45 protein-coding genes (2 of these 45 cut by a window edge) are annotated in these 57,671 nt (G+C 73.8%); 16 read left to right on the top strand and 29 right to left on the bottom strand.

What is annotated here, in order from left to right:
* Positions 1-796: the 5' portion of a glyoxylate carboligase gene (gene gcl, locus F1615_RS02250; RefSeq protein WP_149547122.1), read on the bottom strand. It extends 989 nt beyond the left edge of the window; only the first 796 of its 1,785 coding nucleotides appear in the window; its start codon is at positions 794-796; the stop codon falls past the left edge of the window.
* A 273-nt stretch (positions 797-1,069) separates the two neighbouring features.
* Here gcl and F1615_RS02245 point away from each other — a divergent pair, with 273 nt between their 5' ends.
* Complete coding sequence (locus F1615_RS02245) at positions 1,070-1,309, top strand: hypothetical protein (RefSeq protein ID WP_425385613.1); 240 nt, start codon at positions 1,070-1,072, stop codon at positions 1,307-1,309.
* Here F1615_RS02245 and F1615_RS02240 read toward each other — a convergent pair whose 3' ends face one another.
* Positions 1,310-3,523, bottom strand: coding sequence for a S1 family peptidase (locus F1615_RS02240; protein WP_149547121.1), 2,214 nt, complete (start codon positions 3,521-3,523; stop codon positions 1,310-1,312).
* Positions 3,524-3,571: 48 nt separating this feature from the next.
* Complete coding sequence (locus F1615_RS02235; RefSeq protein ID WP_244328610.1) at positions 3,572-4,108, bottom strand: hypothetical protein; 537 nt, start codon at positions 4,106-4,108, stop codon at positions 3,572-3,574.
* 434 nt (positions 4,109-4,542) lie between these two features.
* Between F1615_RS02235 and F1615_RS02230 the strand changes: the two genes are divergently transcribed.
* The gene (locus tag F1615_RS02230; protein WP_149547120.1) at positions 4,543-7,899 is read left to right on the top strand and encodes an ALF repeat-containing protein; all 3,357 of its coding nucleotides are present in this window, start codon (positions 4,543-4,545) and stop codon (positions 7,897-7,899) included.
* Between the two features lie 119 nt (positions 7,900-8,018).
* On the opposite strand, the gene F1615_RS02225 is transcribed toward F1615_RS02230, so the two are convergent.
* Positions 8,019-9,629: an AMP-binding protein gene (locus F1615_RS02225; protein ID WP_149547119.1), complete on the bottom strand. Its 1,611-nt coding sequence runs from the start codon at positions 9,627-9,629 to the stop codon at positions 8,019-8,021.
* Positions 9,626-11,299, bottom strand: coding sequence for an AMP-binding protein (locus tag F1615_RS02220; RefSeq protein WP_149547118.1), 1,674 nt, complete (start codon positions 11,297-11,299; stop codon positions 9,626-9,628). The genes F1615_RS02225 and F1615_RS02220 overlap by 4 nt, the downstream gene beginning before the upstream one ends.
* Before the next feature lie 140 nt (positions 11,300-11,439).
* On the opposite strand from F1615_RS02220, the gene F1615_RS02215 reads away from it, so the two are divergent.
* The 3 genes from F1615_RS02215 (at position 11,440) to F1615_RS02205 (ending at position 16,220) form a co-directional block, all read left to right on the top strand.
* Positions 11,440-12,270, top strand: coding sequence for a helix-turn-helix transcriptional regulator (locus F1615_RS02215; RefSeq protein ID WP_149547236.1), 831 nt, complete (start codon positions 11,440-11,442; stop codon positions 12,268-12,270).
* Positions 12,271-12,424: 154 nt separating this feature from the next.
* A complete protein-coding gene (locus F1615_RS02210) occupies positions 12,425-15,235 on the top strand; it encodes an ATP-binding protein (RefSeq protein WP_149547117.1) in 2,811 nt (936 codons plus the stop codon).
* A 193-nt stretch (positions 15,236-15,428) separates the two neighbouring features.
* On the top strand, positions 15,429-16,220 hold the full coding sequence (locus F1615_RS02205) for a S1 family peptidase (RefSeq protein WP_149547116.1): 792 nt from the start codon (positions 15,429-15,431) through the stop codon (positions 16,218-16,220).
* A 98-nt stretch (positions 16,221-16,318) separates the two neighbouring features.
* Here the strand turns inward: F1615_RS02205 and F1615_RS02200 are convergent, their stop codons facing one another.
* The gene (locus tag F1615_RS02200; RefSeq protein WP_149547115.1) at positions 16,319-17,440 is read right to left on the bottom strand and encodes a winged helix DNA-binding domain-containing protein; all 1,122 of its coding nucleotides are present in this window, start codon (positions 17,438-17,440) and stop codon (positions 16,319-16,321) included.
* Positions 17,441-17,563: 123 nt separating this feature from the next.
* On the opposite strand from F1615_RS02200, the gene F1615_RS02195 reads away from it, so the two are divergent.
* On the top strand, positions 17,564-18,493 hold the full coding sequence (locus F1615_RS02195; RefSeq protein ID WP_149547114.1) for a polysaccharide pyruvyl transferase family protein: 930 nt from the start codon (positions 17,564-17,566) through the stop codon (positions 18,491-18,493).
* Positions 18,494-18,564: 71 nt separating this feature from the next.
* Positions 18,565-18,885, top strand: a complete 321-nt coding sequence (locus F1615_RS02190) for a DUF3040 domain-containing protein (protein WP_149547113.1) — start codon at positions 18,565-18,567, stop codon at positions 18,883-18,885.
* A gap of 183 nt (positions 18,886-19,068) precedes the next feature.
* Here F1615_RS02190 and F1615_RS02185 read toward each other — a convergent pair whose 3' ends face one another.
* From F1615_RS02185 to F1615_RS02160, 6 genes are read right to left on the bottom strand one after another with little or no spacing between them, the layout of a single operon-like run.
* Positions 19,069-19,965: a glycosyltransferase family 2 protein gene (locus F1615_RS02185; RefSeq protein WP_149547112.1), complete on the bottom strand. Its 897-nt coding sequence runs from the start codon at positions 19,963-19,965 to the stop codon at positions 19,069-19,071.
* A complete protein-coding gene (locus F1615_RS02180; protein WP_149547111.1) occupies positions 19,962-20,843 on the bottom strand; it encodes a glycosyltransferase family 2 protein in 882 nt (293 codons plus the stop codon). The genes F1615_RS02185 and F1615_RS02180 overlap by 4 nt, the downstream gene beginning before the upstream one ends.
* Positions 20,840-21,850 (bottom strand): glycosyltransferase family 9 protein, encoded by a 1,011-nt coding sequence (locus tag F1615_RS02175; RefSeq protein WP_149547110.1) that lies wholly within the window; start codon positions 21,848-21,850, stop codon positions 20,840-20,842. The genes F1615_RS02180 and F1615_RS02175 overlap by 4 nt, the downstream gene beginning before the upstream one ends.
* A complete protein-coding gene (locus tag F1615_RS02170; RefSeq protein WP_149547109.1) occupies positions 21,847-22,839 on the bottom strand; it encodes a glycosyltransferase family 9 protein in 993 nt (330 codons plus the stop codon). Before F1615_RS02170 ends, F1615_RS02175 begins: the two co-directional genes overlap by 4 nt.
* Complete coding sequence (locus F1615_RS02165) at positions 22,836-23,507, bottom strand: D-glycero-alpha-D-manno-heptose-1,7-bisphosphate 7-phosphatase (protein WP_149547108.1); 672 nt, start codon at positions 23,505-23,507, stop codon at positions 22,836-22,838. The genes F1615_RS02170 and F1615_RS02165 overlap by 4 nt, the downstream gene beginning before the upstream one ends.
* A complete protein-coding gene (locus F1615_RS02160; RefSeq protein WP_149547107.1) occupies positions 23,504-24,508 on the bottom strand; it encodes a glycosyltransferase in 1,005 nt (334 codons plus the stop codon). Before F1615_RS02160 ends, F1615_RS02165 begins: the two co-directional genes overlap by 4 nt.
* 283 nt (positions 24,509-24,791) lie before the next feature.
* Here F1615_RS02160 and F1615_RS02155 point away from each other — a divergent pair, with 283 nt between their 5' ends.
* Positions 24,792-25,568: a polysaccharide deacetylase family protein gene (locus F1615_RS02155; protein ID WP_244328609.1), complete on the top strand. Its 777-nt coding sequence runs from the start codon at positions 24,792-24,794 to the stop codon at positions 25,566-25,568.
* A gap of 85 nt (positions 25,569-25,653) precedes the next feature.
* Positions 25,654-26,094 carry an SRPBCC family protein gene (locus F1615_RS02150; protein WP_149547106.1) on the top strand — a complete coding sequence of 147 codons (441 nt, stop codon included), beginning with the start codon at positions 25,654-25,656 and terminating at the stop codon, positions 26,092-26,094.
* Position 26,095: 1 nt separating this feature from the next.
* Here the strand turns inward: F1615_RS02150 and F1615_RS02145 are convergent, their stop codons facing one another.
* From F1615_RS02145 to F1615_RS02135, 3 genes are all read right to left on the bottom strand, one after another.
* Entirely contained in the window at positions 26,096-28,756 is a 2,661-nt protein-coding gene (locus tag F1615_RS02145; RefSeq protein WP_149547105.1) for a S1 RNA-binding domain-containing protein, read from the bottom strand.
* Positions 28,749-29,660: a hypothetical protein gene (locus F1615_RS02140; RefSeq protein ID WP_149547104.1), complete on the bottom strand. Its 912-nt coding sequence runs from the start codon at positions 29,658-29,660 to the stop codon at positions 28,749-28,751. The genes F1615_RS02145 and F1615_RS02140 overlap by 8 nt, the downstream gene beginning before the upstream one ends.
* 109 nt (positions 29,661-29,769) lie before the next feature.
* Positions 29,770-31,230, bottom strand: coding sequence for a hypothetical protein (locus tag F1615_RS02135; protein ID WP_149547103.1), 1,461 nt, complete (start codon positions 31,228-31,230; stop codon positions 29,770-29,772).
* Between the two features lie 96 nt (positions 31,231-31,326).
* Here F1615_RS02135 and F1615_RS02130 point away from each other — a divergent pair, with 96 nt between their 5' ends.
* Complete coding sequence (locus tag F1615_RS02130) at positions 31,327-33,156, top strand: hypothetical protein (RefSeq protein ID WP_149547102.1); 1,830 nt, start codon at positions 31,327-31,329, stop codon at positions 33,154-33,156.
* 6 nt (positions 33,157-33,162) lie between these two features.
* Here F1615_RS02130 and F1615_RS02125 read toward each other — a convergent pair whose 3' ends face one another.
* The 5 genes from F1615_RS02125 to F1615_RS02105 form a co-directional block, all read right to left on the bottom strand.
* Positions 33,163-34,314: an XdhC family protein gene (locus F1615_RS02125; RefSeq protein WP_149547101.1), complete on the bottom strand. Its 1,152-nt coding sequence runs from the start codon at positions 34,312-34,314 to the stop codon at positions 33,163-33,165.
* A gap of 47 nt (positions 34,315-34,361) precedes the next feature.
* Positions 34,362-35,819, bottom strand: coding sequence for an NCS2 family permease (locus F1615_RS02120; protein ID WP_149547100.1), 1,458 nt, complete (start codon positions 35,817-35,819; stop codon positions 34,362-34,364).
* Between the two features lie 158 nt (positions 35,820-35,977).
* A complete protein-coding gene (locus F1615_RS02115; protein ID WP_149547099.1) occupies positions 35,978-38,362 on the bottom strand; it encodes a xanthine dehydrogenase family protein molybdopterin-binding subunit in 2,385 nt (794 codons plus the stop codon).
* A gap of 2 nt (positions 38,363-38,364) precedes the next feature.
* Entirely contained in the window at positions 38,365-38,937 is a 573-nt protein-coding gene (locus tag F1615_RS02110; RefSeq protein ID WP_149547098.1) for a (2Fe-2S)-binding protein, read from the bottom strand.
* Positions 38,937-39,827 carry an FAD binding domain-containing protein gene (locus F1615_RS02105; protein WP_149547097.1) on the bottom strand — a complete coding sequence of 297 codons (891 nt, stop codon included), beginning with the start codon at positions 39,825-39,827 and terminating at the stop codon, positions 38,937-38,939. Before F1615_RS02105 ends, F1615_RS02110 begins: the two co-directional genes overlap by 1 nt.
* 344 nt (positions 39,828-40,171) lie before the next feature.
* On the opposite strand from F1615_RS02105, the gene F1615_RS02100 reads away from it, so the two are divergent.
* Both F1615_RS02100 and F1615_RS02095 read left to right on the top strand, forming a co-directional pair.
* Positions 40,172-41,863, top strand: a complete 1,692-nt coding sequence (locus F1615_RS02100) for a PucR family transcriptional regulator (protein ID WP_149547096.1) — start codon at positions 40,172-40,174, stop codon at positions 41,861-41,863.
* A 141-nt stretch (positions 41,864-42,004) separates the two neighbouring features.
* Positions 42,005-42,781: a hypothetical protein gene (locus F1615_RS02095; RefSeq protein WP_149547095.1), complete on the top strand. Its 777-nt coding sequence runs from the start codon at positions 42,005-42,007 to the stop codon at positions 42,779-42,781.
* A 136-nt stretch (positions 42,782-42,917) separates the two neighbouring features.
* Here F1615_RS02095 and F1615_RS02090 read toward each other — a convergent pair whose 3' ends face one another.
* Entirely contained in the window at positions 42,918-43,709 is a 792-nt protein-coding gene (locus F1615_RS02090; protein WP_149547234.1) for a GntR family transcriptional regulator, read from the bottom strand.
* A gap of 289 nt (positions 43,710-43,998) precedes the next feature.
* On the opposite strand from F1615_RS02090, the gene F1615_RS02085 reads away from it, so the two are divergent.
* The gene (locus F1615_RS02085) at positions 43,999-44,859 is read left to right on the top strand and encodes a (2Fe-2S)-binding protein (RefSeq protein ID WP_149547094.1); all 861 of its coding nucleotides are present in this window, start codon (positions 43,999-44,001) and stop codon (positions 44,857-44,859) included.
* Positions 44,860-45,162: 303 nt separating this feature from the next.
* Positions 45,163-46,209, top strand: a complete 1,047-nt coding sequence (locus tag F1615_RS02080; RefSeq protein WP_149547093.1) for a DUF2637 domain-containing protein — start codon at positions 45,163-45,165, stop codon at positions 46,207-46,209.
* Positions 46,210-46,299: 90 nt separating this feature from the next.
* Here F1615_RS02080 and F1615_RS02075 read toward each other — a convergent pair whose 3' ends face one another.
* Entirely contained in the window at positions 46,300-46,701 is a 402-nt protein-coding gene (locus F1615_RS02075; RefSeq protein ID WP_149547092.1) for an ATP-binding protein, read from the bottom strand.
* 213 nt (positions 46,702-46,914) lie between these two features.
* On the bottom strand, positions 46,915-47,535 hold the full coding sequence (locus F1615_RS02070; RefSeq protein WP_149547091.1) for a hypothetical protein: 621 nt from the start codon (positions 47,533-47,535) through the stop codon (positions 46,915-46,917).
* Positions 47,536-47,806: 271 nt separating this feature from the next.
* Between F1615_RS02070 and F1615_RS02065 the strand changes: the two genes are divergently transcribed.
* The gene (locus tag F1615_RS02065) at positions 47,807-49,528 is read left to right on the top strand and encodes a helix-turn-helix domain-containing protein (RefSeq protein WP_244328608.1); all 1,722 of its coding nucleotides are present in this window, start codon (positions 47,807-47,809) and stop codon (positions 49,526-49,528) included.
* A 6-nt stretch (positions 49,529-49,534) separates the two neighbouring features.
* Here F1615_RS02065 and F1615_RS02060 read toward each other — a convergent pair whose 3' ends face one another.
* Complete coding sequence (locus F1615_RS02060) at positions 49,535-51,277, bottom strand: pyruvate dehydrogenase (RefSeq protein WP_149547089.1); 1,743 nt, start codon at positions 51,275-51,277, stop codon at positions 49,535-49,537.
* Positions 51,278-51,344: 67 nt separating this feature from the next.
* On the bottom strand, positions 51,345-52,439 hold the full coding sequence (locus F1615_RS37045) for a protein phosphatase 2C domain-containing protein (protein WP_149547233.1): 1,095 nt from the start codon (positions 52,437-52,439) through the stop codon (positions 51,345-51,347).
* Positions 52,440-53,465: 1,026 nt separating this feature from the next.
* On the opposite strand from F1615_RS37045, the gene F1615_RS02045 reads away from it, so the two are divergent.
* Positions 53,466-53,948, top strand: coding sequence for a DUF456 domain-containing protein (locus F1615_RS02045; RefSeq protein WP_149547088.1), 483 nt, complete (start codon positions 53,466-53,468; stop codon positions 53,946-53,948).
* A 13-nt stretch (positions 53,949-53,961) separates the two neighbouring features.
* Here F1615_RS02045 and F1615_RS02040 read toward each other — a convergent pair whose 3' ends face one another.
* The 4 genes from F1615_RS02040 to F1615_RS02025 form a co-directional block, all read right to left on the bottom strand.
* Complete coding sequence (locus F1615_RS02040) at positions 53,962-54,456, bottom strand: methylated-DNA--[protein]-cysteine S-methyltransferase (RefSeq protein ID WP_149547087.1); 495 nt, start codon at positions 54,454-54,456, stop codon at positions 53,962-53,964.
* Positions 54,457-54,458: 2 nt separating this feature from the next.
* Positions 54,459-55,901 (bottom strand): AlkA N-terminal domain-containing protein, encoded by a 1,443-nt coding sequence (locus tag F1615_RS02035; protein ID WP_149547086.1) that lies wholly within the window; start codon positions 55,899-55,901, stop codon positions 54,459-54,461.
* 9 nt (positions 55,902-55,910) lie between these two features.
* Positions 55,911-57,008 carry a ribosome small subunit-dependent GTPase A gene (gene rsgA / locus F1615_RS02030; protein ID WP_149547085.1) on the bottom strand — a complete coding sequence of 366 codons (1,098 nt, stop codon included), beginning with the start codon at positions 57,006-57,008 and terminating at the stop codon, positions 55,911-55,913.
* Positions 57,009-57,322: 314 nt separating this feature from the next.
* Positions 57,323-57,671 carry the 3' portion of a GntR family transcriptional regulator gene (locus tag F1615_RS02025; protein ID WP_149547084.1) on the bottom strand. The gene runs 323 nt beyond the window's last position, so 349 of the gene's 672 nt are visible here — the last part of the coding sequence; the start codon falls outside the window, past its right edge; the stop codon is at positions 57,323-57,325.

Genomic DNA, 57,671 nt, shown 5'->3' with positions numbered 1-57,671 from the left:
CGTTGCCGTAGCGGTGCGAGGTCTGCAACCCGACCATGCCGGCGTTGAGTTCGTGGTCGTCGGGGATGACACCCCAGCCCATCAGGGTCGGCACGACCGGCGTGCCGGTCAACTCCGCGAAACGGACGAGCTGTTCGGCCGCGTCGGCGTTGACGACCCCGCCGCCGGCGACGATCAGCGGGCGTTCGGCGGCGTTGAGCATGCCGAGCGCCTTCTCGATCTGGGCGCGGGAGGCGGCGGGCTTGTAGACCGGGAGCGGCTCGTAGGTGTCCGGGTCGAACTCGATCTCCGTCATCTGCACGTCGATCGGCAGGTCGACCAGGACCGGTCCGGGCCGGCCCGAGCGCATGAGGTGGAAGGCCTGCTGGAAGACACCGGGGACCTGTGCGGCCTCCAGGACGGTCACCGCCATCTTGGTGACCGGCCGTGCGATGGAGGCGATGTCGACCGCCTGGAAGTCCTCCTTGTGGATCACGGCGGTGGGCGCCTGGCCGGTGATGCACAGGATCGGGATCGAGTCGCCGGTCGCGGAGTAGAGGCCGGTGATCATGTCGGTGCCGGCCGGACCGGAGGTGCCGACGCAGACGCCGATGTTGCCGGGGCGGGTGCGGGTGTAGCCCTCGGCCATGTGTGAGGCGCCCTCGACATGACGGGCGAGGGTGTGGGTGATGCCGCCGGACGCCTTGAGGGCCGCGTAGAAGGGGTTGATCGCCGCGCCGGGGACACCGAACGCGTCCGTGACGCCCTCGCGCTTGAGGATCTCAACTGCCGCGCGGGCAGCGGTCATTCGAGCCATCGAGTACTCCTGCTCCGGCTGTCGGATTCGCACTCCCGTCGCGCCCCGCGGTGCGCTCTTCCGTTTTTCCGTATAGTGGAATTAACTTTCTACGATCTGGAAGCAATGTAAGTGGGTGGCCGAGGGCCGTCAAGACGTGCGCTGCGCGGCCCGTGGAGCGGAGGGTCAGCCGTCGTCCCGTACCTGCGGGGACTGGGACACCGGGACGTACGCCGGGGCGACCGGCGCCCCCGGTCCGGTATCGGACTGGCCGCGCCCGGCATCGTCGTCCAGGTGGATCCGACGGCGGGCCCGGCCGTGGGGCGGGACGTGGAGTGCCTGTGGCCGACGGCCATGGCGGAGTCGGCGCGGGGGACGTACTTCTCGCCGACCGGGTATGCCGGGGACGCCCGCGCCCGCGCGGAGCTGCTGGACGTCCCGTTCTCCGTGCTCGACCCGACGGGTGCGGCTCGTCCGGTCAACGCGTCGGCCGTGGCGCTGGACGCCACGGCCGACCGAGGAACCGCGCGGTGACTACCTCGCCGCGTGTCCGAAGGTGGTGCCGGACGCCGGAAGGCCGCCCTGGCCCGGCTGGTACTCGGTGACCGCGGCGTTGGGCTCACCGAGGGTCACGTTGGACATCGGCAGGGCGTAGAGCGCGCCGCGGGCGGTCGGACCGTAGGGCATGCCGACGTACAGGTGCGTACCGGTGAAGTGGATGCTCGAACCGAGGCGCTGGTTCGCGCCCGGAGCACCGGGGATGCCGTCGCCGTCGCCGGACTCGATCCACTTGTCGTTGGCGCCCGGGGCGCCCAGCAGCGAGAAGACGTGGACGGCGCCGGACTTGGTGGCGGTCCCGATCGCCTCGTCCGGAACGCCGACGGCCATCTTCATGGTCGCCACGGTGCTGACCGCACGCGGCGCGGTGTTGATCGCGGTGAGCGTGGAGCCGAAGTGGTCACCGGCCTCGGAGGTGCCGGAGACGTCGTCGTCGCCGGTGCCGGAGGAGTAGCCGTTGAGCTGCGTGTAGGTGCCGGCGGCGGTGACCCGGAAGGTGAGGACGCTGCCCGTCTCCGCCTTGCTGACACCGTTCACGTCGAGGGCCTCGCCCGGCGAACCGACGGCCAGGATGGACTCGTTGGCACTCGCCGCGCCCGAGGGACGGTACGGGGCCAGGGCGAGGGCCGCCCCGAAGCGGTCACCGGCCTCGGCGCCGCCCGAGACGGTGTCCAGGTCCTGGTCGAGGCCGAACCGCGGGGTCGGCCTGTTCTCGCTGTTCAGCGCGTGGGAGAAGACCACGAGATTGCCGGCGGCGGCGTCGCCGTTGATGCTCTCGTTGGGAGCGCCGATGGCGAGGTGGTTGGCGTCGGCGGCGAGCACCGCGCCGAAGCCGTCCTCGGCCTGCACCCCGCCGGGGACGTCCAGCTTGTCCTGGTGCACGGAGACGTTGGTGCCGCCCCGCACGTAGAACGCCTGGCCCGCCCTGGCGGCGCTGCCGAGGGACTCGCCGGGGTTGCCGATGACGAGGAAGGGCTCGCCGGCCGCGGTGGTGCCGGCGACCACCGCCTGCCCCAGCAGGTCACCGGTCTCCGGCGTGGAGGCGCCGAGGGAACCGTTGCCCTGGGCCTGCTGGAAGTGGGTGTTCTTGGCGGCGCCGGTACCGAGACCGCCCCGGGCCCCGTACAGGACGTCGGCCGTGCCGGCGTTCGTGGCGGTGCCCAGGGCCTCGCCCGGGGTGCCGACCACCAGGTCGGTGCAGCCGTCCTCGTTGTGGTCGGCCGTGTCGATCGCCTGGCCGAAGAGGTCGCCCGCCTCGGCGGCGTCCGGGACCCAGTCGAGGTCCTGGTTGATCTCGGCGGTGCCCTTGCCGCCGCCGTACACGACGCGGACCAGGCCCGCCTTGGCGTCGCCGCCGACGGTCGCCTGGGGGTCGGCGACCGCGATGTCCTCGACGCCGTCGCAGTTGAAGTCGGTGATGCGGTTGGCGCCCACCTTGGACTGCACCCAGGAGCCGAGGTCGTCGACGCGGGTGACGACGCCGCCGGTACGGGTCTCGGCCGCGTCGATCCCGAAGCAACCGCCCTGGTAGGAGCGGCTGCTGAGGGCGGCCAGCTGCTTGGTGCCGTCGACCGTGCGGACCATCGGGCCGCCGGTGTCGCCCATGCACGCCGCCACGCCGTCCTTGCCGGTGACCGTCGCGGAGGTGGCGGCGGCGGCGTCCACCGAGAAGACCCCGGTGTGCAGGTTCAGCGGCGCCCACTCGGTCCTGCTGCGGCCGTAGCCGGCCAGCGTCAGCTCCTCGCCCGCGGTGGGCGCGGTGGTGGCCAGGGCGATCGGGGTGACGTTCGTGACCGGGCGGTTCAACCGGGCCAGGACCACGTCACGGTCGGCGCGGGGCACCAGCTCCACGACCGTGCGGACCGCGCCCGCGGTACCGGTGAGGTCGGCACGGCCGATGGTCGCGGTGGTGGCCCGGGCCGGCTTGCCCGCGGGCACCGCGAGGCTCACGGCGGGATCGTCGGCGAAGCAACTGGCCGCGGTCAGCAGCCACTCGGTGTCCACCAGGACGCCGGAGCAGCCGCGGTCGTGGTCGCCGACCACGATCTGCGCGGTGTAGGCGTGCGTGGTGTCGGACGACGCGGAGGCGGGCCCCGTCACGGCGGCGGCGGGTACGGCGGTCATGATGAGCGGGCCCGCGGTCAGGGCCGCGGCCAGTGCGGCGAGGCGCACGGGTCTGGTGTGTCGCATCAGTTCAGTTCCTCAGTGGCAGATCTCGGCAAAGGGACTCGGACGGCGCTACTTGGTGGTCCTGATCTCCACGAGCAGGTGCTCGCGGCCCTGCTCGTCCGCACTCTCGCCCACCGCGGTCCAGGCGTTCTTGTCGATGTCGAAGGACTTCTCCTCGTCACCGACGGTCATGTCCACCTGTGTCTCGTAGTCGTTGCCCCTCATGACGTAGACGGCGGGGATCTCCAGGGTCAGCCAGCCCGAGTTGCCGACCGTCTTGAAGCAGATCGTCTCCGCCTTCCGCCGGGCCATGACCTGCAGGAGACCGGGGCCGTCGGCGCAGTCGGCCAGGGTGATGTGCCCGTCTCCGCGCTTGAGGACGATGCCCTGCTCCTCGAGGATCCGGTCGGCCTGCGGATACGCGAAGTCCTCGACCGCGTATCCGGGAGCCTCGTCCGCCACGGCCACCGCCGGGCCGTGGCCATCGGTCTGGACTCCGGACGCCAGTGCGGCCCAGGCCAGCCCTCCGGCGACCAGCGCGACCAGCGCGCGCCCCACGAGCCTCTTCCGCTGCGGCTTCACCGCAATGGTGGTGCGTACCTTCATCGCAGTCCTAATTTCGTTTTCCTTCGGCCGGATGCACGTCATCCAGCCCGGTAAAAGGCATGAAGGCTCCGCAATTCAAAGAGGACCCCCCACCTCTCGCGGAAATACCGGGAAGAAATCCAATGGCAACCCGGACCCCCGCTTGAGCCTGTCCATGCCACCTCCATCTTCGAACACTGTCCACGTCGCGAACTCGCTTAAAAGGGACGCCAGTTGAAGATCCCTTGTGACTCTCGACACGGTCCAGAAAGGTTGTACGAACACGTGTGAAGGAACTGTGAAGACACGAACGGCACGTCAGACAGCGCTATCTGTTGTCAAATCAATTTCCCTTGCAGTTACCCCGGTTCGTCACCGGAACCCATTGGTAAGGTCGCCTGCAGAGCACGCCACGCTGCTATTCCTTCGACACAGACCGCGAGGACAACGCTCTTATGCAGACCATTTTCTGGAGTCGCAGACGGCTCCTCGGCGCGGCCGCCGCCGTGACGGCCGCCGCCGCCGCTCCGCTGTCGTGGACGCCCCGGGCACACGCCGCCGATCAGGACACGCCGGCCGATCCGCTCGCCCTGCCGGACACCGAACGGGCCAGGGTGGTCGAGGCGTGGACCGCGGGAGGCAAAGCCACCAAGGCGGCGGCGGCCTACGCGCTCCACGGCACGGACACCGAGATACGGACGTTCCTCACCGAGACCCTGCCGAAGGTCACCGCGGAGGACAACCGCGTCGCCGTCGCCAGGTATCTCGCGCGCGCCGGCAGGGGGCTGCGCCGCGAGGCGGTCGCCGCACTCGACAACGGTGACGCCGCCATAGCCGCCTTCCTGAAGGAGACGTACAAGCCCGCTCTGCTCGAGGATCTGGGCGTGGCGACCTCCCTCGTCTCGTCCACCGGTGACAAGGCCGTGCGGCGGGAGGCCTCCGCCGCACTGGACGTCGGCACCCGGCAGGCGCTCGAGACGTTCCTCACCGACGGCCAGTACGACGCCCGGCTGGAGGACGCCAGGGTGCAGGTGTCCTCCATGCTGTTCCAGGCCGGTCCCGAGGTACGGAAGTACGCGGACCGCGCCCTGAGCGGTACGGCCACGGACGTGCAGTGGTTCCTCGACACCGGTCAGCACATCGCCCGGGCCCGGGACCAGGAGTCGGCGACCATCGCGGAACTCGTCGCGGTCGTCGAACGGGAGGGCAGGCGCGCCCAGGCCGAGACCGACCTGGCCGTCGAGGCCTCCGCGCGTGCCGTGAGCGCCGCCGAGAAGGCGAAGGAAGCGGCCGAGAAGGCCGCCGCGGAGGCAGCGGCCGCCAAGGAGGACGTTCAGAAGTCCGCCGCGGCGGCCCGCAAGGCCGCGAGTGCCGCCAAGGGCGCGGCCAACGCCGCCCGCAACGCCATCAGCGCCTCCAACGCCGCGGTGACCGCCTCCCGCCGCGCCTCCTGGGCGGCCACCGCCGCCTCCCAGGCCGCCGCGACGGCCGGAAACGCCGCCTCGCGCGCGTACAGCGCCGCCATCGCCGCCTCGAAGGACGCCTCCAAGACCGAGGCGGCCAAGAACGCGGCCGTCGCCGCCCGCAACGGGGCCGCGAAGGCCCGGTCCGCGGCCAAGGCCGCCGACTACGCCGCGGCCGCCTCCGCGCAGGCCGCGAGCGCCGGTTCCTCGGCCGCGTCCGCCGCGCGCAACTCCGCCGCGGCCGCCACCGCCGCCGCGCAGGCCGCGGGGGCCGCCGGGGCCGCCCAGTCCGAGGCGGCCGAGGCCAAACGCCAGGCGGCCATCGCGACGACGGCCGCCAACCGCGCCACCAACGCCGCCTCGACGGCCCAGGCTCTCGCCAACAAGGCGGCCACCGCCGCGCGGACCGCGCGGGACGCGGCCAACTCCGCCGCCGACCACGCGGAGAAGGCGGCCGACGCCGCCGACGAGGCGGTCAAGTACGCCGGCCAGGCCATCGACTACGCGAACAAGTCCACCGCGCACGCGGCCGAAGCGGTGAAGGCGGCGAACACGGCCACCAAGGCGGTCGAGGACGCCCTGGCCGTGGAACAGGCGGCCCGGCAGGCGGAGCTGGCCCGTCTGGAACAGGACAAGCTGCAGGGCATGGACGAGGCCCGCCTGCTCTCGCAGATCGAAGCGGAGGAACGGGCCGCGTACGAGGACAAGCGCCGCCAGGAGGCCCAGACCGCGCAGGCCCTCAAGGACCTGATCGCCGCGGCCGAGAAGGCCCTGTGGGAGACCGGTGACCTGGCGCTCGCCGCCACGCTGGGACGCAGGGCCGCCACCGGACTGCTCGAGGCGAAGGGCGCGTGGACCCGGGAGGCCGCCCAGCACGCACTGGCCGGCAGCGACGACGACGTCCTCTCCTGGATCGACCTCGACCGGTCCCTCGCCCAGAACCAGGACGACCGGGAGACCGTCCTCTACGTCGCCCAGATCTCCAGCCCCGCCATCGCGGAGGCGGCCCACGCCGCGCTGGCGAGCTCCAGCTCGACGGCGGTGGGCGACTTCCTCACCTCGGGGATGATCCGGGCGTCGCAGGACGACAACAAGGTACAGATCGGCCGCATCCTCAACGACAATCCCGGCACGGCCGTCACCAGGGCCGCCAACGACGCGCTGGACGCCAACACACCCGAGGCGTTGCAGGACTTCTTCAACCGCACCTACCCCGCGGCGATCCGGGAGGACGACGCGGTGGAGACCGCGACGTCGGTGGCCACCGGGGGCGAGTACGTCAAGTCGTACGCGGAGGTCGCCCTCGAGGGACCGACGTGGATGCGCAGGAACTTCGTCCAGGCCGTGCGGTACACGGCGGCACAGCTCGACCACGACTCCGCCACCCACGTCGCGGCGGTCCGCGGGTCGATCGCGGCCGCGGCGAAGATCGCCTACAAGGCGCAGGAGAACGCGGCGCTGGCGTCGAAGGCGGCGGCCGACGCCCGCAACGCCGCCGCCGAGGCCCAGGAGTGGGCCGACAGGGCGGTGGACGCGGCGAGCAAGGCGAACGACTACGCCGACCAGGCGAAGCGGAACGCCGACGCCGCCGACCGGTCCGCGGCGAGCGCACAGGCATCGGCGAGCCAGGCCAAGTCGGCGGCGGCGACCGCGCGCGGTGCGTCCCGTTCGGCCAACTACTCCGCGAACAAGGCCGTGGACGCGGCCCGTTCGGCGCTGCAGTCCTCCTACAGCGCCCAGGCGTCCGCCGCCAGTGCCCGCCAGTCCGAGCTGGAGGCCGGCCGTGACAAGGCGGCGGCGGCCGCGGCGGCCAGCCAGGCGCGCAGCATCGCCGTCCAGAAGCGCCGGGCCGAGATCGCCGAGGCCGCCAGGGAGGCCGCCGAGAAGGCGAAGCGGGAACGGGCGGAGGGCCGGGACCCGGCCGACAGCGAGACCCACGACGAGGTTCGTCCGCACGGCACCGGTTCCGAGCAGGAGGACTGGTGGTCGGACGCCGGCTGGTGGGCCGACGCCGCCAACAAGGTCAGCATCGCCTCGGGTTTCATCGCCGCCGGTCTCGGTCTGGCCAGCCTGGCCTTCCCCCCGCTGGCGGCGGGGGCGGCGTTCTTCGGGTACGTGTCCCTGGGCGCCGGCGCGCTGGGCGCCCTCTTCACCGGCCTCGAACACGGCTTCACCAGCGGTGAGTTCGTCGGCTCCCTCGGGGGCGCCGCCCTGAACCTGGCCACCTTCGGCCGGGGCAAGCTGGTGACCACCGGCATCAAGAAGGCGGCCCCCGTGGTCAACAAGGTCGTCGACGAGGGCAAGGAGCTGGTCTCCTCGATCACGGGCGGCCTGTCGAACCTCTGGTGACCGCCACCGCACACCCGACGCACGACGGGTGACACCCCCGCCCCGCCGGTGACCGGCGGGGCGGGCCCACGACAGCTGCGGCGGTTCCCCTCCCCCGACCCGGTGGGGGGCGAGGTCCGTCAGCTGCCGTACCGCTCCCGCAGCTCCACCTTGCGCACCTTCCCGGAGACGGTCATCGGGAAGGACTCCAGGAGCTGGAGGCGGCTGGGCACCTTGTAGTGGGCGAGGCGCCCGTCGCAGAAGGCGCGCAGTTCCTCCAGGGTGAGCGGGTCGGCCGCGTCGCGCGGGACGACGCAGGCGAGCACCTCCTCGCCGTAGCGCTTGTGCGGCACGCCCACGACCTGGACGTCCGCGATCTTCGGATGGGCGTAGAGGAACTCCTCGATCTCGCGCGGGTAGATGTTCTCCCCGCCCCTGATGATCATGTCCTTGATGCGGCCGACGATCTCCACGTACCCGTCGTCCCGCATCACCGCGAGGTCCCCGGTGTGCATCCAGCGGCCCGCGTCGACGGCCTCCGCGGTCTTCCCGGGCTCGTTCCAGTAGCCGAGCATCACGCTGTAGCCCCGGGTGCAGAGCTCACCGGAGGTGCCGCGCGGCTGCGTCACTCCGGTGGCCGGGTCGACGACCTTGACCTCGATGTGCGGCAGCACCCGGCCGACGGTGCCGGTGCGGTGCTCCAGGTCGTCGTCCATGCGGGTCTGCAGGGAGACCGGGGAGGTCTCGGTCATGCCGTAGCAGATGGAGACCTGCTCCATGTGCATCTCGGTGACCACGCGCTTCATCACCTCCACCGGGCACGGCGAGCCCGCCATGATGCCGGTGCGCAGCGAGGTGAGGTCGTAGGACGCGAAGCCGGGCAGGTTCAGCTCGGCGATGAACATGGTGGGCACGCCGTAGAGCGAGGTGCAGCGCTCCCGCTGCACGGCCTCCAGCGTGGCCCCCGGCTCGAAGGAGGGGGCGGGGATGACGATGCAGGCGCCGTGCGAGGTGGCCGCCAGGTTGCCCATGACCATGCCGAAGCAGTGGTAGAAGGGCACCGGCAGGCAGACCCGGTCCTGCTCGGTGTAGCCGATGGTGCGGCCCACCCAGTAGCCGTTGTTGAGGATGTTGTGGTGCGAGAGCGTGGCCCCCTTGGGGAAGCCCGTCGTGCCCGAGGTGTACTGGATGTTGACGGGGTCGTCGCAGCTCAGCCCGGCGGCGACCATGTCGAGGCGCTCGGCCGGCACGGCGGCGGCGCCCGCGGTCAGCGCGTCCCAGGACGGGTCGCCGATGTAGACGGTCTCCCGCAGCCCGGGACAGGATCCGCGCACCTGGTCCACCAGTGCCCGGTAGTCGCTGCCCTTGTGGGCGGGCGAGGAGACCAGCAGGCGGACGCCGGACTGCTTGAGCACGTACTCGAGCTCGTGCGCGCGGTAGGCCGGGTTGATGTTCACCATGACGGCGCCGATGCGGGCGGTGGCGTACTGCACGAGGACCCACTCCGGGCAGTTGACCGCCCAGATGCCGACCCGGTCGCCGGTCCCGACGCCCTTCGCCAGCAGTCCGCGGGCCACCTCGTCGACGGCGGCGCCGAACTCGGCGTAGGTCCAGCGCCGCCCGGAGGGCACGTCGACCAGGGCCTCCCGAGCGGGCCACGCGGCGACCGCGCGCCGCAGGTTGGCACCGATGGTGTCGCCGAGCAGGGGCGTCGTGCCGGTGCCGTGGGCGTACGACAGGGGTGCGGTCACCGGAAGTCCTCCTCGCGGTACTCGTCGGCGGAGCCGGCCGCCGTGGCCTCGCGCAGCTCGATGCGGCGGATCTTCCCGGAGACGGTCTTGGGCAGCTCGCCGAACTCCAGCCGGCGGATCCGCTTGTAGGGGGCGAGCGCCTCGCGGGAGTGCTCGAACAGCACCTTCGCGGTGTCGGGGCCGGGCTCCCAGCCCTGCGCGAGCACGACGTAGGCCTTCGGTACGGCCAGCCGCAGCTCGTCCGGCGCGGGCACCACGGCCGCCTCCGCGACCGCCTCGTGCTCCAGCAGCGCGCTCTCCAGCTCGAAGGGGCTGATCTTGTAGTCGGAGGCCTTGAAGACGTCGTCGGCCCGTCCGACGTAGGTGATGTACCCGTCGTCGTCGCGGGAGCCGATGTCGCCGGTGCGGTAGTAGCCGCCGGCCATCGCCTCGGCGGTGCGGTCCGGGTCGCCGTGGTAGCCGGCCATCAGGCCCACCGGGCGGGCGGAGAGGTCGAGCGCGATCTCGCCCTCGGCGGCGCCGGGGGCACCGGAGACCGGGTCGAGGAGTTCGACGCGGTAGCCGGGGCTGGGGCGTCCCATGGAGCCGGTCTTGAGGACCTGGCCGGGGCTGTTGGAGACCTGCACGGCGGTCTCGGTCTGCCCGAAGCCGTCCCGGATGGTGACGCCCCAGCTGCGCCGGACCTGCTCGATGACCTCGGGGTTGAGCGGTTCCCCGGCGGCGACGACCTCGCGGGGCGGGGTGCGCAGCTGGGTGAGGTCGGCCTGGATGAGCATGCGCCACACGGTCGGCGGGGCGCAGAAGGTGGTGACTCCGGCCTTGTCCATCTCGGTCATCAGGCGGGGTGCGTCGAAGCGCGTGTAGTTGTGCAGGAAGACGGTCGCCTCGGCGTTCCACGGGGCGAAGAGGTTGGACCAGGCGTGCTTGGCCCAGCCGGGCGAGGAGATGTTGAGGTGCACGTCGCCGGGGATCAGCCCGATCCAGTACATCGTCGCCAGGTGGCCGATCGGGTACGAGGTGTGGGTGTGCTCGACCAGCTTGGGCCGGGCGGTGGTGCCCGAGGTGAAGTACAGCATCAGCGGGTCGTCGGAGAGGGTGGGCCCGTCGGGCGCGAAGTGCCCGTCCGCGCCGTACGCGTCGGCGTACGGCACCCAGCTGCCGCCGGCCCCCTCCCCCACGGCGATCCGGGTGTAGTCGCCGGGCACCTCGTCGAACTTCGCGGTGTCTGCGGCACGCGCGATCACGTGGCGGACGCGGCCGCGGTCGACCCGGTCGCGCAGGTCGGCGGGGCCGAGCAGCGGGGTGGCGGGGATGACGACGGCGCGCAGCTTCATCGCGGCGAGGGCCATCTCCCACAGTTCGGCCTGGTTGCCGAGCATGACCAGCACCCGGTCCTCGGCGCGCACGCCCCGCTGCCGCAGCCAGGTGGCGACCTGGTCGGAGCGGCGGGCGAGCGCGGCGAAGGACAGCCGGGTCTCGTCGCCGTTCTCCTCGACGAGGTGCAGGGCGGTGCGGTCGTTCCCGTCCGCGATCACGTCGAACCAGTCGAGCGCCCAGTTGAACCGCTCGGGCCGGGGCCAGGCGAAGTCCCGGTAGGCGGTGGCGTAGTCCTCGCGGTGTTCCAGCAGGAAGTCCCTGGCCCTGCGGAACGCGTCCGTCCCCGTTGTCATGTCTCCTCCTCGTGCCGGACCATTGCCGGGCGGCTCCCCGCCATCGTGTAATCCGTGATGCAGGTCTCACTACCCCCGAACGGGGGTGTGCGTCCGCCGAGGAGCCGCGACGGAGGGGCGAACAGGTGACAGCTGACCCGATGAGGGCGGGCGACGCGGTGGAGATCCGCGGGGCGCTGGCCCGGCTGCGGCGCGCGACCGGGCTGCCGGTCGCCTTCGGCGGCCTGGTGGAGCCCGGACGGAGGCAGGTGCGCATCAGCGAGCTGAGCGGCACGGCCACACCCGCGCTCAGCGCGCTCGCGGTCACCCCGGGCAACGGTCTGGGCGGCAAGGCGGTGGCGCTCGCCCGGCCGTGCGCGGTGACGGACTACTCGGTCTCGCGGCAGATCAGCCACGAGTACGACGTCCCGGTCGCCGCCGAGGGCCTGCGCGCCGTCGTCGCCGTGCCGGTGGTCGTGCGGCGGCGGGTGCGGGCGGTGCTCTACGGCGCCCTGCGCGCCGCCCAGCCGCTCGGCGACCGTACGCTCGGCGAGGCGGTGCAGACGGCGCGGGACGTGGAGCAGGCACTGGTGGTGCGGGAGGAGGCGGCGGAACTGCTCACCGCCGCCCACTCGCGGCCGGAGCCGGAACGGGCGTCCGGCGCGGCCTGGGAACAGGTGCGGGAGGCGCACGCGGCGCTGCGGGCACTCGCCCCGCGGATCGCGGATCCGGCGCTGCGGGCCGAGCTGCTCGAGGCGTGCGCCCTGCTCACCTCCGACACCGTCCCCGCCGCGGCGGTGCGGCTCGCGCCCCGGGAGGTGGACGTGCTCGCCTGTGTGGCGGCCGGGGCGACCAACGCCGTGGCCGCCGAGCGGCTGGGCGTGACGGCCGAGACGGTCAAGGCGTACCTGCGGTCGGCGATGCGGAAACTGGGGGTCCGCACCCGCGGGCAGGCGGTGGTGGCGGCCCGCCGGGCGGGGTGGTTGCCATAGATTTGCGATGTTTGGCCGTGAACGGCATTACCGCCGGTTCAACTTTGCATTTACCGTGGCTCCGCCCGCTGTAATTTGCCTCACTACACCGTCCGCCCGAATTAAGGAGCCTGTTGCCTAATATTGGCCAGGACACGCCACACGGAGGGGAGCGGTGACCGTGCGACGGGACTTCAAGGAGCCTGCCAGGTACCGCCCCGACCTGGTCATCGGCCGGGAGGAGCTGTTCTCCGACGCGCGGGAGCAGCTCGCCGGAGGGGGCAGCGTGCTGCTGCACGGGCCCGCCGGAATAGGAAAGTCGACCGTGCTGCGGGCACTCGCGGCGGAAAACGCCGGTGCGGCGCGGACGGTGCTGCGCTGCTCGGCCACGGAGTCCGAATCCCACCTGCCGTTCCTGGCGCTGGCCGATCTGTTCGGTCTGGTCCTCGACGAGGTCGCACCCCGGCTGCCCGCCGCCCAGCGCACCGCCCTGGAGTCGGCGCTCACCGGACGCGGCGAGTCCACGCTCCAGCGGGACGGGCTCGCGCTGCGGCTCGCGGTGCTGTCCACGCTGCGCGCGCTGGCCGCCGAGGGCCCGGTCCTCGTCGTCGCCGACGATCTGCAGTGGCTGGACCCGGCCAGCGCCGAGCTCCTCGGATTCGCCGCCCGGCGGCTCGGCGACAGCCCGGTGCGGATGCTGTGCGCGGTGCGCACGGACGGCGAGGAGTACGACCGTCATCTGCGCGCCTGCCCGCCGGACACGCTCGAGGTGCGGCTGGGCCCGTTCTCCCGCACCCAGGTGTCCGCGCTGCTGGACCACCGCGGCTACACGGGCCTGTCCCGCTCCACGGTCCGTGACATCCACCGCACCAGCGCGGGCAACCCGCTGTTCGCGCTGGAGCTGGGCCGCGCCCTCGCGGAGAGCCCCGCCCGGCCCCGCCCGGGTGAGCCGCTGCCGGTGCCGACGTCGCTGCGGGCGCTGGTCCTCAGCCGTCTGGAGATGCTCTCGGACGAGGCCCGCCGCACCCTGCTGGTGGCCAGCGCCGGCGCCCGTCCCACCCTGGCCCTGCTGCACGCGGCCGGCCGGGACAACGCCGAGGCCGAGACGGCCCAGGCCGCCGCCCTGGGGCTGCTGGCGACGGATCCGGAGGAGCCGGCCCTGCGCTTCGCGCATCCGCTGATCTCGGCCGCCCTGTACGCGGAGGCGCCGGCGCAGGAGCGGCGGGCCGTGCACACGGCGCTGTCCACGGCGGCCTCCGATCCCATCGAGCGGGCCCGGCACCTGGCACTGGCCGCCACCGGCGCCGACCCGGAGGTGGCGGCCCGGCTCGCCGAGGCCGCCGCGCTGGCCCGGGACCGCGGGGCGCCCTCGGTCGCCGCCTCCCTCGGGCTGCTCGCCGCCCGGCACACCCCGGCCGACGGCGTGCCGGGACCCGACGAGCGGCGGCTCCAGGCCGCCGAGGACGCGATCACCGCGGGCGAGGCCGACCTGGCCCGGGACATAGCGCGCGAGGTGCTCACCCGGGCGACGGTGCCGGCGGAGCGGGTACGGGCCTGGATGGTGGTCATCGAGGCCGCCGGGCAGGCGCTCGGCGAGGTCGACGCGGTCTTCCCGCAGGTGCTGGCCGACGCCGGCGACGACCCCCGGCTGCTGGCGCTGGTCCACTACCAGCTGGCCTGGCGCGAGGTGGTGGTGGACGGCGACTTCGCCAAGTCCCGCAAGGAGGCCGCCCACGCGGCGGAACTGGCCGCCCGTGGCGGGGACCGCCGCACCGAGCTGATGGCGCTGGCCTTCCAGTCGTCCACCGAGACCCTGATGGGCCACCCGGACGCTCCCGCCACGATCCGGCGGGCGCTCCAGGAGCCGCAGGACCCCGATGTCGTCAGCCACCACAACGGCGCCGCGATGGCGAGGTTCCGGTGGCTGCTCATGAGCGACCAGCTGCCGGAGGCCCGTACGGCCATCACCGCGCTGCTGCGGGAGGCGCGGCGGCGCGGCATGGTCGAGAGCGAGGTGCACTTCTCGCGGCTGCTCGCCGACACCGAACTGCGCTTCGGGCACTGCGGCCGGGCCCTGGACCTGGCCGGCGATAGCCTGCGGCTGGCCCGGGACTCCGGGATCGGCGAGAGCGCCTCGGCCATGCTCGCCTCGCTCGCGGAGGCGTCGGGCGGGGACGTGGACCGGGCCCTGGCGCTGGCCCGCGAGTCCGCGGACCACGCCGAGGTCGACGGCGACCAGCTGTACCTCTCCCTGGCCCTGGCCGCCCTCGGCTACGCCCAGCTGGTGGCCGGGGACGCGCAGGCCGCGGTCCGCTCGCTGCGCCGGGTGCGGGAGCTGGAGCACGGCATGGGCGTCCACGACCCGGCCCGGGGCCGCTGGCAGGGCGACCTCGCCGAGGCGCTGGTGCGGATCGGTGAACCCGGCGAGGCGCAGGAACTCATCAACCACACCCGGGTGCACGCGCTGCGGCTGAACCGCGCGAGTGTGCTGGCGGTACTCGACCGCGCGGAGGCGCTGGTACGGGCGGCACGCGGTGAACACCAGTCCGCGGTGGCCCAGTTGACGTCGGCGCAGGAACGGCTCGCCAAGCTGGGGTTCGGCCTCGAGGAGGCGCGGGCGGCCTTCGCGCTGGCCCGGCTGCGCGCCAGGGGGCAGGGTCCGGGCGGGTACGAGGAGGCCGCCCGGCTGTTCCGGCGCTGCCGCGCGCTGCCGTGGCTGCGGCAGGTGGACGAGGCGGTGGCCGCCGGTCCCGCGGTGGCGGAGCCGGTGCCCGCCGCCGCTCCCGCGGTGCTGGACGGACTCGCCTCGATGGAGCGCCAGGTCGCCGCGCTGGTCATGGAGGGCGCGACCAACCGGGAGATCGCCGGCCGGCTGTTCATCAGCGTGAAGACCGTCGAGGCGACGCTCACCCGGGTCTACCGCAAGCTGGGCATCCGCTCACGGGTCGACATCGTCCGGCTGGCGGCGGGGCGCCGCACGACGTAGCGCCGGGGCGGGGCCCGGCGGGTGCGACCGAGGGTTTTCCCTGCCCCAACTCCCTTAGGGGGTTCCCTCATTGGGGTGATCGCGCTCCGGGTCGTAGCGTGAACGCGTGCCGCTCGCCGGTCACACGGAGGCCGAAGCCTCGCGTTCGGCCCCCGCCCCGCGCGACCCCCCACCGGCAACCCCGAGGAGACCCATGTCCGGGCTCACCCGCGCCAGAAAGGCCGCCGCCGTCGTCGCGGCGACCGCCGCCGCAGCCGCGACCGCGCTGATCTCCGCCCCCTCCGCCGTCGCCGCCCCGCAGCCGATCGTCGGCGGGACGACGACCACGACGTCCGCGTACCCGTTCATGATGCAGATCACCGACGCCTCGCAGGACCAGTTCTGCGGCGGCACCCTGGTCTCCCCCACCAAGGTCGTCACGGCCGCGCACTGCATGGTCGGCGAGACCACGAGCAGCGTGCGCGTGGTCGGCGGGCGCACCTACCTCAACGGCACCAACGGCACGGTCGCCAGGGTGAGCAGGATCTGGATCCACCCGGACTACACACGCGTCACCCGCGGCGACGACGTGGCCGTGCTGACGCTGTCGACGTCGATGCCGTACACCCCGGCCCCGTACGTCTCGTCCTCGGACACCTCGGTGTACGCGGCCGGCACCACCACCCGCGTCCTCGGCTGGGGCACCACCTCGTCCGGCGGCAGCTCCTCCAACCAGCTGCGCACCGCGACCGTGCCGACCGTGTCCGACGCCTCCTGCCGCGGCTCCTACGGCAGCCGGTACGTGCAGAGCGACATGGTGTGCGCCGGCTACTCCTCCGGCGGCGTCGACACGTGCCAGGGCGACAGCGGCGGACCGCTGCTGATCGGCGGCCGGCTGGCGGGCATCACCTCCTGGGGCGACGGCTGCGCGGCGGCCGGCTACCCGGGCGTCTACACCCGGCTGACCACGTTCTCCGACGCGGTGACGGCGCAGGTCCGCGGGTGAGGGACGCCGGGATTTCCTGAGTGAACCTCAGGCAGTGAACCAGGGGGCGTTGCGGGCTTCCACGAGCAGCCCGCAACGCCCCCTCTCCATGTCCGGGCTCATCCGCGCACCGTCCCGAAGCGGATGTCGTACGCCGCCCCCGGGTGCATCACCCGGAGCATCCGCTCCCCCTCCGCGGCGACCTCCTCCCGCCGCGCCGCGTCGAGCCGGCCGAACGGCTCGACGACGAGGGCGTCCTCGTCCAGCCGCCACAGCCCGGCGAGGAACCCGTCGACGAGCAGCGTGCGGTGAGCGACGTTCCCCTGCCAGCTGCGGCCCCGGTACTCCGGCGGTACGACGCGGGTGCGGTCGGCGTGGGAGAGGAGCAGGTTGTCGAACTCGGGGAGGAAGCGGGGCGGGGCCGGGGTGCCGGGGTCGGGGCGGGGCGCGTCCGGGAGGTCGAAGAGCTCGACGCCGGACTCGTCCCGGAAGGTGACGAGCCGGGGACGCAGCCGCTCGAAGGCCTCACGCAGCCGGGTCAGTCCGGCCCAGGTCTGCATGTCCTTGACGGAGGCCGGGCCGAAGGCGGCGAGGTAGCGCAGCACCGTCTCGTCGGGCGTCGTGGGGAACGGCTCTGCGGGGCGTCCCAGCCAGTGCTCGGCGGTGGTGAGCCGGACCTGTCCGCTGCGGCCCCACAGTCCGCGCGGGGTGACCTGCACGAGGGGGAGCTTGCAGCGGGCGGCGACGGCGAGGGCCCCGGGGTCGGCGTCGGGCCACTCCCGCAGCAGGGCCTCGCGCAGCTGCTTCATCGTGCGCGGCTCGGCCTCCACGAGGTCGCGGGCGAGGGCGGCGAGCCGGTCCAGGTCGACGCCGGCGAGCCCTTCGCGGAACTGCTTGAGCTCCCGGTCGCGGGCAGGCTGCACCAGGGGCCGCAGGGTGAGGCAGTCGCGGACGGTGTGGGTGTGGATGGTCGAGCGCATGGTGACGATGCGGACGACCTCGCGTTCGGCCATCGGCCGGGACAGCGCCTCGGGCGTGAAGCCGTCGAGGCGGGCGGCGAGCGCGTAGTAGGGCGGCTTGACGTTCTGCGCCTGGAGACCGAGCAGGTGCCCGACCGCGTCCACGGCGGGCATCGGTGAGCGGCGCAGCAGCAGCTGCCGCTCGAGCGTGGCCCGGTTGAGGGCCCGGGGGCCGAGCACGGCGGCCGGCGAGGGTGCGGCGCTCCGCTTCGTCGTCGTCATACCGGCACGCTAGCGGCCCTTGCGGTCAGGATCTGTCCGCGATGCACCGGCCGGCGCGATCGGTGTGAGCGGCACGCTCCGGGCCGATTGGCTTCCGCCGGAGCGGGGCACTCGGAGCGCACTGTGCACGAACGAGAGACCTCGGGACCGCGAAGGGTCCTGCTGACCGGGTGGTTCAGCTTCCGCGACGGGGAGGCGACCGCCGGGGACGTGCTGGCGCTGCGCCGGGTGGAGGAGGTGCTGCGGGCGTCCGGGACGCCGTACGACGTCGTGTGGAGCCCCGGTTTCCTGCCGGACGCCCTGCACCTCGACAGCGTACGGCCCGGTGACTACTCCCATCTGGTGTTCGTGTGCGGGCCGCTGCACGGACCGCAGGTCGAGGAGCTGCACCGGCGGTTCGCGCACTGCGTGCGGATCGCCGTGGGGACGTCGGTGATCGACCCGGCGGACGCCGCCGCGACGGGCTTCCACCGCGTGCTGGCACGGGACGCCCCCGGCAGCGAGCCGACCGAGGACCTGGCGGCCCGCGCGCCGGCGGTGCCCGCGCGGCCCGTGGTCGGGGTGATCCTCACCCACGGCCAGGAGGAGTACGGGGAGCAGCGGCGGCACGGGCAGGTCGCGGGCCGGGTGACCCGCTGGCTGGCCGGCAAGGACTGCGCCCGGCTGGAGCTGGAGACCCGCCTCGACACCCGTGACTGGCATCTGAGCGCGACTCCCGCGCAGGTGCAGTCGGTGCTGGCCCGCCTCGACCTGGTCGTCACCGACCGGCTGCACGGGCTGGTGCTCGCCCTGCGGGTCGGCACCCCCGTGCTGGCCGTGGACCCGGTGGCGGGCGGCGCCAAGGTGACCGCGCAGGCACGCGCGTGCGGCTGGCCCGCGCTGCTGGGCGCCGAGCAGCTGGACGAGCGCCGGCTGGAGCGGTGGTGGGACTGGTGCCTGACCTCGGGCCGGGTGGCCGCACGGCAGGTCCGTGACGCGTTCCGGGACGGCCGGGTGCCGGACGGCGCGGACCGGCTGATGGAGGTGCTCGCGCCCCGCGCCACCGCCGGTTAGCCCGGCGGCCGTCCGGGCACCCGGGAGCCTCGCGGTCGTCCTGGTCTCACGGTGGTCCCTGGAGGAGAGACGTGTCCATCAGCCGGCTTCCCGAGCACGAACAGCGCATCCTCGACGAGATCGAGCGGACACTGCGCCACGACCGCCGGCTCGACCGGCGGCTGCGCACGCTCAGGATCCGCCGGGGGCCCGACCTCACGCGCCTGCTCCGGCGCGTCGCGGGCTACCGCCCGCGCGGGTGGACGGTGGCCGGGCTCCTCGGGGTGTCGGTCACGCTGATGGTGACCGGCATCGTCACGTCGGCCCCCTGGGCGATCTGGGCGTTCGCCGCGGTGTGGCCGCTCACGCTCTTCGCGGCGTTCCGCCTGCTGTGCCGGTGGTCCGGCTGCTGAGCCGTCTGCCTCCCCAGGGCGCCGGACGGCCGCAGCCGAAAGCCCTCGAACAGCCCGTCCGGCGTGTGAGGAGAGGCCCGTCCAGGGCCGAAGGGGGGTCCGGGGGCACGGCCCCCGGGGACGGGAAGGGAAGGGGCGGCCGGGGCGAAACCCTCCGGCACCCTGCGGCACCGACCCGGTGTCTCAGCCGGTGTAGCGGCGCGCCGTGGAGGTGCGCTGGGCGGGTTCCAGCAGACGCAGCCGGGACTCCACCTCGCGGGGCAGGACCCGGCGTTCACGCAGGACCCAGGGCAGGGCGGCCGCCGCCTCGGCGAAGGCGAGCAAGGACGCCGTGTCCCGCGGGACGGTGCGGGCGAGGTTCAGGGTGCGGCGCAGGGCGGGGCCGGCCGGGCGGCGCAGCCAGGTGAACCACAGGGTGTTGCGGATGCCGTGCCTGCGGCGCAGGGTCGCGTCCCGGACCGCCGAGGCCCGGTGGTGGATCGTCAGGTGGTCGGCGTAGGTGAGCCACCAGCCGTCGGCAGCGAGGTCGGCGGCCAGGAGTTCCTCCTCGCCGCCGAGCCAGAGCCGCGGGTGGAAGCCCCCCGCGGTGCGGAAGGCGTCGGTGCGCAGGACGGTCGCGGCGGCCAGGAACGAGCCGAGGGCCGGCCCGGGCAGCCAGGACGGGCCCGGCACGGGGGAGTGACGCAGTTCGCGGACGACCGGGTCCTCGGTGCCGCCGGGCTCGACGACGATCCGCGCCGTGACCGATCCGAGCGCCGGGTGCCGGTCGAGCAGGTCGGCGGCGCCGGACAGGGAGCCGGGCGACCACCAGGAGTCGTCGTCGCAGAACGCCACGTAGGGCGTACGGACCTCGCGCACGGCCAGATTGCGTCCGGCGGCGCCGAGGTTGCGGCCGGGGCGCAGCAGCCGCACGTCGGGGTGGTGGCGGGCGACGGCCTCCGCGGTGCCGTCGGTGGAGCCGTTGTCGGTGACGATCACCCGCGGCCGCTCCGGGAGTCCGGCGAGGCGGCCGAGGGTGCGCAGGAGCTCGGGGCGCCGGTTGTACGTGATGACGACGACGGTGGTGCGGGGATCGGTCACGCGGTCGTCCCCTCCAGCAGCCGGGCGGCCCTCTCCACCCACGGGGGCAGGGGCCGGCGCTCGCGCAGGGCGGCCGGCAGCCGGACGAGGGCCTCGCGCAGGGCGCGCCGCGCGTGGCGGTCGCCGCGCGCCTCGGCGGCGAGGGCCCGGGTGCGGGCCAGGGCGTACGGGACGGGGCGGCGCAGCCACGCGGTCAGGAGCGCGTTGCGGCGCTGGAGCACCGGGCGGCCGGCGCGGGGTGCGGGGGCCGGGTGGTGGTGGGCGACGACGTCGGGGCAGTGGGTGACGCCCCAGCCGCGCGCGGCGAGGTCGTAGGCGAGCAGGGTCTCCTCGCCGCCGAAGAACACCAGCCGGTGGAATCCCCCGGCGTCGAGGTAGGCGCTGCGTCGCACGACGGCGCCGCAGGCGAGGAAGCCGAGCACCTGGGTGCCGGGCAGGTCGGTGGCCGGGCCGAGCGGGGAGCCGGCGAGGACGTCGTTGAGCGGGTCGGGGTCCGCGGCCGGGCCGACGAGGGTGCGGGCGGCGATCAGGCCGAGCCGGGGGTGCGCGTCGAACAGCTCGGCCGCCCGGCCGAGGGCGCCGGGCGCCCACCAGGAGTCGTCGTCGCTGAACGCCACGTACGGGGTGTCGAGGGCGCGGGCGCCGTGGTTGCGGGCGAGGGCGCCGTGGTTGGCGGGGAGCGCCAGCACGCGCACCCCGGGGAAGTCGCGGGCGACCATCGCCCGGGTGCCGTCGGTGGAGGCGTTGTCCGCGACGAGGATCTCGGGCCGCTCGGGCAGCTCCAGCAGACGGCGGAGGGTCACGGCCAGCCGGTCGCACCGGTTCCGGGTGGCGATGACGACACCGACGGGGCGGTGGTCCGCGGACGGGACGGTCATCGTGTGCTCACCTCTTCCGGTGGTGCGTGGGGGCCCGTCGGCGCGGCGGGCAGGCGGTCCAGCGCGCGCAGGACCTCGTCGGGGGTGATGCGCAGGAGCGCCGGGCCGGGGCGCCGCCCGTGGGGGTCGCCCGGCGGGCCGTGCCACAGGGCGATGTGGCGCGGGTGCCGGGGCGGGCCCCACAGGGCGGGCGGGACCGGGCCGAAGAGGGTGACGGTGGGGGTGGCGTGGGCCACCGCCAGGTGGGCGATGCCGGTGTCACCGCTGACGACGGCCCGGGCGCCCGCGACGAGGCCGGCGAGCCGGTCGAAGGGCAGGCCCCCGGCGAGGACGTCGGCGCCGGGCAGTCCGGCCAGGCCGGCGACGCGCGCCACCAGGTCCTCCTCGTCCGCGCCGCCCGTGACCACGACCCGCCGGCCGCGCTCGCGCAGGGCGGTCGCGACGGCCGCGTACCGTTCGGCCGGCCAGCGGCGGGCGCCGGCGCCGGCGCCGGGGTGCAGCACGACGGCGCCGGGGGCGGAGGACGGGGTCCGCGGGCGGGACAGCAGCAGGTCGGCGGGGTCGGCGTCGACGCCGTACCAGCGGAGCAGCCGGCACCAGCGGTCCCGCTCGTGTTCCTCCGCGTACCAGGGCGGGCCCTCGATCTCCGGGGTCCCGGGGTGCGCGAACGCCAGCAGGCGCGGGGGGCGCAGGGACTGCAGCAGGCGGTGGCTGGGGGGTCCGTTGCCGTGCAGGTCCACCGCGACGTCCGGCGGCGGGCCGGTCCAGGCGAGAGCGCGCGGCACCGCGCGGGCGGGCGCGGAGGCGGGCAGCAGCCGGTCGACGGCTCCGGTGGCCGCGGCGACCGGCGCGAGTCCGGCGGGCGCCGCCAGCACGAGCTCGTACCCGGGGAACGCCCGCCGCAGGGCCCGCAGCGCGGGAACCCCGGCGAGCAGGTCCCCGAGGCCGAGGGCACGCAGGACGAGCAGACGTCCCCGCGGGGCGGCCGGGGCGTGCCGCGGGCTCACCGGACGACCTCGACCAGTTTGTCGACGGCGGCGACGACGTCGTACGCGGTGATCTCCTCCAGGCACGGGTGGCCGGGTACGGGACACTGCCGGGCCCTGGTGCCGGCGCACGGTGCCTGCTGGTCGCCGAGCAGCACGTACGGCACGCCGTAGGGGCGCCACCGTTCGGCGGGTACGACCGGCGCGAACAGGGAGACCACCGGGGTGCCCACGGCGGCGGCGAGATGGGCGGGGCCGGTGTTGCCGGTGACCACGCAGTCGGCGCCGGCGAGGACTCCGGAGAGTTCGGAGGCACCGGTGCGGCCGCCGAGGTCGACGGCGTGGCCGCCGGCCACGTACGCGGTCAGGTCCCGCTCCCCCGCGCCGCCGGTGACCACGACCCGGCGCCCGGCGGCGGCGAGTTCGCGGGCCGCCTGGGCGCACCGGCCGGGGCTCCAGGCGCGGGCGGGCACGCTGGCGCCGGGGTGGACGACGACGTAGGCGCCGGGGCCGGTCAGTTCCTCGGTCGCGGGCGGCGGGAGCACCCGCAGCCGCCCGTCGTCGGGCCGGGGGAACCCGGCGGCCTCCGCGAGGTCGAGCGCGGCCTCGGCCTCGTGGGCGTGCGGGGCGCGGTGGTGGCGTACGTCGAGGAGCGAGCCGGGGTAGTCCTCGCTGTCGGCGGCGATGAAGCGGACCCCGGCCAGGCGCAGCAGCAGCGCGGTGGGCAGGGGCGACTGGTGGAAGGAGGTGAGGATCAGCGCGGTGTCGGCGTCGACGGCGCCGACGACGCGGTCGATCTCCTCCCGGCTGACCTCGGGCGGCTGGAACCCGGTCCAGGGCGAGTCCCAGACGAGCACCTCGTCCACCCCGGGCAGCAGTCCCGCCGCGGGCGCGCCGTGCGGCCCGCACAGCAGGGTGACGCGGTCGGCCCGGGCGGCGACGGCGCGCACGGCGGGCCCGGCGAGGAGGACGTCGCCGAAGCTGTCGAGGCGGGTGACGAGGGCCTTCACGCGCGCCTCCTCCGCGGGGACCGGCCGGCGTCGTACGGCCGGTCGGCCCCACCCGTCGCGGAGCCCACCACCGGGCCGCTTCCGGGCGGACCGGGCCTAGGCGGCGGGTCCTGGTGGCGGCTCGGGGAGCCCGTGGGGCCGTCCCAGGGCGGGGTGCCGAGGAGCAGGCGTACCGCTGCCGGGAGGTCCGGGGCCAGATGGGGGGCCGCGGTCGTCTCCTCGGGGCGGGTCTCGGGGGTCGGGACGAGGATGCCGTGGGCGCCGGCACGGCGGGCGGCCTCCATGTCGGCCCCGATGTCCCCGACGACCACGCAGTCGGCGGGGTCGGCGCGGAGGCGGCCGGCGGCCCACAGGATCATGCCCGGCCGGGGTTTGCGGCAGCGGCAGCCGTCGTCGGGGCCGTGCGGGCACAGGGCCCACACGTCGAAAGGGCCGAGCAGTTCCTCCACGCGCCGGTTGACGCGGCGGGCGTCGGCCTCGGTGAGCAGCCCGCGCGCGATGCCGGACTGGTTGGTGACGACGCCCGTGCGGACGCCGCGTGCGCGCAGCTCGTCCAGCGCCTCGCGGGCGCCCTCGACGGGCCGTACGCGGTCGGGGTCGGCGTTGTACGGGACGTCGTGGACCAGCGTGCCGTCGCGGTCGAAGAGCACCGCCCGCACCGGGCTCATCGGGTCACCTCCCGCCGGACGGGAGCGTTGCGGTGGCGCCAGGCCCCGGCCATCCGGTACCAGGTCGCTGCGGGCGGGATGGCCACGCTGGTGGCCAGCACGGTCGTCACCTCGTCGCGGGTGCGCGGACCCGCGACGATCCGGGCGCGGGCGAACTCGGCCGTCCCGGCGGCCCAGCCGAGGGCGCAGACGGCGGCCGCGCGGCGGTGCCCGGTGGCCCCGAGGACGCAGGCGGCGGTCCCGGCGGCGGTGATCGCGGCGTGCCGGCGGATCCGGCCGCGCGGCGCGACCGCCTTGTCCCACCAGTCGGGGCCGTGCAGCCGCCGCATCAGGGCGTCGTCGGCGTTGCCGCGCTGCTGCCCCACCGATGCCCAGCGGGAGGCGGGGCGCACGGGGTGCAGAGTGGTGCGGTGGCCCCGGCGGATCCGCCAGCCCGCGCCGAGAAGGCGCAGCGCGAGGTCGGCGTCCTCGCGGAAGGCGCGGGTGAAGCGTTCGTCGAAACCGCCGACCTGCTTCAGGGCCTCGGTGCGGTAGGCCATGTCCGCGGTGGTCCAGCGGGCCCGGGCGAGCCGGGCCGTGCCGCGTTCCCAGTCGGTGGGGCGGCGCCCCTCGGGCAGCGGCACGGTGATGACGCCCTGGACGCCGGCCGTGTCGGGGGACGCCTCCGTCAGGTCCCGCACGAGTTGCGTGTACCAGTGCGGTCCCACCTGGACGTCCTCGTCCAGGAAGACGACCCAGGGCGCCGTGACGGCGCGGAGGCCGGTGTTGCGCGCGGCGGCGGGCCCGTGACCCCCGCCGGCCAGGACGGTGGCGCGTTCGCGCAGGTGGCCCAGGACGCTCAGCGCGTGGCCCAGCGCCTCGGGGGCGGGCGCCGCCCCGGGGCGGTCGTCGACGAGGACCATCTCGTCGGGACGCGGCCCGTTCGCCGCGGCGAGCGCGGCGAGGCAGTCGGCGAGGGTGTCCCGCACCAGGGTGGGGATCACGACGGCGTACGACGTCATCCGCACGCCCTCTTCCGGGCTCCGGTACCGACGATGCGCATCGGGGCTGTGCTCCGTCCCTGAGTGGCTCGGTGCTGTTACCGGGACGCGGGTGCCGCATTCGCGGTTGTCTCAAACACCTGGAGACAGCTTGTCCCATCTGAACGGTTTGAGCACTTTCCGGCATCGACGCATGCCACGCCCGCCCGACGGGTGACGACCCTCACACCCCGGCATCCGCTCGAACGAAGGCGCGCGAAACGGACTATACATAGCGTGTATAGACGCTATGTACAGTCCGCTCATGCCTTCTCTGACCAGGAAGATGAAAAGACGGCGGACCGCGTTCCGTGTGGCGGCGGCCCTGGCCGCGGCCACGGCGCTGACGTCGGCCGTGAGCGGGTGCACACGGCTGGAGACGACGGCTCCGAGCGCCGTCCGGACCACCGACGTCCAGGCCCGCTTCGGCACCGTCGACTGCCGCGAGGCCAAGTGCATCGCGCTCACGTTCGACGCCGGCCCCGGTGAGAACTCCGCGCGGCTGCTGGACATCCTGAAGGAGGAGCAGGTCCCGGCCACGTTCTTCCTGCTGGGCAAGCGGCACATCGACACGTATCCGGAGCTCGTGAGGCGGATGGCCGACGAGGGCCACGAGGTGGCGAGCCACACCTGGACCCACCGCATCCTGACGGAGCTGGAACCGGAGGAGATACGCGAGGAACTGCGGCGCCCCAACGAGGAGATAGAGCGCCTCACCGGCCGCCGCCCCACCCTGATGCGCCCGCCGCAGGGCCGCACGAACGACACCGTGCACGGCATCAGCCGGGAACTGGGCCTCTCGGAGATCCTCTGGAGCGTGACGGCGAAGGACTACAAGACCACCGACTCCGCCCTCATCACCCGCCGCGTGCTCGCCCAGGCCTCCCGCGACGGCATCATCCTGCTCCACGACATCTACGACGGGACCGTCCCCGCCGTGCCCGGCATCATCGACGCGCTGAAGAAGCGGGGCTATGTGTTCGTGACGGTGCCCCAGCTCCTCGCCCCGGGGAAGGCCGAGCCGGGGAAGGTGTACCGGTGAGCGGCCGGGCGCCGGGGACTGGGCCGACCGGGTGACCCGCACCCGGATGCGCCGCCGGGCGGCCCGGGTTTCCTAGGATTCCCCCGTGGCCACCTTCCAGCTCCAGCGCACGGCTCCCCTCCCCCTCGACGAGGCCTGGCGACGGCTCACCACATGGCCCCGCCACGGCGAGGTGGTCCCGTTGACCCGCATCACGGTGACCACTCCCCCGCCCGCCGGCGAGGGCACCGCGTTCGTCGCCCGCACGGGCCTGGGCCCGCTCTCCTTCGACGACCCGATGGAAGTGACGGTGTGGCAGCCGCCCGCGGGCGACTCCCCCGGCTTCTGCCGGCTGGAGAAGCGGGGCCGGGTCGTCCGCGGCTGGGCGGAGATCGAGGTCCGCCCGGGACCGGGCGGCCGGGCCCGGGTGATCTGGCGGGAGGAGGTACGGGTCCGCGCGGTCCCGGCCGTGTTCGACGCGGCGCTGGCGGGGGTGGGCCGCCAGATGTTCGGCCGCGCGGTGAACCGGCTGCTGAGGCAGCCGTGAGCTAGCGGGCGTGCCACCTCGATGCCCAGGCCTCGTGCCGCAGGTAACGCGACACCGCGTCCCGCCGTTGGCGCTCCCACTTCTCACGCTGGCCCCAGGAGCCCGGCAGCCAGGTGTCGGCCTCCGCGTCGAAGCCGTCCGGGTGGACCAGCTCGCCACGGCCGTCGTAGTGCTCGGCCATGCCGTACCGAGCCAGATCCGGCCAGTCGCCGTCGGGATCGACGTCCAGGGCCTGGTGGGCCTCCCTCAGGGAGAAGGAAAGGCGCCGGCGGTCGTAATCGATGTCGGTGACGGCGACGAAGAGGTGTTCTCCGGCTCGGGCGGTACCTTCCGGACCGGACGCACGACGGTCGGCCAGCTCGGAGCGGTGGACCAGCCCGTCGATCCCCTCGCCCACCCGGACGAGGAGGCCGAAGGACAGCTGCTTCGTGACCGTGACCTCGACGATCTCCCCCAGTCGGTGAGAGGTGGTGAACGCCCGCCACGGATCGTCCCGAGCCGCCTTCAGGGACAGTGCGGGGCCTCTCCCGTCGCTGTCCGGGCCGAGCACCCGGACCGTGACCTCCTGGCCCACGCTCACGATGTCGGAGGGGTCGTCGACGTGCAGCCACGACAGCTCCGACCGGGGGACCCGGCCGACCGTGCCCCCGATGTCCACCAGCGCCCCGGACCGGAGAACCTCGGTCACCGGGCCCGTCCGGATCTGGCCGCTCCGCCAGGCCCCGGCCGCACTCGGAAGGGCTTCGGCCACCTCCAGTTGGGCGCGACGCGAGAGGTGCACGAGGCCGCGATACCGGTCCAGTTCGATGATCTTCGCCTTCACCGGCGTGCCCAGAAGACGGCGCAGACGGGCACCACGCCGCCGGTCGGCGAGGTCGGACGGCATGAAGGCCCGCACTCCGACGTCGACGACGAGTCCCCCCCTCACCACATCGATCACCGTGCCGGTCACGGAGCCGTTCCGCGCCCTGACGGCCTCCAGGTCGCTCCATGCCCTCACGGACAGCGCGCGCCTGACGGACAGCACGGCATTGCCCTCCGCGTCCCGTCGGCCCAGGGCCATGGTCTGAACGCGGTCCCCGGCCCCGGCGATCAGACGCGGGTCGGCATCGCGCCGGAGCGACAGTTCGTCGGCGGGGACGATTCCCGGGGCGTCGTCCAGTGACAGCAGCAGGGCACCACCGCGCCAACCGACCACGGTGCCGAACACGAGGTCCCCGGGCGCGAGTTCCCTCCTCCTGAGGGGTTCGGCAAGAAGAGCGCTCAGGCTCTCGAGCGACTCCTGGAACCGGGAACGGGCCCTCTCGTAGGGGTCGGTCGTCCGGCCGCCTCGGCCCAGTTGCCCCATCGTCTCGTCGAACGAGCGGTAGGCCCCGCCATGGGTCGCCCACCCGCTCGGCATGTCGGCCAGTGTGATGAGCATCGTGGAACCGCGGCCCCACAGGTCGTCCCCCCTGGAGGCGATCCGGAGGCAGGTGCGCGAGGACGCCCGTACGAGCCTCGTCACCGGGTGGTGCTCCCCCAGCCGCTCGCCGGCCTGTCGCGCCTGCTCGGTCAGCGCCTCGGCGGTCCGCTCCGCCTTGTCCGCCTTGTCCGCCTCATTGGACGCACGCACCGACTCCACCTGTGCGGTGACCAGATTGGTGAGCGTTGCCACGGAGCGGGGGTGCTCGGGTCCCAGCCTCGCATCGAGCCGTCCGGACACGGATGCGAGTTGGGCCACCGCCCGCTCCAGCCTGGCCGAGGACCTGGTCACCCGGGCGGCCTCCACCTGCACCGCCGCGAGGTCCGCCAGCACGCCGAGGACCTCCGGATGGTCGGCGCCGAGCATCGCCGAGAGCCGCTGACAGGTGACTTCCAGCACCTGGACGGACGTTGTCAGGCTCCTCGTGTCCCCGTCGCGCACCGCGGCCGTGACCCGGGCGACGGCCAGACCGGCGACCGAGAAGAAGGCACGCGGATCGTTGTCGCCGACCTCCCTCACGAGGGCGGCGGCCCGGGCGGCGAACGCGCTCAGGGGCGATGCGGGAGCGGGTCGTCGTCCCTCGCCCGGCGTCGGCCGGAACGGCTCGCCGCCACCCGGCAGTTGTCCGTGTCCGCCGTCGGCGAGACGCCACTCCACCGCCGCCAGGACCTCGTGCAGTTCAGCTCTGTGCGGGGCGTCGAGGCTGCCCAGCAGCCGCCGGGCGGTCCGGGCCTGCCGGGCGGCCGAGCCGAAGTCCCCCAGCGTCAGGGCGACCACCGCCAGGTTGATGCCGGTGATCACCACGAGCACGTCGTCGACATCGCTGCCGGCCGCCTCGGAAGCCGTCGGCTCGAGGAACTCCCGTACGTCCTCGCCACGGCCGAGTCTCATGCCCACCGCTGCCAGAGCGTTTCCGGCGGCCACGGTGCCGTCCGTATCCGCCATCAGGCCGAGCAGCCTCGTTCTGAGCCAGTCGAAGAGCTGAGCGGCCTCGCCCCTCAGCCCCAGTTCCCACAGCAGCCGGTTCAGCCGGACGCCCTCCGTGAGGTCCCGCGGATCCCATTCCGCCTCGTCGTGGTCGCCACGTAAGCGCGTGACGAAGGCAACGAGGCTGGGCAGGTGGGCGAAGCGCAGACCTCCGGGGTCGCACAGTGCCTCCTCGGCACATTCCGCCGCCGCCCTGAACGAGTCAATCATCGCCCGGCTCCCCGTACACCGTCCGGAAGGCCTCGTCACAGACCTCGTTCGCCAGCCGCATGTAGTAGGGGCGCATGTCACGCGCGAGGAGCGGGTTCTCGGCTGCCAGGGCGTTCATTTCCCGGGCCATGAACCGGCCCGTTTCGAACACCTCGCTCGCCTCCGCCCTCCTCCCCGGCAAGGGGCCCGGGCCGACGGGAGCGGCATCGGCCCGTGTCTCGGACGTCCCGGGGAATTCGGCGAGTCCGGGAAGCCCTTCCCTGAGCAACCCCACCAAATACTCGGCCGACAGTTTCTCGAACACCTCGAACGCGCTGCTGAGGGCGCCGGCGGCCAAGGAGCCCTGGCCCGTCTCGCTCAGCCGGCCGGAGGCTTCGGGGTCGAGGAGGATGCCGATGACCGCGGAGTCCTGCCCCTCGGTGTGTCGCTCGACGGGACCTCCGGCATATCCCTCACTGTCGCCGGACGGGAGGTCGCCGGCCAGTTCGATCACGCACAGTGGACGGCCCTCGCCGTCCCGCCGGTCGGGCACCACCGCGTCCACCGTGCCCCGCAGAACCGTCCTCTGCGGACCTGGACGATACGGCGCGAGCCACCCGTCCCCCTTGACGGCGCTGTCGGCCTGTGGCGCCGAGCAGTCGGCCTCCGGGTCGGGCAGGACGCTGACCAGGGCGAGCCCCACGTCCTCCGCCAGTTCGTACACCATGGCCCGCAGCGGCAGCCCCCGAGCGGTGTGCAGGTCGACGGGTTCCCGCGCCCGGAGTCCGGGCAGGCAGGCGGTGGAGGTGAGGACGTAGGAACTGGTCACGAAGAAGCCGCCACCGAGCAGTTCCCCCTCGCGGGATATGGCCACCCAGTAGTCATCGTGCCCCATGAAGTACCTCAGGTCCCGCTCATCGGCCATGCCGCGCCCTCGTGGGCAGGTCGGCGCAGCCTCGGTGCGGTGCGCGGGGCGGCGCCGGCTACGAGAGTACCGGCTCGGACCCGCTCCGCACCGGGTCATGTACGGAATGTCATCCCCGGCCGAGCACCCGCCGGGCACCGGCGATCACGGCAGTCGCCAGCACCCACCCGGACACGACCAGCAGCAACGCGACGGCCTTGCTCGCCCCCGCGGGGTCCCAGGCGCCCCGGTGTCCGAGACTCGCGACGGGGATCAGCAGGTCGAGGCTGTACAGCACGGGATCCCAGGCGCGCTTGGAGTCGCCGCCGACGGGCGGCGGCCGGTGCGCGGCGAACCACGACGAGCCCAGGGCGACGAGGGACAGCAGCCAGAGCAGCGCCCGGCGGGGCGCGTATCCGTAGCCGAACAGCACGTCCTGAACAAGACCCCACACTCGGCCGGACAAGCGGTCGTTCCGGCTGAGGTACCGCTCGCGGGCGTGCCGCACGGTGCGGGCGGAGCGTTCGTCGCCACCGCTCTCGTACGACTTCGCGAGCTGCTCGAAGGCCCGGGCACCGGCGCGCGGGTCACGGGTGAGCCAGGAAATGCGGGTGCGCACCGCGACGGGCCGTTCCGTCTCCAGCCGCTGGTACACGAAACCCTCCAGGGACAGCGCGCCCGGGGCCGGCCACGTGGACTCCGAGTCCACCAGGACGTCGACGTTCGCGTCCTGCAACACCACCCGCCCCGCCGGCGGTTCGCGCAGATCCAGCCTGAGGCGGGGGACGCGGAGCCGCCCGCAGAGCAGGGAACCGGCGGGTCCGGTGAGAATGCCGTCGTGGAAGGTCACCACGCCGCCGACCTCGGCCGCCCGCAGCAGCACCTGCCCGGTGCTGCGGAACCCCCAGTCCGCGTAGAAGCCCGTGCAGGTGATCCCGGTGGCGTCGATTCCGCCCACGTCAGCGGCGTGCAGGTTGACGGCGTGGGTGACGCGGGCGTCCCTCAGATAGAGGGACCCGTTGGCGGTCAGGCCGCGTCCGTGGACCGAACCCTCGACGACCAGCCGGGGCGCGAGCAGGGACCAGGCACCGCCGTCGGCCACGGACAATTCCTCGACAACGAGGTTTCCGCCGATCCGCGCGTCCGCCAGTTCGACGGCTCCGGTGACCGCCCCCTCCTGCAACCGCCGCGGCGCCCGTAGGCCCGTACCGGAGTCCGACGGGTCCGTCATGGGCCGCGGCCCGGCCATGCCGTCCCCCACCCTCGCTCCTGCCAGACGGAGTTCACCGTCGAGTACCAGGCGGTCGGCGCGCAGCGCGGGCAGGACGGACCCGGACAGGTCGAACGACGGCGCCGAAAGCTCCGTCAGATCGAGCGGCTCCTCAAACACACAGTCGACGAGGGCCACTGAGGTGTCGAGGCGCCGGTGGTCCAGGCGCAGAGTGCCGGTGACGCGCAACCCCCGGTAGGCGAGCGTCCGGTCTCCGTTGCCGTCCCGCGCGGCGATGGCTGCGACCAGCTCCCCCGCGTCGACCGTTCCGGACAGGCTCGCCACCCGGCGCGTACGCCGGCTCCCCCTGATGCGTGACACGGTGTCCCCCCTTGTCTCCCGCATGACATATCACAGGCGCGCTCCACCCTTGCGGACGCGTCGTCCCGGCCGACCCGGTCCGGCCATACTGGAAACATGCAGCACTCCCTGTCCGGCGTCCTGTCGGTCCTCGGTGACGAGCCCGTCGGCAAGGCGCTGGTCCAATGGCTCGACCAAAGTCTCCTGGTGCTCGACGAGCCCGACCTGGTGGCGACGGGCCGGAGCGGCGGAATGCTGATGTCGGCGTTCCTGCGTGACCAAAGAGCCGGACGCGCGAGCGGTCTGAGAATCATCAAGCTGGTACCGGCCTCCGGCCACGGCGACGCGGAACCGCGCAACCACCGGGCCGCGCTGTCCGACCGGGTCCCCGGCAACGAAGAGTTCGTCGAGCGTCACCTGGTGGAACTGGACGACAGAACCGTCAAGTTGGACGACTACTGGTTGATGATCCAGTTTCCGGCCGGTGACGGCAGCGAGGTGACGGGGACGCTCGCCGGGCTGGGCACGGACGGGCGGACGCCCGTCCTCATGGAGGAGGTCGTCAAGGGGGTGCTGGGCGGCTGGAACCCCGATCCGGCCACCGGCCGGGACAGGAGGAACGGCAACGTCACGCGCATGACGGCGGCCCAGTTCGTCGAGGACATGCTGGGCGAGTCGTCCGACAGGCTGGACCGGGCCAGGACGTGGCTTCGGGAACGGATGGGGCCGGACAGCGAGAGCGCCTGGTTCTCGCTGGGCGAGGACACCGGTCCGCTGCCCAACCCGGTGATCCTGGGCGAGGGTTCGCCGCTGAGCGAGTGCCAGGTGAAGCTCGCGGTGCGCGGACGGGCCCACGGGGATCTGCATCCCGGCAACATCCTCGTGCCGGTCAGCGGGAAGGCCGCGGCCGACGACTTCTGGCTGGTGGACCTGAGCTGGTACCGGCCGGACGCGCTGCTGGCCCGCGACCCCGTTCATCTGCTGCTGTGTCTGGTCGCCGACGCGTACCTGCCTCATATGTCCGGGCCCGCGCGTGAGGCGTTGCTGACCGCGCTGACCGGTGAGGAGGCCGAGTGCCCGGGTGCCCTGATCCCGCAAGGGCTGGCGGACACCGTCGTCCGGGTGCGCAGGGCGATGATCAACTGGGGCGCACTGCACCACATCACCCCGGGCTGGCGCCACCAGTGGTTCCTGGCCCTCCAGGCCTGCGCGTTGATGGTGGTCGTGCGGCGCTGGTACACGGAAGAGGACCGCTGGTGGTTCTTCCGTCTGGCGGCCGAGGCGTGCCGGGCCTACGTGGAGCAGACGGGCGTGAAACGTCCGCGAGGAGTGTTCCCGTCGGTCGGGGCCCCGGCAGCCGCGGCGACTCCCGTGCCCGGGACGGATGCCGTACCGGCGCCGCTTCCGGTCGCCTTCGTCCCGGCGCCGGCTCGGGCCGACCCGGGAGAGGCCGCGTCGCGGACGGCCGACCCGCAGGTGCTGGTGGCCGTACCGCCGGAGACCGGTCTCCCGGTGCCCGCTCCGGCGCCGGTGGGGGCCGAGCCCGGTGCGGTGGAGGTCCTGGCGGAGATCTGGGACCTGTTCGAACCCGTACTGCGGCAACTGTCCTCCGTACCCGTCGGGCAGGTGCGGCGTGTCACCGTGGAGTACGTCGAGCGTCGCGCCACGGACGTCAGGCTGACGCTCGGCCACCCCCGGCTCGCCATGCCGCAGCCTGCGGGCGTCTCCGACGAGGAGTGCCGGGAGCTGGTGCTGGACCGGCTGAGCGAGGTGTCCGACCGGGCCGGGGAACTGCTCGGAGTCCTCGCGCAGCCCCTGCGTCGTATGCAGGAGCTCGCCCACGGCGCCGGGCACCCCGGGCTTCGTGCGCTGGTGAAAGCGCTCGGGGACCTCCTCGACGAGGTCCGTCGCGCATCCGCCGTCCTGTCGGCTCCCCGTCCCGTCTGACTCCCGTCACGCCACCGACCCGATCCGGCCCGTCGGTGTCGTCGTCGTGTCGTGGTGGATCGGGGTGTGGGCGCCGGTGAGGGACGCCCCTGTGCCACCGCGGCGGTTGGCGACGATCTCCGCCGCGATGGACAGGGCCGTCTCCTCCGGCGTGCGGGCGCCCAGGTCCAGGCCGATGGGGGACCTCAGGCGGGCCAGTTCGAGGTCGGTCACGCCGACTTCACGCAGGCGGGCGTTGCGGTCCAGATGGGTGCGGCGGGAGCCCATCGCGCCGACGTAGGCCACCGGGAGGCGCAGCGCGAGCCGCAGCAGCGGTACGTCGAACTTGGCGTCGTGGGTCAGCACGCACAGCACCGTACGGGCGTCGACGGTCGTGCGTTCGAGGTACTCGTGGGGCCACTCGACGACGATCTCGTCGGCCTCGGGGAAGCGGGCCCGCGTGGCGAACACGGGACGTGCGTCGCACACCGTGACGTGATGGCCGAGGAACTTGCCGACCCGCACCAGTGCCGACGCGAAGTCGACGGCGCCGAAGACGATCATCCGGGGCGGAGGGACCGAGGACTCGACCAGGAGCGTGAGCGGTGCTCCGCAACGCGAGCCCTGCTCACCGATCTCCAGCGTGCCGGTGCGGCCTGCGTCCAGGAAGGCGCCCGCCTCGGCGGCGACCGTGCGGTCCAGTTCCGGGTGGGCGCCGAACCCGCCCTCGTGCGAGCCGTCCGGGCGGACCGTCAGCGCGCGGCCCATCAGCTCGGCCGGGCCGCTCACGATCCGTGCCAGGGCCGCCGCCTGCCCGCGCGCCGCGGCGGTGAGCGCGGACGCGAGGACCGGACGGGCGGGGTCCGCCGCCCGTACCGGTGTGACCAGGACGTCGATGATCCCGCCGCAGGTCAGACCGACGGCGAAGGCGTCCTCGTCGCTGTAGCCGAAACGCTCCAGGACGGTTTCGCCGTCCCTCAGCGCCTGCTCGCACAGCTCGTACACCGCGCCCTCCACGCACCCGCCGGAGACCGAGCCGACGGCCGTGCCACCGGCGTCCACCGCGAGCGCGGCGCCGGGCTCGCGGGGCGCGCTGCCTCCGACCGCCACCACGGTGGCGACCGCGAAGTCACGGCCCTGCTCGACCCACCGGTTCAGTTCCTCGGCGATGTCCAGCATGTCTCGGTCTCCTCAGCTGCGGTTGCGTGAGCGGTCGGTCAAGGCGGCTAGTGCACGCCCAGCCAGCTCTCGATCGGGGCGAGGGCGAAGTAGACGACGAAGATCAGCGTCAGCCCCCACATGAAGGCGCCGGTCTCCCGCGCCCTGCCCTGGGCGGTCTTGATGGCGACGTAGGAGATGACCCCGGCCGCCACACCCGCGGTGATGGAGTAGGTGAACGGCATGATCACCACGGTCAGGAACACCGGGATCGCGGTGGCGCGGTCGGCCCAGTCGACATGGCGGGCGTTCGTCATCATCATCCCGCCGATCACCACCAGGGCCGCGGCGGCGACCTCGCCCGGCACGATCGCCGTCAGCGGGGTGAAGAAGAGGCACGCGGCGAAGAGGAGTCCGGTGACGACGGAGGACAGGCCGGTGCGGGCCCCCTCACCGACGCCGGTCGCCGATTCCACGAACACGGTCTGACCGGAGGCGCCGGAGACACCGCCGATCGCACCGCCGGCACCGTCGATGAACAGCGCCTTGGACAGGCCCGGCATCCGGCCCTTGTCGTCGGCGAGCTTCGCCTCGGTGCCGACGCCGATGATCGTCGCCATCGCGTCGAAGAAACCGGCGAGGACGAGCGTGAAGACGATCAGCCCGACGGTCATCGCGCCGACCTCCCCCCAGCCGCCGAACTCGACGTCCCCGAAGGCCGAGAAGTCGGGCATCGACACCGCGCCGCCCCGCAGTTCGGGGGCGCCGCTCGCCCACTGCTCCGGATCGATGACCCCGAACGCGTTGAGCGCCACGGCGAGTACGGTGCCGCCGACGATGCCGATGAGGAGGGCACCGGGGACGCCGCGCGCCTGGAGCATGAAGATGGCGAGGAGGGTGAGGGCGAACAACAGCACCGGCCAGCCAGCCAGTTCGCCCGCCGGGCCCAGGGTGACCGGGGTCGCCTCGCCCTGGTGCACGAAGCCGGCCTTGTAGAAGCCGATCAGGGCGATGAACAGGCCGATGCCCATGGTGATCGCGTGTTTGAGCGCGAGCGGGATCGCGTCCATGATCATCTCACGCAGGCCGGTGACGACCAGCAGCATGATGACCACGCCGTACATCACGCACATGCCCATGGCCTGCGGCCAGGTCATCTCGGGCACGACCTGCGAGGCGAGGACGCCGGAGACGGAGAGGCCGGCGGCGAGGGCGAGCGGCACCTTGCCGGCGAAGCCCATCAGCAGGGTGGTGAGGGCCGCCGCGAAGGCGGTCGCCGTGATCAGGGCGTTGCGGCCGAGGGTGTTCCCGGCGGCGTCCTGGCCGGACAGGATCAGGGGGTTGAGCAGGAGGATGTACGCCATCGCCATGAACGTGGTGACGCCGCCGCGCACTTCGCGGGCGACGGAGGACCCTCTGTGCGTGATGTGGAAGTAACGGTCGAGCCAGGACCGGCCGGCCGGGACGCGGGTTCCCGGGCCCGCGTCCTCGGGTGTGGTCGCCGGCGTGAGTGACTGCTGGGTCATGTGGGCCTACTCCCAAGGTTCATAGGGGCACCCGGCGCTGCGCTTTCGCGCCCGCGCGGGATTTGGGGAGGTGCACGACCCGGGGGACGGCCCGAGACGAACAAGGTGGACGGCGCCGGGGTCGCCGTGGGGGTGTGTCGGGTTCCCCGGCGTCGGTCCTACGCCGTGCCGGTGAGGTGTTCCGGGCGGACCGGGGTCCTGGCGAGCTCCAGGCCCGTGGCGTCGCGGATGGCTGCCAGGACGGCCGGTGTGGAGGACAGAGTGGGGGCCTCGCCGACGCCGCGCAGCCCGTAGGGGGCGTGGTCGTCGGCGAGTTCGAGCACGTCGACGGGGATGGTCGGCGTGTCGAGGATGGTGGGGATGAGGTAGTCCGTGAAGGACGGGTTGCGCACCTTCGCGGTCTTCGGGTCGACGACGATCTCCTCCATGACCGCCACGCCCAGGCCCTGGGTGGTCCCACCCTGGATCTGGCCGATGACGGACAGCGGGTTGAGTGCCTTGCCGACGTCCTGGGCACAGGCCAGCTCGATCACCTTCACCAGGCCGAGTTCGGTGTCGACCTCGACGACGGCGCGGTGCGCGGCGAAGGAGTACTGGACGTGGCCGTTGCCCTGGCCGGTGCGCAGGTCGAAGGGTTCGGTCGGCCGGTGCCGCCACTCCTCCTCGACCTCCACGGCCTCGTCGCCGAGGACGTCCGCCAGGCCGGCGAGCACCTCGCCGCCGTCGGTGACGACCTTGCCGCCCTCCAGCAGGAGTTCGGCGGTCGCCCAGGCCGGGTGGTACGAGCCGAACCTGCGCCGGCCGAGTTCCAGCACCTTCTCGCGGACCAGTTCGCAGGCGTTCCTGATGGCGCCGCCGGTGACGTACGTCTGCCGGGATGCGGACGTCGAACCCGCCGAGCCGACCCGGGTGTCGGCCGGGTGGATGGTCACCTGGGCGACGCCCAGCTCGGTCCGGGCGATCTGCGCGTGGACGGTGACGCCGCCCTGGCCGACCTCCGCCATCGCGGTGTGCACGGTGGCGACCGGCTCGCCGCCGACGACCTCCATGCGGACCCGGGCGGTGGAGTAGTCGTCGAAGCCCTCGGAGAAGCCGACGTTCTTGATGCCGACCGCGTAGCCGACGCCGCGGACGACACCCTCGCCGTGCGTGGTGTTGGACAGGCCGCCCGGGAGCTGGCGCACGTCGGCGCCCTCGCTGGACTCCCACTGGCGCTCCGGCGGCATGGGCATCGCCTTGACGCGGCGCAGGAGTTCGGCGACCGGCGCCGGTGAGTCGACCGGCTGCCCGGTGGGCATGAGCGTGCCCTGCTCCATGGCGTTGAGCTGCCTCAGCTCCACCGGGTCCATGCCGAGTCCGGCCGCCAGCTTGTCCATCTGCGCCTCGTAGGCGAAGCAGGCCTGGACCGCGCCGAAGCCGCGCATGGCGCCGCAGGGCGGGTTGTTGGTGTAGAGGGCGATGGCCTCGATGTCGACGTCGTCCACGACGTACGGTCCGACGCCGAGCGAGGAGGCGTTGCCGACCACGGCCGGGGAGGCGGAGGCGTACGCGCCGCCGTCGAGGACGATGCGGCACCTGACGTGGGTCAGCCTGCCGTCCGCGGTGGCGCCGTGCTCGTAGAACAGCTTGGCCGGGTGGCGGTGGACATGGCCGAAGAACGACTCGAACCGGTTGTAGACGATCTTGACGGGCTTGCCGGTGCGCAGGGCGAGCAGGCAGGCGTGGATCTGCATGGACAGGTCCTCGCGACCGCCGAAGGCGCCGCCGACGCCGGCCAGGGTCATCCGTACCTTGTCCTCGGGCAGGCCGAGCACGGGTGCGATCTGGCGCAGGTCGGAGTGGAGCCACTGGGTGGCGATGTAGAGGTGGACGCCGCCGTCCTCCTCGGGGACGGCGAGGCCGGACTCGGGGCCGAGGAAGGCTTGGTCCTGCATGCCGAAGGTGTACTCGCCCTCGACGATCACGTCCGCGCGCTCCCGTGCGGACGCCACGTCGCCGCGCACGATGGGCTGGCGGTGGAGGACGTTGGGGTGCGGGACGTGGCCGACGTGGTGGTCGTCGCGGTGCTCGTGGACGAGGACCGCGTCCGGGGCGAGGGCGGAGGCCTCGTCGGTGATCACGGGGAGTTCGCGGTAGTCGACCTTGATCTTCGCGGCGGCGCGGCGCGCGGTCTCCGGGTGGTCGGCGGCGACGATCGCGACCGGTTCGCCGTGGTGGCGGACCTTGCCGTGGGCGAGGACCGGGGTGTCCTGGATCTCCAGGCCGTAGTGCTTCACGTCGGTCGGCAGGTCGTCGTACGTCATCACGGCGTGGACGCCGGGGGTGGCCAGCGCCTCGCTCGTGTCGATCGACACGATCTCGGCGTGCGCGACGGTGGAGCGCAGGATCTGGCCCCAGAGCATGTCCTCGTGCCACATGTCGGAGGAGTACGCGAACTCGCCGGTGACCTTGAGGGTGCCGTCCGGGCGGAGGGTGGACTCGCCGATGCCGCCCCTGGTCCCCGAGCCCTGTGTGATCGTGGTGGGAACACCGTTCGTGGGCATGCTCAGACCCCCTCGGACTGGCGGGCGGCAGCCAGGCGGACCGCGTCCATGATCTTCTCGTAGCCGGTGCAGCGGCACAGGTTGCCCGACAGGGCCTCGCGGATGTCCGCGTCGCTCGGGTTGGGGTTGCGCTCCAGCATCTCGTCGGCGGCGACCAGCAGACCCGGGGTGCAGAAGCCGCACTGGACGGCGCCGGCGTCGATGAACGCCTGCTGGACGGGGGAGAGTTCGGTGCCCTCTCCGGTCTGCGAGTCGGTGCCCCGGGCCTGCCACTGCCGGGCCTCGTCCAGTGCGGTGCCGCAGCCGCCGGTGGCGCGGGAACGCTGTGCGGCGTAGTCCGCCAGGCCCTCCACGGTGACGACCTCGCGCCCCTCGGCCTGGCCGGCCGCGACGAGACAGGAGCACACGGGCAGGCCGTCCAGGCGGACCGTGCACGAGCCGCACTCGCCCTGCTCGCAGGCGTTCTTGGAACCGGGCAGGCCGAGCCGCTCGCGCAGCACGTACAGCAGGGACTCGCCCTCCCAGACGTCGTCGGCTTCCTGGGGGCGTCCGTTGACGGTGAAGTTGAGTCGCATTACGCGGCTCCCTCCGTGGTGCGGTGGGCGCCGCGGTACGACTCCCAGGTCCAGGTCAGGGTGCGGCGGGCCATGACACCGACGGCGTGACGGCGGTAGCTCGCGGTGCCGCGCACGTCGTCGATCGGGTTGCAGGCGGCGGCGCACAGGTCGGCGAACCGCTTGGCGACGGAAGGGGTGATGATCTTCCCGTTGTCCCAGAAGCCGCCCTCCTCCAGCGCCGCGTTCAGGAACTCCTCCGCGGTCCGGGCCCGGACGGGCGTCGGGGCGGCGGAGCCGATCCCGGTCCGCACCGTCCGCGTCGCGGGGTGCAGGGCGAGCCCGAAGGCGCACACGGCGATGACCATGGCGTTGCGGGTGCCGACCTTGGAGTACTGCTGCGGGCCGTCGGCCTTCTTGATGTGGACGGCGCGGATCAGCTCGTCGGGCGCCAGCGCGTTGCGCTTCACGCCGGTGTAGAAGTCGTCGATCGGGATGCGGCGCGATCCGCGCACCGACTCGGCCTCGACCTCGGCACCGGCCGCGAGCAGCGCCGGGTGGGCGTCGCCGGCCGGGGAGGCGGTGCCGAGGTTGCCGCCGACGCCGCCGCGGTTGCGGATCTGCGGGGAGGCGACCGTGTGGGAGGCGAGGGCGAGACCCGGCAGCTCGGCGCGCAGATGCTCCATGATCTTCGCGTACGGGACGGAGGCGCCGAGCCGTACGCTCTCCTCGCCGACCTCCCACTCCTCGAGGTCGGCGATGCGGTTCAGGTCCATGAGGTACTCGGGCCTGCGGTGGTCGAAGTTGATCTCGACCATCACGTCGGTGCCACCCGCGATCGGCACAGCGGCGGGGTGCTCGGCCTTCGCGGCGAGCGCCTCCTCCCAGCTGGCGGGGCGAAGGAAATCCATGACCGGCTCTCTTATTCGTCTCGTGGGGCGTACAGATTGAGCCAATCCGTGTGCGGCGGGCCCGGCTCGTCGGTGTGCGGTTCACTCGGAGTGGGCCCAGTACACCGCCGCGTGATCCGCCCGGGTCAGTCACGGAAACCATGAAGGAGTTGGCTGGCCAACGAGGGCATCTTGTAGATTCGTATGAACGGAGGCCGTCTGTAACCTCCCCATCCTCCTCCGGCAACAGGGGACAGCGTCCGCGAAACGGCCGATACCGCTGATCAGCCACCCGCTGGGCCCTCACCGGAAGATTCCCTCACGGTCCATCCTAGATATCGAGACAGAGAACGGCGGCGACGAGAATGCGGCTGCGCGCACTGCTGGACACCGACGCGCTGGGCCTGAAGCTGCTCGGCGGGGAGGACGAGCTGGACCGCGGTGTGCGGGGCGTGATGACCACCGATCTGCGGGACCCCAGCCGCTATCTCTCCGGCGGGGAACTGGTGCTCACGGGCCTGGCCTGGCGCCGGGGCGCCGCCGACTCGGAGCCGTTCGTACGCATCCTGGTGCAGGCCGGGGTGGCCGCCCTCGCGGCCGGTGAGGCGGAACTGGGCGATGTGCCCGACGACCTGGTCGTGGCCTGTGCGCGGCACCGGCTGCCGTTGTTCGCCGTGCACGAGTCGGTGGCCTTCGCGACCATCACCGAGCACGTCGTGCGGCAGGTCTCCGGCGAGCGCGCCGGGGATCTCGCGGCGGTCGTGGACCGGCACCGGCGGATGATGACGTCGGGCCCGGCGGGCGGCGGCCCCGACGTGGTGCTCGACCTGCTCGGCTCCGACCTGGACCTGCGGGCCTGGGTGCTGTCGCCCACCGGGCGGCTGATCGCGGGGTCGAAGGTCGCGGGACCGCGGGGGACGGAGCCGACGCTGCCCGCCGACGTGTGCGCGCGGCTCGCCGCGGAGCAGCTGGCGGCCGCCCGCACCGGCCGGCCGGGACCGCACCGGGTCACGCTGGGCCAGACGACGTACAGCCTCTTCCCGGTGCGCGGCAGCGGGCGCTCCGGCTCCACGGCGCGGGACACGCGAGAGACGGTGCTGTCGGACTGGCTGCTGGCCGTCGAGGCCGATGCCGGGGACTGGGCCGAGGAGCGGCTGGACCTGCTCCAGGGCGTGACCCAGCTGATCGCCGTCGAACGGGACCGCCGGGACGCCGCCCGCACGGTCCGCCGCCGGCTCGCGCAGGAGGTGCTGGAACTGCTGCAGACGGGTGCCGCGCCCGCCGAGACGGCGGCGCGGCTGCGGGTGGCCGCGCCGGTGCTGCTGCCCGGGCTCGGCACCGCGCCGCACTGGCAGGTCGTGGTGGCCCGTGTCGACTGGGACGGCGGGGAGGTCGACGGCGGGCCGGTGGCCCAGGCACTGCTGGAGGAGATTTTGGTCGATCCGGCGTCGACCGGCCCCGAGCACTCCGACCGCATCGCGGTGGCGCACACCGGCGACGAGGCGATCGCGCTCGTCCCGCTGCCCGCGGTGACCGGCGGCGACCACGACGACGCCGGTGCCGGGGTCGTCGCCGACGCGCTCCTGGAAGCCGTGCGCGACCCGCTCTCGGCCGGCCTCGACGGCGACGGGCGGCTCACCCTCGGCGTCTCCGCCGCGGTGCACTCGGCGGAGGGGCTGCGCGGCGCGCTGGAGGAGGCGCGCCACGCCCGGCGCGTCGCCGCGGCCCGCCAGGGCCGGGTCTGCGCGGCCGGTCACCAGGAACTGGCCTCGCACGTGCTGCTGCTCCCGTTCGTCCCCGACGACGTGCGGCGCGCCTTCACCGCGCGTCTCCTCGACCCGCTGCGGGACTACGACCGCCGCCACCGCGCCGAACTGATCCCCACCCTGGAGGCGTTTCTCGACTGCGACGGCTCCTGGACCCGCTGCGCCTCCCGCCTCCACCTGCACGTCAACACGCTGCGCTACCGCGTCGGCCGCATCGAACAGCTGACGGGCCGTGACCTGTCCCGCCTGGAGGACAAGCTCGACTTCTTCCTGGCCCTGCGCATGAGCTGAGCCGGGCGGCTGTCGGCCGGTTCGGGCCCGCGGCCCACGACTTTGTGAAATCCTTCACCCACCCTCTTGGCCGGGCCCCGTGGTTCGTGCTGAGATGCGGCCACCACTCAACAGCTCGATGGCGTGCTCGGGGAGGGCAACGTGGCGCATACCGCCATGTCCGGTGACGGAACGACCGCCGATGACGATCCTCTCCAGACGGCGGTGTGGCGGCTGCGCTCCCGTGCCTGCTGGGCCGACGCCGCCGCACTGCTGGCCCCCGACTCCCCGGACGCGGCCCTGCAGCGGGCGTCGCTGCTGGTCGAGCGGTGTGTCTACACCGAGGCCGGGTGGGAGGAGGCGGAGGACGCACTGCGTACGGCCGAGGCGATGGCGCACAGTGACGACGAGCGGGGGGCGGCCGCTTGTGAACGCGGGTACTTGGCCTACGCGGCGACCCTGTTCCGGGTGCGCGACCGGGCGGACGAGGCGCGGGCCGCGCTCGGCCGGGCGGCGGCGCTGATCGCTCCGGGGGCGGCGGGGCGGGCGCTGCTGGACTTCCGGCGCGGGCTGATCGCGGAGAACCTCACCCGGTCGCCGCAGGCGGCGCGGGCCGCGTACCGCCGCGCCCACGCGGGCGCCACCGCGCAGGCCGATCCGCTGCTGCTGTCCGGCACGTGGCGTCACCTTGCGGGACTCGCCCTGCGGGACGGGGAGTTGACCGAAGCGCGGCACGGGTTCGCGGAGTCGCTGCGGATCCGCGAGGAGCTGGGCTATCTCGTCGGTACGGCGCCGGCCCTGGTGTCCCTGGCGGAGACGGAGACCGGCCCGGAGGCGTCCCGCCTGCGGGAGGAGGCCCGCCGCCTGTTCCGCCTCCTGGGCGGCGTCCCCACCTGGCTGGCCGGCCAGCTGGCCCCACCGGGCGCGGCAACGGCCTGACAGCGCGTCCGGGGGTACCCCCTCCGGGGGAGTTCGGGGACGAGCCCGTCCAGGGCCGAAAGGGGGGTCCGGGGGCGCAGCCCCAGGGACGGGAAGGGGAGGGGCGGCGGGGGCGGGAAAAGCGAGCAGTAACGCCTCAGCCCGCCCCGTTGAAGTGCTCCCCCACCAGTGACCGGACGACGTCCAGATCACCGGCGATCAAGGCGTCGAGCAGCGCCGTGTGTTCGTGCGCGTCGGCGATCAGCCGCGCACGCCCCCGGGTGCCGGAGGTGCCGCCGACCAGCGGCCACTGGGCACGCCGGTGGAGGTCCTCGGCGATCCGGACGAGCTGCTCGTTCCCGGCGAGGGCGAGCACCGCGCCGTGGAACGCGCGGTCGGACTCCGCGTACGTGGCCCGGCACCCGGCGGACGCGGCACGGACGGTGGCCTCGGCGAGCGGGCGCAGCCCGGCCCACCGCTCGGCGGGCACCGTACGCGCCAGCCGCAGCATCACCGGGACCTCGATCAGCGCCCGGACCTCGGCCAGCTCGGCCAGCTCCCCGGCGCCCCGCTCGACGACCCGGAACCCCCGGTTGGGCACGACCTCGACCGCGCCCTCGAGGGTGAGCTGCTGCATGGCCTCGCGGACGGGCGTCGCGGAGACGCCGAACCGCTCGGCCAGCACGGGCGCGGAGTACACCTCGCCGGGGCGCAGTTCACCGGTCACCAGCGCGGTGCGCAGGGCGGCGAGGATCTGTCCGCGCACGGAGGACCGCTGGACGGCGGGCCGGGGAAGAGGAGGTTCGCCGTGCGTGTGCTCGCCGCGCACGGTGTCGCCCTCGGCACCGCCCGCCCGGTCGCGCAGCCGGTCGGCCGCGTCCTGCGCCGCCGGCTGGGCCGGCACCCGGCAGCGGTCGGCCGCGTCCTGCGCCGCCGGCTGGGCCGGCACCCGGCAGCGGTCGGCCGCGTCCTGCGCCGCCGGCTGGGCCGGCACCCGGCAGCGGCCCTGGCCGGCCCGGTCGGCGGCCGCCGCCTCCACCGCCCCGGCGGGGCCCTGCGTGCCCTGCTTCACAAGGTCCTCCTGCGGACGTGTCGGTACTTGCGGTCATTACGGCGGGTTGTCACCTGTCCGTCAAGCACCATAGGCGCACCGGACGCCAGTTCCCATATCCGCGATCTTCGGTAAGGTGAGCCTTACCTTTATTGCTCGGCTCCACGAGATGCGAATGGGTGGTCCCATGCCTGTGCCCGGTTCGGCCGTCGCGGACGCGTACGCCCGCCTGGCGGAGGCCTTCCCCGCGCTGGCCGTCACCGAGCTGGCCACCGGCGAGGAGGCTCCCCGGGGCGGCGGCTGGGTCGCCGCGTCGGAGCTCGCCGACGCGGGGACCGGCCTGGACGCCTTCCTGGCCTGGGACGACACCCAGGTGCTGCGGGACTACGGCCGGCAGGGCCGGCCGGACGTGATCGCGAGCTTCGGGCTGCACCGCTACGCGTGGCCCGCCTGCCTGCTGATCACCGTGCCGTGGTTCCTGCACCGCAGGGTGCCGCGCTTCCCCGTGACGCATGTCTCGTTCGACCGCACCGCGCCCGGTCTCGCCGTGGGCCGCATGGCCGTGCGGCCGGACGGTTTCGCCTGCCTGCCGGACGACCCGGCCGCCGCGCTGCCCGGAGCCCGGGTGGTGCCCGACGAGGAGGCGCTGCGGGCGGAGGTGCGCGCGGCGGTCGCCCAGCACCTCGAACCCGTCCTGGCCGGTTTCGGCCCCCGGATGCGGCGGCGCGGCCGCGCCCTGTGGGCCATGGCGACCGACGAGATCGTCGAGAGCCTGTGGTACGTCGCCCAGCTGCTCGGCGAGGAGGAGCGCGCGACGCGCGAGCTGGAGCTGCTGCTGCCGGGCGCGACCAAGCCGTACGTCGGCGCCGCCGCCTTCCGCCGGCCGGCCGGACCCGGCGGGGAGCCGGAGCGCGCGACCCGGGACCGGGTCAGCTGCTGCATGTTCTACACACTGCGTCCCGCGGACATGTGCGCCACCTGCCCGCGCACCTGCGACAGAAACTCCGTGACCGGCAGCGCCACCGCCGTCGCGGCGCAGGCGAGTTGACGCCGCGTCGGGCAACGGCACCCCCTGCGGGGACGTAAGATCATCCGGTCGGCACGCCACAGAGGTCACGGCTGATTCACAATTCCCTCACCCGTCGCGGGAACTTTCCGCGGAACCACCCGTACGGGTAGTCTTATTCGAACTCAACTCCCGCCCCTCATGCGGCAGTTCGAGCAGAAAGCCGCCCTGGGCACCCCCCTCTCACTTCCTGGGCGGCCTCTTGCCCCGAAACCCCCTGAGGGCTGCTGGGATTGGGCCACTATGGCGGGCGTTACGCCCTATCCCAATGCAAGGGACCCCTAGATGAGACTGACCGACATATCGCTGAACTGGCTGCTTCCGGGCGCCGTGCTGCTCCTGGGCATGCTGGCGGCGGTGGCGGTGCTGGCGCGCGGGAAGCGCTCCTCGGTCAAGGACACGAGTGCGGACGACTCGTGGGAGCGCAGCGAGGAGCGCAGCCGGCGCAAGGAGGCCGTCTACGGCACCGTCTCCTACGTCCTGCTGTTCTGCTGTGCGGCGGTGGCCGCCGCGCTCTCCTTCCACGGCCTTGTCGGCTTCGGCGAAGAGAACCTCGGGCTCTCCGGCGGCTGGCAGTACCTCGTCCCGTTCGGCCTGGACGGCGCGGCGATGTTCTGCTCGGTGCTCGCCGTGCGCGAGGCGAGCCACGGTGACGCGGCCCTCGGCTCGCGGATACTCGTATGGACGTTCGCCTTCGCCGCGGCCTGGTTCAACTGGGTCCACGCTCCCCGGGGCATCGGCCACGCGGGCGCACCGCACTTCTTCGCGGGCATGTCCCTGTCGGCGGCGGTCCTGTTCGACCGCGCGCTGAAGCAGACCCGGCGGGCCGCGCTGCGTGAACAGGGCCTGGTTCCGCGTCCGCTCCCGCAGATCCGTATGGTGCGCTGGCTGCGCGCCCCCCGGGAGACCTACCGCGCCTGGTCGCTGATGCTGCTGGAGGGCGTCCGCAGCCTCGACGAAGCGGTCGAGGAAGTGCGCGAGGACAAGATCCGCAAGGACGAGGCCAAGCAGCGCCGGCGGGACCAGCAGCGGATGGAGCGGGCCCGGCTCAAGGCGATCAGCCGCGGCCACCGGGGCTTCGTCGGCCGGGGCGGCGGACGCGAGCTGGAGACGGCAACCGTGGAGCGCGACTCCGACATGGTCTCCGCGGAGCCTGCCATATCGGCCCCGGAGGCCCTGCCCGTCCGCGCGCGTCCCTCCCTGCAGCCGGTGCGTTCCGGCGGCACTGACCCGCTGACCGTCGACCTCACCGCCGAGGACGACACCCAGGCCCTGCCGCGCCTGGACTCCCTGGAGCGCAAGCTCAAGGACCTGGAGCAGCAGTTCGGCTGACGCCGCACGACGGACGACGGGGGCGGCCCGCACGGGCCGCCCCCGCGTGCTGTGCGGGGCGGAATGGACGCACGCCTCGTGGCCGCGCCTTCAGGCGGCGTCCGCGTCGAGTTCGAACCAGACGGACTTGCCCACCTCGTGCCGGCTGACGCCCCACTCGTCGGCGAGGGACTCGACGAGCACCAGGCCCCTGCCGTGCGTGCCGTCGTCGGTGCACGGCAGTCGCGGCCGGGGCTGGCGGGACACGAAGTCCCGCACCTCCACCCGCAGTCCACGGGGTCCCACGGTGGCCGTCAGCACCGCCTCGTCGTCGGTGTGGACGAGCGCGTTGGTGACGAGCTCGCTGGTGAGCAGTTCCGCGACCGCGGACTGTTCCGGTGTGCCCCAGTGCGTGAGCAGCTCACGCACCGCCCTGCGGGACTCGGGCACCGCTCTCAGGTCCGCCCGCCCCAGTGTGCGCCTCAGCTGAGCCGCCGAAGCCTGACTCCTCATGGCCCCGCCCGCGTGCCGATGTCGATTCCCCCTGCTGCTCGAACGCGTCTACGGGAATCATTGCCCGGTCACCCACGCGGCAGTCATGCCGCGGCGTCGACGACCGGTTGTTGGCCGAAGTGCAGTGGCCACGCATGCGCGCGGGGCCGTCCTCCCGACCCCCGTGGCGAGAGGACGGCCCCGGCTTCCGTGGTGGCCGTGGGGGGGCGGGGCTCAGTACAGCTTGTCGACGGCCTTCTTCGTCGTCTTCTTGAAGGCGGCGACCGGGGCGTCACCGAAGTCGCCCATCTGCCCCCATCCGACGACGGTCACGGTCCTGCCGTCCCGTCCCACGGACAGCAGGTGGACGTCCGTGGCGCCCCAGGAGGTCTCCGTGCGCAGCCCGTGCACCGCCGCTCCCTCCTCGACCGGCAGTGTGCCGTAGTACCGGCCCTCGGCCTCGGTCTCCGGGTCGGACAGCTCGATCCGGTCCGCGCAGGAACGGATCTCCTTGTTGAGCAGGGCGGCCAGCGCCTTGCCCTTGGCGGCGGAGCCGGTGACCACGGTGACCTGCACGGCGCCCGTGTCCAGGTCGGTGTGGAAGACACGGTGCCGGTAGTCGTAGGCCGGTACGCCCTCGCCCAGGCAGTACGCGAGCTCCGCCGGGAAGCCGTCGGTGACCGGACCCGCGGTCCAGCCGGACGACGGGTGCGGGGGCAGCTCGGAGGCGGCGAGGAACGCGGGTGGGGCGGCCTTCTTCGGAGCGGCGCCGGCCGGTGCGGTGAGCGCCGTGCCGGCCGCGAGCGCGGCGACGGTGAGCGTGGCGAGTGCGGCGGCCCGGGTGCGCATGGGCATGGGTGTCCCCCGTGAGGTGTGCGGGATGGATGGGTGAGGCGGTACGCCGTGACGACCGGGCTGGTCCCTCCGGCGGCCGTCGGGGCGGTACGTACCGAGAGCATCGGCCGTCCCGGGAGGCGGGCGCAAGCGGCGTCGCCGGATTCACCGGCATGGAACCATCCCAGCCCTTCCGACGTGCAGGTACATGGGGTGCCTGGGATGCCGTACCAGGGCCTGGTCCGGGTCGGAGCGAGTGCGGGGTGACGTGTCGGTGTCGGCACAGGACGACGTGGCTGAGTTCGCGGCGCTGCTGCGGGAGCTGAAGGAACGCACGGACCGCAGTTACGGCTCGCTGGCCCGTCGCCTGAACATGAACACCTCGACGCTGCACCGCTACTGCGCCGGCGAGGCGGTTCCCGTCGACTTCGCGCCCGTGGAACGCTTCGCCGCGCTCTGCGGCGCGTCGAGCACGGAACGCCTGGACCTCCACCGCCGCTGGCTCCGTGCCGCGGAGGCACGCCGCCACCCGCGCGGGGCGGACGGCGGCTCGGCGGGCGCGGCAGGGTCGGCGCCCGCAGGGCCGGGTCCCGGCCCGGGCTCGGCTCCGGACTCCGGTTCGGCTCCCGGCCCCAACTCCAGCTCCGACTCCGGCTCCGGCCCAGCTACGGGCCCGGACTCCGGCTCCGGCTCGCGCTCCGTCTCCAACTCCGGCCCCGCTTCCGGCCCCGACTCCGGCCCCGACTCCGGCCCCGGCTCCGACTCCGGCTCCGGCTCGCGCTCCGTCTCCAACTCCGGCCCCGACTCCGGCCCCGACTCCGGCCCCGGCTCCGACTCCGGCTCCGGCTCCAACTCCGGCTCCGCCTCCGGCCCCGGCTCGGGCTCGGGCTCCGGAACCGGCTCCGGCCCCCGCAGCGTGCCGTCGTGGTCGAGCGGGGGCGCGGTCGGCGGGCCGGAAGCCGGGCCCGGCACCGGGCGCGCCGGTGCGGGGGCCGGGGAATCCGCGCCCGCGGGCGACCCCGTGGCGGAGGGCGGTGCCGTGAGCGGGCCCCGGGCGGAGGAAGCCGGCGGGCAGCGGCCCTGGTACCGGCGGCGTGAGCGGGTTGCCGTCGCCGTGGCCGCCGCGTGCGCGTTGCTCGCGACCGTGGGGAGTCTGTCCGCGCTGCCGGACGACCGGCGGTCGTCCGGCGGGCGGGAGACCTCCGGTGCGCGACCGGGTACGTCTGCGCCGACCGGGACCGCCGCGAAGCCCCACGGCCGCACCTCCTCGCCCGCACCCTCCGCCACCGCTTCCGGCACCGGCACCGGCACCGCAGCACCGAAGGGGCGTCCCGGGGCCCCCGAGTCACCGCGCGGCACCTCCGCCCCGCCGGAGCCGACGGCGTCCGCCGGACCCCCGCCGCTCACCTGGTCCGCCGACTCCCACGTGTGGGCGTACGGGTGCGGTCACGACTACGTCGTCGCGAGGCCGCCGAAGCAGGTCCCGCCGCCCCCGGCCCCGCAGGACGCCAGGACGTGGGCGGAGGCGCAGTCGGCCGTGCACGGCGGCGAGACGAGGGTGGAGCTGTCGGTGCAGGGGACGTCCCGCACGGCCGTCGTCCTCACCGCGCTCCGGGTCCGGGTGACCGGCCGCGCCGCGCCCGCCCCGGGGAACGCGTACGCCATGGACGAGGGCTGCGGCGGCGCGCTCACCCCGCGGCACTTCGACGTGGACCTGGACAAGGACCGGCCCATCGCCCGCGCGGTCGCCGGGAACGACGCCGGCACGCCGATCCCGGCCGTGCGGATGCCCTACCGGGTCTCCGCGACCGACCCGGAGGTGCTGATGGTCACCGCCCGGACCGGTGACTGCGACTGCCGCTGGTACCTGGAGCTGGACTGGTCCTCGCAGGGCCGCACCGGCACGGTCCGCATCGACGACCACGGCCGCCCGTTCCGCACCAGCGGTGTCGAGGAACTGCCCCGCTACGCGTACGACACCTCCGCACGCGACTGGCGGCCGCGCACGGAGTGAACGCCCTCACGGCCGGGGCACGTTGCGCAGGTTGGACCGGGCCATCTGCAGCATCCGGCCGACCCCGCCGTCCAGCACCATCTTGGAGGCGGACAGGGCGAACCCGGTCACCATCTCCTTGCTGATCTTCGGCGGGATCGAGAGCGCGTTGGGGTCGGTGACGACGTCGACCAGGGCCGGGCCCTTGTGCTTGAACGCGGACTTCAGCGCCCCGGTGAGGTCCTTCGGCTTCTCCACCCGCACCCCGTAGGCGCCGCACGCCCGGGCGACGGCGGCGAAGTCCGGGTTCTTCATGGCGGTGCCGTGCGAGGGCAGACCGGCGACCAGCATCTCCAACTCCACCATGCTCAGCGAGGAGTTGTTGAACAGGACCACCTTCACGGGCAGGTCGTACTGCACGAGGGTGAGGAAGTCCCCCATCATCATGGTGAATCCGCCGTCGCCGGACATCGACACGACCTGCCGGCCCCGGTCGGTGAACTGCGCCCCGATCGCCATCGGCAGCGCGTTGGCCATCGAGCCGTGGGAGAAGGAACCGATCACCCGGCGGCGGCCGTTGGGCGAGATGTAGCGCGCCGCCCAGACGTTGCACATGCCGGTGTCGACGGTGAACACCGCGTCGTCGTCGGCCATCTCGTCCAGGACGGACGCCACGTACTCGGGGTGGATCGGCACATGCTTCTCCACCTTCCGCGTGTAGGCCTTCACCACCCCCTCCAGCGCGTCCGCGTGCTTCTTCAGCATCCGGTCGAGGAACTTCCGGTTGTCCTTGGCGCGGACGCGCGGCGTCAGACAGCGCAGTGTCTCCTTCACATCGCCCCACACCGCGAGGTCCAGCTTGGAGCGCCGGCCGAGGTTCTCGGGCCGCACGTCGACCTGGACGATCCGCACGTCGTCGGGGAGGAAGGCGCTGTACGGGAAGTCGGTGCCGAGCAGGATCAGCAGATCGCACTCGTGGGTGGCCTCGTAGGCGGCGCCGTAGCCGAGCAGTCCGCTCATGCCCACGTCGTACGGATTGTCGTACTGGATCCACTCCTTGCCGCGCAGGGCGTGCCCGACCGGGGACTTGATCTTCTGGGCGAACTCCATGACCTCGGCGTGCGCGCCCTTGGTGCCGGCGCCGCAGAACAGGGTGACCTTCTCGGCCTCGTCGATCATGTCCACGAGCCGGTCGATCTCGGCGTCGCCGGGACGGACCGTCGGCCGGGAGGTGACGAGGGCGGTCTCGAGGGGCTTCTCGGGGGCGGCGTGGTCGGCGATGTCGCCCGGGAGGGTGACCACGCTGACGCCCGAGCGGCCGACCGCGTGCTGGATGGCGGTCTGCAGCAGCCGGGGCATCTGCTGCGGGCTGGAGATCATCTCGCTGTAGTGGCTGCACTCACGGAACAGCTGCTCGGGATGCGTCTCCTGGAAGTAGCCGAGGCCGATCTCGCTGGACGGGATGTGGGAGGCGAGGGCGAGGACCGGGGCCATGGAGCGGTGGGCGTCGTACAGCCCGTTGATGAGGTGGAGGTTGCCGGGACCGCAGGAACCGGCGCAGGCGCCCAGTCTGCCGGTGATCTGCGCCTCCGCGCCGGCGGCGAAGGCGGCGGTCTCCTCGTGCCGGACGTGGATCCAGTCGATGGCGGCGTTGCGGCGCACGGCGTCGACGACGGGGTTGAGGCTGTCGCCGACGACTCCGTAGAGGCGTTTGACTCCCGCGCGGGTGAGGATGTCGACGAACTGTTCCGCGACGTTCTGTTTGGCCATGGTGTCCCGTCTGCCCCTCCGGTGCCGAAGATGCCTGACGGGTTCCATGAATTCACACCGGGAGCGCTCACGCCTCCCAAACGGCGACGGCCGTGCGGTCGTCCGCGTATCCCTTGACCCGCACCTGGGTGTCGGCGAGGAACGCGGCGAGGCCGGGCGGTTCGGGGCGGGACCACCGGTCGGCCAGGTGGGTGCGGAGTTCCTCCTCGCCGCGCAACGGGTCGGCGAGTCCGGTGCCGCACATCAACAGGGTGTCACCCGGGCGGGCTACGGAGGTGCGGAAGCGGAAGGGCTCGCGGGGCGGTTCGGGGGCGGGCTCGTACGGGCTCGGGGGTGTGGGGAGGCCGAGGTCCATGGTGAGCCGGTCGCCCTGGGGGGTCTCGGAGGGCGGTGAGCCGAAGCCGACCACGGGTTCGCCCTTGACCTCGGTGACCTCCGGTTCGATGTCCTGCCACGCGCCGTCCCGCAGCCGGAACAGTCCGCCGGGGCCGACGCCGAAGAAGACCCGGGTGCGGCACTCGGGGTCGGCGGGCAGGAGGAGGCAGCGCAGGGTGGCCGCGTAGGCGTCGGGTTCCAGGCCCTGCTCGGCGGCTCCGGCGCGGAGCCTGCCGAGGCTGCGGTCGGTGAGGCGGTGCAGGCCCGATTTGAGGTCGCCGCGCCGGGCGGCCCTTATGTCGTCGACCAGGCGGGCGTGACTGCGCCCCACCGCGCGGCCGATCCACCGGCAGGCCTCGGCGGCGGCCAGGTGCGCCCGCGGCGCGGTCCGGGCTCCGGTCGCCAGCGCCACGAGGAGCAGCGCCCGCTCACCCGTGCCGAACCGCGCCGTGAGCAGCGCGTCGCGTCGTGGCTCTCCCCGGTACCGCGCGGAGTCCCCGCGCACGGAGGCGGCCCGCAGGGTGCAGGCTCCGTACCGGGCCCCGTCGAGGACGGTGTCCGGTACCAGGCCGTCCAGGTCGTCGGGGTCGGCCGCGGGGAGGGCGGTGGGCTCGGCGTCGTAGGTGGGGGGCCTGGGCCCGACGAAGCCGCGGGACGGCGGCGGGCCCGGGGGCGGTTCCAGACGGGAGGGCCGGGGACCGGCGGGCGCCGGTGCGTCGCCGGGTTCCGGGGTGGCGCGGGCCGGAGGGGCCGAGGCGGGAAAGGGTGTCCAGGTACCGAAGGCCATGGGCGGCAAGGGGGGCGGCGGATCCTCCTGGGGCCGCGGGGGCGCGTCCTGCCCGGTGGACACTGGCGGGTCCTGCTCAGGACGCGGCGGCGGGGCCTGCCCGGCAGGCGGGGGCGCGTCCCGGCCGGCGAGCGGGGGTGGGTCCTGCTGCGGGCGCGGAGGCGCGTCCCGCCCGGTGGACACTGGCAGGTCCTGCTCGGGACGCGGCGGCGGGGCCTGCCCGGCAGGCGGGGGCGCGTCCCGGCCGGCGAGCGGGCGTGGGTCCTGCTGCGGGCGCGGAGGCGCGTCCCGCCCGGTGGACACTGGCAGGTCCTGCTCAGGACGCGGCCGCGGGGCCTGCCCGGCAGGCGAGGGCGGGACCTGCCCGGCAGGCGGGGCCGGGACCTGCCCGGTGGGCGGGGGCGCGTCCCGGCCGGCGAGCGGGGGTGGGTCCTGCTGCGGGCGCGGGGGCGCGTTCCGGCCGGTGGACACTGGTGGGTCCTGCTCGGGGCGGGGTGGCGGGTTCTGCGGGGGACGCGGCGGGTTCAGGGGGGCGCCGCCGTCCGCGGCCACCGGGGGCTGCGACTCGGGTGGACGGCGGGCCTCCGGCGGGAAGGTCACCGGGTCCGGCGGCGTGGCGGGCGGGGGTTCCCACGGGGCGCGGGAGGGCGGTGCGGGCGTCGGTCGGGGCGCGGGGACCTTCGCCGCGGGCGCCGGGGGCGACTGCCCCGTGTTCAGCGTGCCGGACGCCGAGGCGAAACGGTCGTCCAGGGAATCGGGCGCCGGTGCGGGGCCCGTGTCACCGGTGGCGTCGTCGTACAGCTGCCCCCACCAGTCGTCCTCAGGACCGGTGGGCCTTCCCCCCTGCTGGCTCATGCCCCCGATTGTCCACCGCCGGAGGCGCGGGTAAACGGGGCATCCGGAAATTCCCAGCTCGGCGCCACGCACGGGACGGCCTGTCGGGTGAACCGCGGGACGGCTGTGCGACAAGGGGCGGAGCGGCCGTCCCGTTCTGCGCCGCCCGCACGCCTCCTGCACTCTGGACAGATGGGAGCGTGGGACCTCCTGCTGGCCGGACTGGTGCTCCTGCTCGGCCTGTGCGGAGTGCTGCTGCCAGGAGTGCCCGGGTCGTGGCTGGTGTGGGCCGGGGTCCTGTGGTGGGCGCTGAAGGACCCGCGGCCCGTCGCGTGGTGGGTGTGCGTGGGGGCGACGGCGGTGCTGCTCCTGTCCCAGGTGGTGCGCTGGGCCCTGCCGCCCCGCCGGCTGGCGGCGAGCGGCTCCGACGCCCGGATGCTGGCGTACGCGGGCTGCGGCTCGCTCCTCGGCTTCGTCCTGCTGCCGGTGATCGGCGCGGTCCCGGGCTTCCTCGGCGGTGCCTACGTCTGCGAGCGGCTGCGGCTGGGCCGGCGTGCCGAGGCGGTCGCGGCGACGCGCACGGCGATGCGCTCGGGGGGCTGGAGCGTGCTGACGGAACTGTTCACCTGCCAGCTGATCACGGCGGCGTGGCTGGCCGCGGTGTTCTGGTGGTGACCGCGGGCCCCGTTCAGGCCCGCAGCGCGCCCTCGTGGGTCAGCAGCCGCACCTTCCGCTCCAGCCCGCCCGCGTACCCGGTCAGCGAGCCGTCGGAGCCGATCACCCGGTGGCAGGGGCGGACGATGAGCAGCGGGTTCGCGCCGATCGCGCCGCCGACGGCCCGTACGGCGGGCCGGGACGCGCCGATCCGCGCCGCGATCTCGCCGTAGGAGACGGTCGCCCCGTAGGGGACGTCGTCGAGCGCGGCCCACACCTTCTCCCGGAACGGTGTGCCGACGGCGCTCATGGCCAGCCGGAACTCCTTGAGCTCTCCGGCGAAGTACGCGGCGAGCTGACGCTCGGCCTCGCGGAACGGTCCCGGATCGCGCCGCCAGTCGTCCCGCACGGTGCGCCCGCCCTTCTGGCCGGGCACGGAGAGCGAGGTCAGCTCACCGGTCGGCGCGGCGGTGAGCAGCAGTGGCCCGACAGGGCTGTCCACACCGGTCCAGTACGTCGTGTTCGTCATGCCTACTCCAACTCCCCTGCGGCACGCAGGTGGTTCAGGGCGTACGAGCGCCAGGGGCGCCAGCTGTCGGGGGTGTCCGGCCCGGGCGGGGCCACGTCCGGATCGCCGAGGGCGCGGGTGCGGATCGCGGCGACCGTCCGTTCGTCGAGGCCGGGGACGGTGGTCAGGGCGTCCTCGGCGGCGTCACGGTCGGCGCCGGGTCCGAGGCGTACGGTGCCGTCGGCGAGGGCGGCGGCGAGCGCGCCCAGGGTGCCGTCGGGCTCGGCCCCGGCGAGGACGCCGGGTTCGGGGAACAGGTGGGTGAGGGTGCCGCAGGGCGCGTCGAGCCTCTTGCCGCAGCGCCTGACCAGTTCCGCGGCCTCGTCGCGGCCCACCAGCGCGCGCACCGCCAGTTCGTCCGGGTCGGCGGCTCCCGGTGAGCGCAGCCCGGGGCGGGCGGCGACCAGGGGGGCGAGCCGGACGTCCGCGCCGAGGCGTCCGTCGACGGCGTACGGGTCGGCGTCCAGGTCGAACAGCCGCCGCAGCCGCTGGACGGCGGTGGTCAGGTCGCGGAGGTCGGTGAGGTGGACGCGGGCGTCGAGCCAGCCGCCGGGGTGGGCGCCCGATCCGGTGTGCGGGCGCTCGCCGACGGCGGCGATGCCGGTGCCGTAGGGCAGTCGCAGGGTGCGCCGGTAGGTGCGGGTGCCCGGGGTGCCGCTCACCTCCTCGACGCCCGGGACGGCCTCGCGCTGCAGCAGGTCGAAGACGGGCCCTGCCTGGTAGGGGCCGCGGTGGGCGAGCCGCAGGGGGATCCCGGCGGACGGTGTGCCGGCCCGCGCGGCGGTCCGGCCGCCGCGGGGCGCGGAGGCGCGCAGCCCGCTGGGGGTGGTGGCGTACACGGCCCGCACGGTGTCGTTGAACTGCCGGACGCTGGCGAATCCGGAGGCGAAGGCGATCTCGGTGACGGGCAGGCACGTGGTCTGCAGCAGCACCCGTGCGGCGTGCGCCCGCTGGGCCCGGGCGAGGGCGACGGGCCCGGCGCCGAGCTCGGCGGTGAGCTGGCGCTGCACCTGCCGGGCGCTGTAGCCGAGCCGTGCGGCGAGTCCGGCGACGCCCTCGCGGTCGACGACGCCGTCGGCGATCATCCTCATGGCCCGGCCCACGACGTCGGCCCGTACGTTCCACTCGGCGGAGCCGGGCACGGCGTCCGGGCGGCACCGCCGGCAGGCCCGGAACCCGGAGCCCTGCGCGGCCGCCGCGGTCGGGAAGAACCGCACGTTGCGCCGCCTCGGGGTGACGGCGGGGCAGCTGGGCCGGCAGTAGATGCCGGTCGTCTCCACGGCGAAGAAGAACGCCCCGTCGAACCGGGCGTCCCGGCTGCGCACCGCCTCGTACCTGCTGTCCTCGTCCGTCACACCGCCCAGTCTCCGCCACCCGGGGAGCCCCGGCTGGCGGAAATCGGACATGGCGGTGCGCTAACGCAGGCGGCCCCGCTTGGCCTCCATCGCGGCCCTGCCGATCGCGCCCTTGCGCTTCCAGTCCTTGCGGATCTCCGCGCGCAGGCGCGCGTCGGTCTTGGCGACGATGTACTGGTTCTCCCGGAGCAGCTTGCGGTAGCTCTCCAGGCGGCGCTGCGGCAGCTCACCGGTCTCGACGGCTGCGAGGACGGCGCAGCCCGGCTCGCTCTCGTGGGCGCAGTCGTGGAACCGGCAGCCCTCGGCGAGTTCCTCGATCTCGGAGAACACCTGGCCGACGCCGGTTCCTGCGTCCCACAGGCCGACGCCCCGCAGCCCCGGTGTGTCGATGAGGACTCCCCCGCCGGGCAGCGCCAGCAGGTTGCGGGTGGTCGTGGTGTGGCGGCCCTTGCCGTCGACGTCCCGGGTGGCCCGTACGTCCATGACGTCCTCGCCGAGGAGCGCGTTGGCCAGGGTGGACTTGCCTGCGCCGGACTGGCCGAGCAGCACCGACGTACCGCCGGAGACCAGCGCGGTGAGGACGTCGAGTCCGTCCCCGTCGACCGCGCTGACGGTGAGCACCGGCACGCCCGGTGCGCTGGTCTCCACGTCCTGGACGAGGTGCGCCCTGGTCACGGCGTCCGGCACGAGGTCGGCCTTGGTGAGCACGACCACGGGCTGTGCCCCGGACTCCCAGGCGAGCGCCAGGAAGCGCTCGATCCGGGCCAGGTCGAGTTCGACGGCGAGCGAGACGGCGACCACGACGTGGTCGACGTTGGCGGCGAGGATCTGCCCCTCGGACCGCTTGGAGGAGGTGGAGCGCACGAAGGCGGTGCGGCGCGGCAGGTACGCGCGGACGTAGCGGGGGTTCCCGCCGGGTTCGACGGCGACCCAGTCGCCCGTGCACACCACCCGCAGGGGGTCGTGCGGGGTGACGAAGGCGGTGTCGGCGCGCAGGATCCCGCCGGCGGTGACGACGTCGCACTGGCCTCGGTCGACCCGGATGACGCGCCCGGGCAGCAGCCCGTCCGCGTCGTGGGGGGCGAACTCGTCCGCCCAGGCGTCGTCCCAGCCGTACGGGGCGAGCGCGGAGGAAGTGGCAGGAGAGAGGGAACTCAAGGGGGGTGACCCTTCAGGTGGGTGGCCCCGGCGGCCGCGCGTACGCAGGTACGTACGCGGGCGGAGAAGGTGAGGTCAGCCGGTGGCCACGGAGGTGGACGTGACGGATTCGCGAATGCGGGCAGCGCCCAGCGCAACGACAGTCATCGGTCAACACCTCCCACTACTCACCCGGATCGGCACCATCGACGGCCGGCGACCCCGGTCACCGAACACCGGGGACACACACTAGGGGTTCCGTCGCCCGCGTGCCATCGGTTTTTCGTCCACGGGCCGCCGGCACACGGCACGGCGCCTCCCGGCGCTCCCCACGGCTATGCGGACTCGCCGGCCTCGAAGATCCGCTGCAACGAGGTGTGCGCACCGTCCAGGTGGTCCTCCATACGCCGAATCGCCTCCGTTGCGTCGCCGGCCCGCAGTGCCTGAAGTACCGCGCCGTGCTCGGCGACGATGCGTTCGCGCCCCAGGGTGTGCCGGGTCTGCACCATGCACAGGTGCATCTCGCCCTTGATGCCCCGGTAGATGCGGCTGAGCCGGGGGCTGCCGATCGCGTCCACGAGTGACTGGTGGAAGCGCAGGTCCGATTCGACGAAGGCGCTGTGCGGCGCCTCGGGTCCCAGCCGGCCGAGATCCGCGATGGCCCGCTCGGCCGCGGTCACCGGT

The sequence above is a fragment of the Streptomyces marokkonensis genome (assembly GCF_008312835.1).
GTDB classification, from domain to species: Bacteria; Actinomycetota; Actinomycetes; order Streptomycetales; family Streptomycetaceae; genus Streptomyces; species Streptomyces marokkonensis_A.
This window is presented reverse-complemented; position numbering and strand designations above follow the sequence as displayed.

Excerpts from the sequence above, each read along its gene's own strand:
- F1615_RS37045 (WP_149547233.1), bottom strand. The coding sequence starts at position 52,439 with ATGGCCTTCGGTACCTGGACACCCTTTCCCGCCTCGGCCCCTCCGGCC.
- F1615_RS02130 (WP_149547102.1), top strand. The coding sequence starts at position 31,327 with ATGCAGCACTCCCTGTCCGGCGTCCTGTCGGTCCTCGGTGACGAGCCC.
- F1615_RS02220 (WP_149547118.1), bottom strand. The coding sequence starts at position 11,299 with ATGACAACGGGGACGGACGCGTTCCGCAGGGCCAGGGACTTCCTGCTG.
- F1615_RS02070 (WP_149547091.1), bottom strand. The coding sequence starts at position 47,535 with ATGCCCATGCGCACCCGGGCCGCCGCACTCGCCACGCTCACCGTCGCC.
- F1615_RS02140 (WP_149547104.1), bottom strand. The coding sequence starts at position 29,660 with ATGGCCGATGAGCGGGACCTGAGGTACTTCATGGGGCACGATGACTAC.
- F1615_RS02230 (WP_149547120.1), top strand. The coding sequence starts at position 4,543 with ATGCAGACCATTTTCTGGAGTCGCAGACGGCTCCTCGGCGCGGCCGCC.
- F1615_RS02200 (WP_149547115.1), bottom strand. The coding sequence starts at position 17,440 with ATGACGACGACGAAGCGGAGCGCCGCACCCTCGCCGGCCGCCGTGCTC.
- F1615_RS02215 (WP_149547236.1), top strand. The coding sequence starts at position 11,440 with ATGAGGGCGGGCGACGCGGTGGAGATCCGCGGGGCGCTGGCCCGGCTG.
- F1615_RS02085 (WP_149547094.1), top strand. The coding sequence starts at position 43,999 with ATGCCTGTGCCCGGTTCGGCCGTCGCGGACGCGTACGCCCGCCTGGCG.
- F1615_RS02120 (WP_149547100.1), bottom strand. The coding sequence starts at position 35,819 with ATGACCCAGCAGTCACTCACGCCGGCGACCACACCCGAGGACGCGGGC.
- F1615_RS02115 (WP_149547099.1), bottom strand. The coding sequence starts at position 38,362 with ATGCCCACGAACGGTGTTCCCACCACGATCACACAGGGCTCGGGGACC.
- F1615_RS02045 (WP_149547088.1), top strand. The coding sequence starts at position 53,466 with ATGGGAGCGTGGGACCTCCTGCTGGCCGGACTGGTGCTCCTGCTCGGC.
- F1615_RS02105 (WP_149547097.1), bottom strand. The coding sequence starts at position 39,827 with ATGGATTTCCTTCGCCCCGCCAGCTGGGAGGAGGCGCTCGCCGCGAAG.
- F1615_RS02040 (WP_149547087.1), bottom strand. The coding sequence starts at position 54,456 with ATGACGAACACGACGTACTGGACCGGTGTGGACAGCCCTGTCGGGCCA.
- F1615_RS02110 (WP_149547098.1), bottom strand. The coding sequence starts at position 38,937 with ATGCGACTCAACTTCACCGTCAACGGACGCCCCCAGGAAGCCGACGAC.
- F1615_RS02035 (WP_149547086.1), bottom strand. The coding sequence starts at position 55,901 with ATGTCCGATTTCCGCCAGCCGGGGCTCCCCGGGTGGCGGAGACTGGGC.
- F1615_RS02205 (WP_149547116.1), top strand. The coding sequence starts at position 15,429 with ATGTCCGGGCTCACCCGCGCCAGAAAGGCCGCCGCCGTCGTCGCGGCG.
- F1615_RS02180 (WP_149547111.1), bottom strand. The coding sequence starts at position 20,843 with ATGACCGTCCCGTCCGCGGACCACCGCCCCGTCGGTGTCGTCATCGCC.
- F1615_RS02125 (WP_149547101.1), bottom strand. The coding sequence starts at position 34,314 with ATGCTGGACATCGCCGAGGAACTGAACCGGTGGGTCGAGCAGGGCCGT.
- F1615_RS02100 (WP_149547096.1), top strand. The coding sequence starts at position 40,172 with ATGCGGCTGCGCGCACTGCTGGACACCGACGCGCTGGGCCTGAAGCTG.
- F1615_RS02240 (WP_149547121.1), bottom strand. The coding sequence starts at position 3,523 with ATGCGACACACCAGACCCGTGCGCCTCGCCGCACTGGCCGCGGCCCTG.
- F1615_RS02235 (WP_244328610.1), bottom strand. The coding sequence starts at position 4,108 with ATGAAGGTACGCACCACCATTGCGGTGAAGCCGCAGCGGAAGAGGCTC.
- F1615_RS02080 (WP_149547093.1), top strand. The coding sequence starts at position 45,163 with ATGAGACTGACCGACATATCGCTGAACTGGCTGCTTCCGGGCGCCGTG.
- F1615_RS02165 (WP_149547108.1), bottom strand. The coding sequence starts at position 23,507 with ATGAGCCCGGTGCGGGCGGTGCTCTTCGACCGCGACGGCACGCTGGTC.
- F1615_RS02160 (WP_149547107.1), bottom strand. The coding sequence starts at position 24,508 with ATGACGTCGTACGCCGTCGTGATCCCCACCCTGGTGCGGGACACCCTC.
- F1615_RS02145 (WP_149547105.1), bottom strand. The coding sequence starts at position 28,756 with ATGATTGACTCGTTCAGGGCGGCGGCGGAATGTGCCGAGGAGGCACTG.
- F1615_RS02060 (WP_149547089.1), bottom strand. The coding sequence starts at position 51,277 with ATGGCCAAACAGAACGTCGCGGAACAGTTCGTCGACATCCTCACCCGC.
- F1615_RS02155 (WP_244328609.1), top strand. The coding sequence starts at position 24,792 with ATGCCTTCTCTGACCAGGAAGATGAAAAGACGGCGGACCGCGTTCCGT.
- F1615_RS02075 (WP_149547092.1), bottom strand. The coding sequence starts at position 46,701 with ATGAGGAGTCAGGCTTCGGCGGCTCAGCTGAGGCGCACACTGGGGCGG.